The organism is Pseudomonas kitaguniensis (genome assembly GCF_009296165.1).
Taxonomy (GTDB): Bacteria; Pseudomonadota; Gammaproteobacteria; order Pseudomonadales; family Pseudomonadaceae; genus Aquipseudomonas; species Aquipseudomonas kitaguniensis.
On record NZ_VUAZ01000056.1, the window covers coordinates 1 to 56224 of the forward strand.

Here is a 56224-nt window from a genome sequence, read left to right on the forward strand (position 1 = left end):
TGCACGTGGTTGAGTTTTTGGCGCGCTGTTAAGGCCCCATCGGGAGCAAGCCCCCTCCCACATATACATTCAAATGTGGGAGGGGCGGTGCGACGATTCGACTTGTCCATAGTGGTCTACCGGTTAAAACGCTCCACCAGCGAGTACTGAGTATGGGCGGTATGCGTCAGCTCTTCACTCAACTGCGCCGAGTTCATGGCCTGTTCCGAGGTCTGATCCGCCAACAGCGCAATGGTGCTGATGTTACGGCTGATCTCTTCGGCCACCGAGCTTTGCTCTTCGGTCGCTGCTGCGATTTGCGTGGTCATGTCGGTGATATGCGCCACCGCTTCACTGATCCCCACCAACGCCTGATCCGCCTCCATCACCCGCGCCACACCCTCTTCGGCCTGGCGATGCCCGGCGTCCATGGTTTGCACGGCGGCAGCAGCGGTGTGCTGCAGCTTGGCGATCAGGGCATGAATTTGCCCGGTGGATTCAGCCGTGCGCTGCGCCAGTTGACGCACTTCGTCCGCCACCACCGCAAAACCACGGCCCATCTCACCGGCACGCGCCGCTTCAATCGCGGCGTTCAACGCCAGCAGGTTGGTTTGGTCGGCAATGCCTTTGATCACATCGACCACGCCGCCGATTTCGTCGCTGTCCTTGGCCAATTGGGTGACCGTCACACCGGTCTCGCCCACGGCCACGGACAGGCGCTGAATCGCCTCGCGGGTTTCGCCTGCGATGTCGCGGCCACGGCCGGTCAAGCGATTGGCTTCCTGAGTGGCGTCCGCCGTGCGCTGCACGTGGCTGGCCACTTCCTGTGTGGTCGCCGCCATCTGGTTGACTGCAGTGGCCACCTGCTCGGTTTCCACGCGCTGGCGTTCCAGGCCGCTGGAGCTGTTATGCGCCAGGGTGTTGGACTGCGCCGCTTGGGCGTTGAGGTGTTCGGCAGTGTCCTGCAAGCGCGTGAGGCAGGTCTTCAGACGGGCTTCCTGGCTGAGAATCGACATCTCCAGCCGCGCTTGTGCGCCTCGGCTGTCGGTGTACATCTGCGCAATCAGCGGATCGGAGGTGGTCTGCTCAGCCAGGCGCAGCAAACGCTTGAGGCCACGTTGCTGCCAGCTCAGGCCGAGCAGGCCGAGCGGCACCGACAACCCGGCCGCCAGGGCAAAGCCCCAATGCGAGTTGAGTGAGGCACCGATCATGAAGCTCAACTGGCTGACCAGAATAAACGGCAGCCAGTCCTGCAAAATCGGCAGCCACTTGTCGCGCTGTGGCACGGCAGACTTGCCCTTGTTGATGCGTTGGTAGAGCGCTTCGGCCCGGCGGATCTGCTCGGCGGTGGGCTTGATGCGCACCGATTCGTAGCCGATCACCTGATTGCCATCAAAGACCGGCGTCACATAGGCGTTAACCCAGTAGTGATCGCCGCTCTTGCAGCGGTTCTTGACAATGCCCATCCATGGCAAGCCTTGTTTGAGCGTTGACCACATGTGTGCGAACACGGCCGCCGGAACATCCGGGTGACGCACCACGTTGTGCGGGGCACGAACCAGTTCGTCACGGGTGAACCCACTGATCTCGACGAAGGCGTCGTTGCAGTAGGTAATCGTGCCTTTGGCATCTGTGGTGGAGATCAACCGTTGCTGAGCGGGGAAGGTGCGTTCGCGCTGGGTAACGGGTTGGTTATTACGCATGAGAGTTCAATCCGCAAGGCTTTCAGGGGTTGTCGGCCGGAATCTGCATTTATTTAACTTGAATTTGCAACAATCGGCGGTGCGCGCTTTTGCAATCAAGAAAATCAGCCAGCCAGCATCGGGTAGGTGAACAACCCGAAGTGAAGCAGATTCAGCCCAAAGTGCGTGGCAATTGCCGCACCCAGCCCACCAAAACGATACGCCAGGCCGTAACCCACGCCTGCAATGCCCGCCAACAGCACCCAATACCCTCCCGCGCCCACGTGCGCCAGGCCGAACAACAGCGAGGCCAGCAACACGGCCAGGTGCTCGCCGTAGGGCAGGTGCTGGAAGCGCCGGCTCAGGCCGCCCTGGATGTAACCCCGGAACAGCGCCTCTTCCACCAGCGTGACCAGCAGCAGGTTGTTGAGTACCCACAGCCAGGCCTGCGCCGGCCATTTTGGTGCCCAACTGATGATCCCCAGCAACGCTGCGCCACCCAGTGCGGTGATTGCCGTGAGCGTCAACGCCAGTGCCGTCACGTAGATCGACAGGCGCAATGAGCGCTGCGCCACCAGCCATGGGCAGGCCAGCAGCAACCAAAAGCCAATCAGCGGTTTGTCCTGGTTCAGGTACATCGAAAACGGCGCGGAGTCAGGCGTAAAACGCTGCGGCGCGATGCCCAGGCCGTTGTAGAAACCCGGCAGCCAGTGCAGCGCCAGGCCCAGCGCCAACACAATAAACAAGCCGTGCCCGAGGTAACGCGCCCAAGGGTTGCGTTGCTGGCGAACGGCGTACCAGGCGATCAGCAGCAGGGCGACCGAAACCCCTGCGAGCATGCCCAGTTGCCCATAGGTCAACGCCACTGCGTAGCCCATCGAAAGCAGCATCAGGTACAGCCAGGGCAGAGCGAGCATGTGAATGCCTCCAAAAAAAACGGCAGGCATTGTAGCGAGCGACCTGCGTTGGCTGTATGAAACTCTTGCGCGTAATTCGCCTGGGTGCGCCGCTAAAGCGCGTTGGCGGCTTTTCCCGGTCGCAACACCAGCCACAACGCCCCGGCAATCAACACCCCGCCGTACAGATGCGCCATCGACAACGGTTCATCCAGCAGCAGCGCGCCCCACAGCACGCCGAACGGCGGAATCATGAAGGTCACGGTCATCGACTTCACCGGCCCGATGGATGACAGCAGGCGGAAGTAAAGAATGTAGGCAAACGCCGTACACACCAGCCCCAATCCCAGCAATGACCACCACACTTGCCAGCCGCCCCAACTGGCCGGCGGATGGCTGATGGCGCTGTAGGCAAACAACGGCAGCAGGAACAGCGTAGCGCCCAGCATGCTGCCCAACGCCGCGAGCCGGCTGTCCAGCCCGCCGCGCTGGTCCAGCCAACGCCGCGCGAGAAAACCGGCGAAGCCATAACAGGTGGTGGCCAGCAGGCAGGCGAGTGCGCCCATCAGCAATTGCATGTCAAACGCCACCGGCCCGGCACGGGTCAGCACGCCCACGCCGAACAGGCCCAGCGTGACCCCGGCGATTTTTGACGGGGTGAGGCGTTCGCTGAAGAACAGCCCGCCGATTAACACGCCCATCAATGGCGTCGTGGCGTTGAAGATCGCCGAATACCCCGCGGGCAGCACTTGGGCTGCCAGCGAATACAGGGTTGCGGGAAGCCCGGAGTTGATCACGCCCAGCAGCAGAATGGTTTTGAATTTGCCCTGGAAGTCCCATTTCACGCGCATTGCCGCAAGGATCACCAGCAAGCCGGCGGCCGCAATCGAGACGCGAAAAAACGCGGTCGGCACGCTGCCGATCTCCGGCGCGATGACGCGCATGAACAAGAAACTCGCGCCCCAGATGGCAGCCAGCCCCAACAGGTACAGGATGTCGACAGGTTTCACGAAACGCTCCTCCATCAATAAGGTGGCGGAGTGTTGCGCAGCGGCTTGCTCGACACAATTGCTAATTACACGGTAAGCGGCAAGCCGTAAGCTGCAAGCTGCAAGCAAACGCAATTCGGCAGGTACTTGCCGCTTGAAGCTTGAAGCTTGAAGCTTGCCGCTTGCAGCTGCTTTTCTGCGACAATCGGCCCCCTGCATAAATAGATGACCAAAACGCACCTGATGACTGACCAAGCGCCCACTATCGACACACTGCTGAAAAACCTTGATCACGCCATGCTCGCCGACCGCCAACGCCTGCGGCGCCAGTTGCTTGAGCTGCGCAAGAAGCCCGATGAGCAGAAACTCGCGCAGTGGGTCGCGCGCATGCAGGCGTCTTGCGCCCAGGTGACGGCGCGGCGCGCCAGCCTGCCGGTGATTCGTTACGACGACAGCCTGCCAATCGCCGCCAAGCGCGACGAAATCAAGGCCGCGCTGCTCAAGCATCAGGTGCTGATCATTGCCGGCGAGACCGGCTCGGGTAAAACCACGCAACTGCCGAAAATTTGCCTGGAAATCGGCCGTGGCCAATACGGCTTGATCGGCCACACGCAGCCGCGCCGCATTGCCGCGCGCAGCGTCGCCAGCCGCGTTGCCGAAGAACTGGCCACACCGCTTGGCGCGCTGGTCGGCTACCAAGTACGGTTCGAAGACCAGAGCGACGCCAATACCCTGATCAAGCTGATGACCGACGGCATCCTGCTGGCGGAAACCCAGAATGACCGCTACCTCGAGCGCTACGACACGATCATCGTCGACGAAGCCCACGAACGCAGCCTGAACATCGATTTTTTGCTCGGCTACCTGAAAACCCTGTTGCCGCGCCGCCCCGACCTCAAAGTCATCATCACCTCGGCGACCATCGACCTGGAGCGCTTTTCCAAGCACTTCGACGACGCGCCGATTGTCGAGGTCTCGGGCCGTACGTTCCCGGTGGACACCTGGTATCGCCCGCTGACGCTGGAGCAGGACGAGGAGGGCAACCGCGTCGAGGACGACTTGACCGTCGACCAGGCGATCCTCGCCACGCTTGATGAAATCGCCGCTTATGAGCGTAGCGAGCGGCGCAGCCCCGGCGATGTGCTGGTGTTTTTGCCGGGCGAGCGCGAGATTCGCGACGCCGCCGAGATGCTGCGCAAAGCTCAACTGAAGCACACCGAAATTTTGCCGCTGTACGCGCGCTTGTCGCCGGCCGAACAGCAGCGCATTTTTCAGTCCCACCCTGGGCGGCGTGTGGTGCTGGCCACCAACGTCGCGGAAACTTCGCTGACGGTGCCAGGCATTCGTTATGTAATCGACAGCGGCACCGCGCGCATCAGCCGCTACAGCTACCGCGCCAAGGTGCAGCGCCTGCCGATTGAAGCGATTTCCCAGGCCAGCGCTAACCAGCGTAAAGGCCGTTGCGGCCGGGTCGAGCCGGGTATTTGTATTCGCTTGTTCAGCGAAGAAGATTTTATCGGTCGCCCGGAATTTACTGACCCGGAAATCCTGCGCACCAACCTCGCTGCCGTCATCCTGCAGATGCTGCACCTGCGGCTTGGCGAAATTACCGATTTTCCGTTCATCGAGCCGCCCGACGGCAAGGCCATCAGCGACGGCTTTAACTTGCTGCAAGAGCTTTCGGCGGTGGACCGCAACAGCCAGCTCACGCCGCTGGGCCGCCAACTGGCGCGCTTGCCGGTGGACCCGCGCATGGGCCGCATGCTGCTTGAGGCCGCCAAGCTCGGCAGCTTGCAGGAAGTGCTGATCGTCGCCAGTGCGATGTCGATTCAGGACCCGCGCGAGCGCCCGCCGGAGCGTCAACAAGCCGCCGACCAGGCCCACGCACAGTGGAAGGACGCCGATTCGGACTTCGCCGGTTTGGTTAACCTGTGGCGCGGCTTTGAAGAACAGCGCCAGGCACTCACTGCCAGCCCGTTGCGTAACTGGTGCCGCAAGAACTTCCTGAATTACCTGCGGCTGCGCGAGTGGCGCGACTCCCACCGCCAGCTCAGCCTGATCTGCCGCGACATGCAATTGACCGTCAATAAAGAACCGGCGGACTTTGCCAAGCTGCACAAGGCGGTGTTGTCGGGCTTGCTCAGCCAGATTGGGCAAAAAACCGAAGACGGCGATTACCTCGGTGCACGCCAGCGGCGCTTCTGGATTCACCCGTCATCGGGCATCGGTAAAAAGCGCCCGCAGTGGCTGATGGCCGCTGAGCTGGTAGAAACCACCAAGCTGTATGCGCGCATGGTGGCGAAGATCGATGCTGACTGGATCGAGCCGCTGGCCGGGCACCTGATCAAAAAAAACCACTTCGAACCGCATTGGGAGAAGAAACGCGGCCAAGTGGTCGCGTTTGAGCAGATCACCCTGTTCGGGCTGATTGTGGTCGGGCGTCGGCCAGTGCATTACGGGCCGATAGACCCGGTGGTGTCGCGCGAGCTGTTTATTCGCGAAGGTTTGGTGCGCGGCGAGATTCAATCCAGGGCCAAGTGCCTGACGGCGAACCAGCAATTGCTGGAGCAGCTCGATGAACTGGAAGCCAAGGCGCGTCGTCGCGACATTCTTGCCGACGAAGAAACGCTGTACGCCTTCTACGATGCGCGCTTGCCGGCGGAGATTCACCAGACCGCAACGTTCGACAGTTGGTACAAGGTCAACAGCCAAAAAGACCCGCAGTTGCTGATCATGCGCGAAGAGGACGTGCTGGCCCGCGAGGCCAGTGAAGTCACCGCCGCGCATTACCCGGACACCTTGCACCTGGGCGACCTGGCGTTGGCGCTGAGTTACCACTTTGAGCCCAACCACCCGCGCGACGGCGTGACTCTGCGCGTGCCGGCGCCGCTGTTGCCGGCGTTGCCGCCGGAGCGGCTGGAGTGGCTGGTGCCGGGCGTGATCGAAGCCAAGTGCATTGCGCTGGTGCGCAACCTGCCTAAAGCGTTGCGCAAGAACTTCGTGCCGGTGCCGGACTTCGTCAAGGCGGCGCTGCAACGTATCGAGTTTGGCCAGGGTTCACTGCCCCAGGCGCTGGGGCGTGAACTGTTGCGCATGACCGGCGCGCGGGTCAGCGATGAAGCGTGGGCCGAGGCCGCGCAACAGGTGGAAAACCATCTGAAGATGAACCTGGAAGTGGTCGACGGGCAAGGCAAGTTCCTCGGCGAAGGCCGCGACCTGGCCGAGCTGACTGCGCGTTTTGCCGAAGCCAGCCAGGCCGCGTTGGCCGTGCCGAATACCGCGAAAAGCCAGCAGCCGGTGGAGGCCAAGGTGTTTGCGGCAGTGGCTGAAAAGACTCAGCAAAAGATCGCCGGCCTGTCGATGACGGTGTACCCGGCGCTGGTCGAAGACAACGGCACGGTCAAAGAAGGCCGCTTCTCTACCGCCGCCGAGGCCGAGTTCCAGCACCGCCGCGCCTTGCAGCGCTTGTTGATGCAGCAATTGGCCGAACCGGCGAAATTCCTCCGCGGTAAGTTGCCGGGCCTCACCGAGTTGGGGCTGATGTACCGCGAGCTAGGGCGCATCGACGGGTTGGTCGAGGAGATTCTGCTGGCCAGCCTCGACACCTGCATACTTGAAGGCGAAACCAGCCTGCCGCGTGACGGCGCAGGTTTGGCCGCCCTGGCCGAACGCAAGCGCGGCGCCTGGACCGAGCACGCCGAACGCCTGGCACGCTTGACCCTTGAAGTGCTCAAGCTTTGGCACGCGTTGCAAAAACGCTTCAAAGGCAAGATCGATTTGGCCCAAGCCGTGGCCTTGAACGACATCAAGCAACAACTGAGTCATCTGGTGTACCCAGGTTTTGTGCGGGAAACCCCGGCGCAGTGGTTCAAGGAATTGCCGCGTTTTCTTAAAGCCATCGAACTGCGCTTGGAGAAACTGCCGAGTCAGGTGCAAAAAGATCGCGTGTGGAGCACCGAGCTGAGCGGGTTGTGGGCGCAGTACCAGAACCGCCTGAATAAACACGCTCAAGAAGGCAAGCGCGACCCTCAGCTGGAGCTTTACCGCTGGTGGCTGGAGGAATATCGAGTGTCACTGTTTGCCCAGCAATTGGGCACCAAGGTGCCGATTTCCGACAAGCGCCTGAGTAAACAGTGGAGCCTGGTAGAGAGCTAGGAGCCTGTTGTAGCGATCGGGTTCGTGCTGGATATGGCGCTAAACTTCCGGGGTTGTGGCAAACTTGGCGGCTATAAATGCCGGGATCGTCGTGATGGGCTGGTGCAGCCGCGGCGCGATGGAATAAAGCGTTGCCAGTTTGATGCCCGCTGGACGGAATCGAACGACTTAAAATGTGGTACGACGGTACCAATATCTTCTGCCTGACAGATTTAGAGGAACGACCGTGCATAACGTCGTCATCAGCGGCACTGGCCTGTACACCCCGGCCAACAGCATCTCCAACGAAGAGCTGGTGCAGTCTTTCAATACCTACGTGCAGCAGTTCAACACTGACAATGCCGCCGCCATCGAGCGCGGTGAAGTGCAGGCCTTGACCGAGTCGAGCGCGGCCTTTATCGAGAAGGCGTCGGGCATCAAAAGCCGCTTTGTCATGGACAAGGACGGCATTCTTGACCCGCAACGCATGGCCCCGCGCTTGCCCGAGCGCAGCAATGACGAGTGGTCGGTACTCTGTCAGATGGCGATCGGCGCCGCCGAACAAGCCCTGCAACGCGCAGGCAAGACCGCTGCCGATATTGACGGCGTGATTGTCGCTTGTTCCAACCTGCAGCGCGCCTACCCGGCGATTGCCATCGAAGTCCAGGAAGCTCTGGGCATCGAGGGGTTCGGTTTTGACATGAACGTGGCCTGCTCATCGGCGACCTTCGGCATCCAAAACGCCGCCAACAGCATTCAGTTGGGCCAGGCGCGGGCGATTTTGATGGTTAACCCGGAAGTCTGCACCGGCCATTTGAATTTTCGCGACCGCGACAGCCATTTCATCTTTGGTGATGCCGCCACGGCGGTGATCCTCGAACGCGCCGACTTGGCGACCTCCGAGCATCAGTTCGACGTGGTGAGCACCAAGCTGCTGACCAAGTTCTCGAACAACATCCGCAATAACTTCGGCTTCCTCAACCGCACAGCGCCAGAAGGCATCGGCGCGCCCGACAAACTGTTCGTGCAGGAAGGCCGCAAAGTCTTCCGTGATGTCTGCCCGATGGTCGCTGAATTGATCGGCACGCACCTTGCGCAAAACCAGCTGAACGTCAGCGATGTGAAGCGCTTTTGGCTGCACCAGGCCAACCTGAGCATGAACCACCTGATCGTTAAAAAACTGCTCGGCCGCGAAGCCACGGTGGAAGAAGCCCCGGTGATTCTGGACACGTACGCCAATACCAGCTCGGCCGGCTCGGTGATTGCGTTCCATACCTATCAGGATGACTTGCCCAAGGGCGCTGTAGCGGTACTCAGCTCGTTTGGCGCGGGTTACTCGATCGGCAGCGTTATCTTGCGCAAGCGCTGATCTCGCACAGGGCTTTCCCTTTCAACATTGAGGTTTTACATGGCGGCAGCAGACGATACGCACCTGCTTGAACGCCTGCTAAAGGGTGAGCAGCGGGCCTACAAGGAAATGGTCACGACGTACCAGAGCGCGATGCGGGCGGTGGCCTATGCCATCGTCGGCCAGCGCCACGCCGATGAAGTGGTTCAAGACGCCTGGCTTTCGGTGGTGCGCAACCTTTCCAGGTTCGAAGGGCGTTCAAGCCTTAAAACCTGGCTGCTGACCATCACCGCCAATTCCGCCAAGGGCCGCTACAAAAAGAATCGTCGTGAAGTATTGCTCGACGATTTGCCCTCGCCCCACGGCACGCTCGGGGATGATCGCTTCGTTGCCGACGATGGCCACTGGGCCGTCGCCCCGTATGCCTGGCACCAAGACACGCCGGAAGCGTTGCTGACCGAAGAAGAGCTGCGTAAATGCCTGGAGCATACGTTGCTGAGTTTGTCGGAGCTGCAAAGCAGTGTGCTGGTCTTGCGTGAACGCCAGGGCCTGGAATTGGAAGACATTTGTAATCTTCTGACGCTCTCGCTCTCCAATGTGCGTGTGCTGTTGCATCGAGCACGGCTTAAAGTCTTTGCCACGGTGGAGCATTTTGAGGAAACGGGCGAATGTTGACCTGTAAAGAACAAGTGGCACGTTCCAGTGACTATCTCGATGGGCAATTGACCTTTCGCGAGCGTCTGCTGGTACGCCATCATTTGATGTTTTGCCGTAACTGTCGGCGATTCATCCGCCAGATGCGCCTGCTGCAGGCGACGTTGAAGATCATGCCGGACGCGCCGGTAGAGGATGCTGATGCGGTGGCTGACCGGCTGGTGGCCGAGCGCCTGAAAGATCTGTAAAGCTTGGTCAAGGCAGGCTCGCGTTGGTGGGTCGAACGGATGATGGGGATCGACCCACCCACGCAAGGCTGTTGAAAAAAACCTCGGGCCGTCCTGGCCCAAGGTTCGTTACACGCACTTTTAGAACTTGGCTTCAGCATCCAGCTGCAGGGTGTTGGTATTGGCATCACGCTGAGTGCGGCTGGCGAAGTCAGCCTTGGTCAGGAAGTACGTGGCGCCAAGGGCGAAGTTCTTGTCGATGTCGTAGCTGACCTTCATCTTGTGGCCACGCGAACCGGTCGTGCCGTTGGCGAAGTCCGAGTCGGTGAAGGCGCCAACCACTGCGTTACGTTGCGTATCGCGGTAGTTGTAGTCCAGGTTGAAACCAAACACTTTGGACTTGGCACCCAGCAACCAGGCAGTGTCCTGATCGGTGGAAGCGTCGTTGTTTTTCACGTACTGGCCGTAGAACGCCAGTGGCACGGCCAGGCCGCCGATGTCTGCCTGGGCAAAACCTTCGTACAGACGGAACTGTTCGTTGGCCGAGTTACCGTTGACCGCCAGTGCGCAAGGCGAGGAGGTCGTGGTGCAAGTGCTGTCCTTGTCGTTCTGGTAGGCGTAAACGCTGCCGCCCAGGGTCATCTTCAGGTTATCGGTAACCGAGAAACGCGTCCCCAACTGGCCGGCAGTCAGGCGCAGGTCGTGACGAAACTGCACGCCGTCGCCGTCGACGTTGTCCTTGAGGTTGTAGTTACCAATGCTGCCGAACAGCTCGGCGCTGCTACCCAGCGGGTATTTGTAGGTGAGTGCCAGACCTTCCGGGTTGATGTCGCTATCCCAGATCACGTCGCCCATGTTGACCCACGGTTGCAGCATTTTGCCGCCGATCACGTGCAGGTTTTTGATCTGGGTCGGGTGGTAGTCGATATAGCCGAGGTCCAGCCAGATCGACTTTTTGTCGAAGTAGTTGTCCTGGTCCTGGTTGGTGGAACGGGCATCGTCGCTGCTGCCGGTGGCAACACGGATGCCGGTGTCGACCTGCGAGTTGATCTCGGTATAGGCACCCAGGCGGGCACGGATGCGCTGACGGTCTTTGTCGCGGCCACCGTTGTTGGATTCGCCCTGGATCTTCACGGTTTCCTGACGGAAGCGCACGTCACCCTTGAACTGAGTCTTGGCGGCCCAGGCCAGCTTCTGGTCGAACACGCTCAGGTCGTTGGTTTTTTTCGCGGTGGCCGCGATCTGCTCGTTGGTCTCTTGTTGAGCTTGCTGTGCGATCTGCTTTTCCTTTTGATCTTTGGCCAATTCGCTTTGCAGTTCGGTGTACTGCGCAGCGGTAATTTGGCCATTGGCCTTGAGCATGTCGAGCAATTTAGCGTCGACTGCAGCGCTGGCCGGAACGCTGAGGGCCAGCAACAGGCCGCCGCACAGGACCGCCGCAGTTTTAGTGGAAGCAAGACGCATATCAATCTCCGAAAGTGAGGAGGGATGGCAAACCATCCAGGACACAACCGACCGATGACGGACGGAAAAATAGCCGCTTGCTATAACCAAGCGCTCTAAAAACTGGCGCCAGTATCACTATCGTTTATTACGAGGGAGTGGCAAAGTGATGTCATCTAGATGACAAAATATTTAGAAATGAACTATCCGTATCGAGCCTTGTCCTGCGATTTCAAGGTGTGCTAAGTGCGTCGATCGGCGATACTCGCAAGGCTTTCACGCCCTGAAGTAGTGAGGATGCCGATGCCGTTGCAACGCCTGAACAGCCTGTCCGAAATCGCCCCGCAGGATTGGGACGCCCTGGTGCCGCAGGCCCAACCCTTTGTTCGGCATGCGTTCTTGAGCGCGCTCGAAGACAGCGCCAGCCTGAGCCCGCAATCGGGTTGGCAGCCTGAGCATTTGCTGCATTGGGAGGGCACGCGCCTGGTGGCGGCACTGCCCAGTTACCGCAAATGGCATTCCTACGGCGAGTACGTGTTTGATCACGGTTGGGCGGATGCGTGTAACCGCGCAGGAATTGACTACTACCCCAAGTTGCTGACGGCAGTGCCGTTCAGCCCGGTCAGCGGGCCGCGATTGCTGGCGAGAAGTGCCGAGGACGGTTTTGAACTGCTGAACAGCCTGCCGGGCTATTTGGAAATCGAAGGCCTCTCCAGTGCCCACATCAACTTCACCGACCCGTTGGCCGACGCAGCACTGGCGGTGCAGCCTGGGTGGTTGCAGCGTTTGGGTTGCCAGTTTCATTGGCAAAATCGCGGCTACCGCGACTTCCAGGATTTTCTCGACGCCTTGAGTTCGCGCAAGCGCAAACAGATGCGCAAAGAGCGCGAGCAGGTGGCCGGGCAGGGCATCGAGTTCGAATGGTTACACGGCCATGAGTTAAGCGAAGCGCAGTGGGATTTTGTCTACGCCTGCTACGCCAACACCTACGCAGTGCGCCGCCAGTCGCCCTACTTGACCCGTGCGTTTTTCAGCCTGCTGGCCGAGCGCATGCCCGAAGCCATTCGCGTGGTACTGGCCAAACAAGGTTCACGCCCGGTGGCGATGGCGTTCAGCCTGATCGGTGGCGACAGCTTCTACGGTCGTTATTGGGGTTGCCTGGCAGAGTTCGACCGTCTGCATTTCGAAACCTGCTTCTACCAAGGCATGGACTACGCCATCGCCAACGGCCTGCAACGCTTCGACGCGGGTGCGCAGGGCGAGCACAAATTGATTCGTGGGTTTGAACCGGTGATTACCCGCTCGTGGCATTACTTGCGCCATCCGGGTTTGAAAAATGCAGTGGAGGATTTTCTGACGCAAGAGCGGGTGGGGATTTTGGCCTACGCCGAAGAGGCAAGGGCAGCCCTGCCTTATCGGCAGGGCTGAACAGGGGCCTCTTGGGTCTTGGCAGTGTGCCTTCAGTCGATACCGACGAACCCGCCGGTCTGGTGCTGCCACAACCGGGCATACAGCCCGCCATGGGCGATCAGCTCAGCGTGGCTGCCGGTCTCGGCAATCTGGCCTTTCTCAAGCACCACCAGCCTGTCCATCCGCGCGATGGTCGACAAACGGTGCGCAATCGCGATCACCGTCTTGCCCTGCATCAGGGTTTCCAGGCTTTCCTGAATTGCGGCCTCGACTTCCGAGTCCAGTGCGGAGGTGGCCTCGTCCATGATCAGAATCGGCGCATCCTTGAGCAGCACGCGGGCGATGGCAATACGCTGACGTTGCCCACCCGAGAGTTTCACCCCGCGTTCACCGACATGCGCGTCCAGCCCGGTGCGCCCTTCGGCGTCCGACAGCAGCGGGATGAATTCATCGGCGCGGGCCTTGTGAATGGCGGCCATCAGTTCTTCGTCGGTAGCGTCCGGCTTGCCATACAACAAGTTGTCGCGGATTGAACGATGCAGCAGCGAGGTGTCTTGGGTGATCATGCCGATCTGTTCGCGCAGGGTCTCCTGGGCCACCTCGGCGATATTCTGGCCGTCAATCAAGATGCGCCCGCCTTGCAGGTCATACAGGCGCAGCAGCAGGTTGACCATGGTTGACTTGCCGGCACCGGACGGGCCGATCAGGCCGATTTTTTCACCGGCCTTGATCTCAAGGTTCAAGCCGCCAATGATCCCGCTCTGCTTGCCGTAGTGGAAATCCACCTGCTCGAAGCGCACCTCGCCCCGCGGCACATTCAAGCGCGGCGCGTTGTCGCGGTCGGTCACCGCCAGCGGCTGGGCGATGGTTTTCAGGCCGTCCTGGACCATGCCGATGTTTTCGAAAATACCGTTGACCACCCACATGATCCAGCCGGACATGTTGACGATACGAATCACCAGGCCGGTGGCCAGCGCGATGGCGCCTACCGAAATCATCGACTGCGTCCACAGCCACAGCGCAAGCCCGGTGGTGGTGACAATCAGCAGGCCGTTCATGCTGGTGATCACGATGTCCATGCTGGTGACCACACGGCTGGCCAACTGGGTTTTTTCGGTCTGCTCGATGATCGCTTCCTTGGCGTACTCCTGCTCGGATTGGGTGTGCGCAAAGAGCTTCAAGGTGGTGATGTTGGTGTAGCCGTCAACGATGCGGCCCATCAGTTTGGAGCGCGCTTCGGAGGAAATCACCGAGCGTTCTTTTACCCGGGGCACGAAGTAACGCAACGCCAGGCTGTAGCAGATGATCCAGGTCACCAGCGGAATCATCAGCCGCCAGTCGGCATCGGCAAACAGCACCAGCGAGCTGATCGCGTAGATTGCCACGTGCCAGATCGCATCCACCGCCGCCACTGCGGAGTCGCGCAGGGAGTTGCCGGTTTGCATGATGCGCTGGGCGATGCGCCCGGCGAAGTCGTTCTGGAAGAAATTCAGGCTCTGCTTCAGCACGTAGCTGTGGTTTTGCCAGCGGATCAGGCTGGTCATGCCGGGGCTGATGGTCTGGTGCACCAGCAGGTCATGCAGGGCGCCGAAGATCGGGCGCAGCAGCAGGGCGACCACGGCCATCCAGATCAGCTCGGTGCTGTGAACCTGAAAAAAGTCAGCGGGCGGTGTGCCCTGGGCCAGGTCGATGATGCGGCTCAAGTAACTGAACAGCGCCACTTCGATCAGCGCGCCGATCAGGCCCACCACCAGCAAGGCGGCGAAGTGCGGCCACACCTGGCGCAGGTAGTAGAGATAGAAGGGCAGGACTTGGTCGGGAGGAGCGGCGCTCGGCGCGTCGCGGAAAATATCGATCAGTTGTTCGAAACGGCGATAGAGCATTAGGGTTGACGCCCGCCTGGCGGGCTCTCCTGTTTAAATGCGCGCGGCGCCTTGTGGGCACCGCGCGAAACTACCTGCAGACCTCAGTCGATGCGCTTGGCCGACTTGATCAGAACAGGATCGATAGGCACGTTCTGCATGCCTTGCTTGGTGGTGGTCTGCGAGTTGACGATGATGTCGACCACGTCCATGCCCTTGACCACTTTAGCGAACACGGCGTAACCGGCGTCACGGCCCGGGTCGAGGAACGCATTGTCGGCCACGTTGATGAAGAATTGGCTGGTCGCCGAGTTCGGGTCATTCGTGCGTGCCATCGACAAGGTGCCACGCACGTTATGCAGGCCGTTGCTGGCTTCGTTCTTGATGGGCGCATCGGTCGGCTTCTGCGACATCTGCGTGGTGAACCCGCCGCCCTGAACCATGAAGCCCGGAATTACGCGGTGAAAAATCGTGTTGGTGTAAAAGCCTTTGTCAACATAGGCCAGGAAGTTCTTGGTACTGATCGGCGCCTTGACCGGGTCCAGTTCGATTTCGATGTCACCATTGGTGGTGCTGATCAGCACATGAGGTGCCTTGACGGGCTCGGCGGCCATCAGGTTCGCAGCGAACAGCACGGAGCCGGCAAAGAAGGCGATTTTTTTCAACATGGGTCAGTGATCCTGGGTAGTGGTTTCGACTGTCTTTAGAAAATCGAGCAAGGTAGCGTTAAAGACTTCGGGTTGATCCAAGGGCGTGGCATGGCGGGATTCTCGATCACCACCAGTCGCGCATCGGGTAGCAGTTTTACATAGATTTGTTTCTTCGCCACGGAGGTGTCGTTGGGGGCGGCGCTGATGACCAGCGTTGGACAGGTAATTTTCGACAGACGTTCCTGCACACCCCAGCCCACAACCTGCATGTTGCAGCGTTCGCGCGGTTTGCCGGAGCGCCCGTGGCCGCGCACATCCACCAGGATCAGCGGGCTGCCGTGGCCATATTCCGCGTAATGCAGGCTGCAGCGTTGATGATCGAACCAGGCCATGCATGAACTCCGTTTCAGGCCTGCCGGGGAGCGGCGAAGGGCGCGTCCAGTGGGGCGGTGTCAAAGGTGCGCAGCAATTCCACGAGAATCTGCGTGGCTGGCCCCAGCGGTTTGTCTTTGTTTGAATACAGATAGAACGTGGGGTGGCGGCTGCCGCCCTGTTCCAAGGGTAGCTGCTTGAGCAGACCTTCGGCGAGTTCGCGCTCGATCATGTGCCTTGGCAGCCAGGCGAAGCCCAGGCCGCTGCCGACAAAGGTGGCGGCGGTGGCCAGGCTGCCAACAGTCCAGCGTTGCTCGGCGCCGAGCCAGCCAACGTCGCGTGGCTGTTGTCGCCCCGAGTCGCGGATCACCACCTGCATCTGGCTTTCCAGGTCCTGAAAGCTCAATTCGCGGTTCATGCGGTGCAACGCGTGGTCGGGATGGGCCACGGCGATGAATTCGACGTCGCTCATTTCCGTGCCCAGGTAACCTGGAATGCTGAACCCACTGATCGCCAAGTCTGCCACGCCTTCGATCAACAGCTCTTCGACGCCCGACAGTACTTCTTCGCGCAACCGTACGCGGCAACCACGGCTCTGCGGCATAAACGCGGTGAGCGCACGCACCAGCCGCGCGTTCGGGTAGGCTGCATCCACTACCAGCCGCACTTCGGCCTCCCAGCCTTGTTCCATATGGTGGGCAAGATCTTCCAACTGGCTGGCGTTTTTGACCAGTTGCCGTGAGCGGCGCAACAGCACTTCACCGGCCTCGGTGAGCACTGCCTTGCGCCCGTCGATGCGCAGCAGCGGCACGCCGAGTTGGTCTTGCATACGCGCCACGGTGTAACTCACTGAGGATTGTGAACGGTGCAGCGCTTCAGCGGCTTGGGCGAAGCCGCCATGGTCGACCACCGCTTGCAGCGTGCGCCATTGATCGAGGGTAACGCGGGGCGCTTTCAAGATGAGCTCCTCTTGTCCTAAGCTGGCGGTCCCTATTGGAGACTGCCGAATGAGAAAATTCTGTTGTGTGTTGCTGGCGCTGCTGCCAATGACGGCGTTTGCGTACCCCATCGACGTGACTAAAAAGATCGACGACGTGCAAGTGGATTACAGCGCCTCCGACGTGGACGGTGACATCAGTTCGATCCGCTTAAACAATTACGGCACCAACGATGCTGTGTGTTCGGTAACCTTCACCAACGGCCCGGAATCGCCACGTACTCGCAAAGTCACGGTTGCGGCGGGTAAAAGCACCAACACCACGGTCAAGTTCACCCGCGCCATTATCAAGATGCGCATCGCCTTGGCGTGCGCTCCGAAATAAGGCGGCCAGCGGCACATGCTCACAGCCATACTGCGCTTATAAACAAATTTATGGATGGGTTGTAGCAGTTTTTTGCGCTTTTTTATCGAATGAGCCCTGGTTAATCTTTTCTCCATCGCCTTACAGCAATTACAGATGGAGCCTACGTAGCCATGTCTAATGTTCTGATCATCGAAAGCAGCGCCCGCCAGCAGGATTCGATCTCCCGCCAACTGACCCAACAGTTCATCAGCCAATGGCAGGTTGCGCACCCGGCGGATCAGATCAGCGTGCGTGACGTGGCGCTTAACCCAGTGCCGCACCTGGACGCCAACTTGCTCGGCGGCTGGATGAAACCTGCCGACCAGCGCAACGAAATCGAACAGGCTTCCCTGGACCGCTCCAACCAATTGACCGACGAATTGCTCGCCGCCGACGTGCTGGTCATGGCCGCCCCGATGTACAACTTCGCCATCCCCAGCACCCTCAAAGCCTGGCTCGACCACGTGTTGCGCGCCGGCGTGACCTTTAAATACACCGCCACTGGCCCTCAGGGTTTGCTCACCGGCAAGCGCGCCATCGTGCTGACCGCGCGCGGCGGCCTCCACATCGGCGCCAGCTCCGATCACCAGGAACCTTACTTGCGTCAGGTGATGGCGTTTATCGGGATTCACGACGTCACCTTCATTCATGCCGAGGGCGTGAACCTGAGCGGCGATTTCCAGGAAAAGGGCATCAACCACGCCAAAGCGCTGCTTGCCCAGCTCGTTGCGTGAGCCGCTTAATCGTTTAATCGTCACATAATCGTGCGGTGTTTATATCGCCCCACGCAAACCCTTCAAGTACGCGTATCGAACCTCCCTTTGCACTTGTTGCTCCTGAGTGCTCTCGCCCGACTGCCGCTATAGCGAGGTCGGGTTTTTTTTGCCTCGAGTTTCGTGACGTGCCGAAAACCTTTAATGTGCCGCCCATTCGAAATGAGGCGCGCATGGGCTATCTACTGGTTGTCACCCTGATTCAGGCATTTTCCTTCAGCTTGATCGGCGAATACCTCGCCGGTCACGTCGACAGCTACTTTGCAGTGCTGGTGCGCGTGGTGCTGGCTGGGCTGGTATTTATCCCGCTGACGCGCTGGCGCTCGGTAGAACCGGCGTTCATGCGCGGCATGCTGCTGATCGGCGCGCTGCAATTCGGCGTGACCTACGTGTGCCTGTACCTGAGCTTTCGTGTACTGACGGTGCCGGAAGTGCTGCTTTTTACGATCCTCACGCCCCTGCACGTGACCCTGATCGAAGACGCTCTCAACCGGCGTTTCAACCCTTGGGCGCTGATCGCCGCGCTGGTGGCAGTAGGCGGCGCGGCGGTGATTCGGTTCGACCAGATCACACCGCACTTTTTGATGGGTTTTTTGCTGCTGCAACTGGCCAACTTCACCTACGCCTGCGGGCAGGTAATGTACAAACATTTGGTGGCACGCTACCCGAGTGACCTGCCGCATTACCGGCGCTTCGGTTACTTTTACGTGGGCGCCCTGATCGTGGTGTTACCGGCATTTTTGATGTTCGGCAAAACCAATTTTCTGCCCGAAGCGCCACTGCAATGGGGCGTGTTGGTGTTTCTTGGGTTGGTCAGCACGGCGCTGGGCATGTACTGGTGGAACAAGGGCGCGTGCCTGGTCAATGGCGGCACCCTCGCGGTGATGAACAACCTGCATGTGCCGGTCGGGCTGTTGCTGAATTTGCTGATCTGGAACCAGCACGAGCCGCTGGGCAGGCTGGCTCTGGGCGGTTTGGTGATTCTGGGGGCGGTGTGGATCAGCCGGTTGGGCCTGCGTAACGCGCCTGCCCACCGCTGAAGCCATCCAAACCCCGTGGGAGCGGGCTTGCTCGCGATTGCTGTGCATCAGACAAGTCTCTTTCAACTGACACACCGTCATCGCGAGCAAGCCCGCTCCCGCAGGGGAGGTGCGCTTTTATGTTGGATGCTGGTCCGGCGCAGGCAAATGACTGGCGCCCAACACCGCCGGCAACATCCCGGCCCGTAAATCATTGCCGCTCGGCTGCTGATACAAACTCAAGCCAAACTCCGGCAGCACCGCCAGCAAATAATCGAAAATATCCCCTTGGATCCGCTCGTAATCGGCCCACGCCGTGGTGCGGGTGAAGCAGTAGATTTCCAGCGGCACGCCTTGGGCGGTGGTTTGCATCTGGCGCACCATGCAGGTCATGTTCGGCTGTATGTCGGGGTGGCTTTTCAGATACGCCAAGGCGTAGGCGCGAAAGGTGCCGAGGTTGGTCATGCGGCGACGGTTGGCCGACAGTTGCGCGCTGTTGCCCTGGGCATCGTTCCAGGCCTTGAGTTCGGCCTGCTTGCGGCTGACGTAATCGGTGAGCAGGTGCACTTGGGTCATGCGCACCTCCTCGTCGTCATGCAGGAAGCGCACGCCGCTGGCGTCTATATACAGTCTGCGCTTGATGCGGCGCCCGCCGGACGCCTGCATGCCGCGCCAGTTTTTGAACGACTCGGACATCAGGCGCCAGGTCGGGATGGAGACGATGGTCTTGTCAAAGTTCTGCACCTTCACCGTGTGCAGGGTGATGTCCACTACATCGCCGTCGGCACCGACCTGCGGCATTTCTATCCAGTCGCCAACCCGCAGCATGTCGTTGCTGGTCAGTTGTACGCTGGCGACGAATGACAACATTGTGTCCTTGTAGACCAACAAGATTACTGCCGACATCGCACCCAGGCCCGATAGCAGCAACAGCGGCGAGCGGTCGATCAGGGTGGCGACGATAATGATCGCGGCAAACACGAACAGCACCATCTTCGCCAGCTGCACGTAGCCCTTGATCGATCGCGTGCGAGCGTGTTCGGTGCGCGCGTAGATGTCCAGCAGGGCGTTGAGCAGGGCGCTCACGGCCAGCGTCATGAACAGGATGGTGAACGCCAGCGCGACATTGCCGATAAACAGCGTGGCGGTCTTGCCCAGGGCGGGCACCAGGTACAGGCCGAACTGAATCACCAGCGACGGCGTCATCTGCGCCAGGCGGTGGAAGACTTTGTTGTGCCGCAGGTCATTCAGCCAGTGCAGCGCCGGTTGGCGACCGAGCAATTTGACGGCATGCAGAATGAGGTAGCGCGCGACCCTTCCAAGCACCAGGGCCACGACCAGTAACACCAGCAAACCCAGGCTGGAATGCAGCAGCGGGTGCTGGTCGAGGGCGCCCCAAAGGTCTTGGACGTTGAGCCAGAGCTGTTTGATATCCATGGATGAAACCGATTCTTCTGTAAGACAACACGGGCCGATTAAAGCATTTAAGTGCGAGGAAGTTGGTTGCGCGGACAAATGTCTTAACAAAAAAGCAGCTGATTAGCGCCGTTCGCGTAAAGAAACTCGGTTTGGACGCCCGAAACCGTTACCCTATGCAGCTGATATTTTGTATTTCTTCGAGGTAGCACCCGTGTTTTCCCAATTCGCCCTGCACGAACGCCTGCTCAAAGCCGTGGCCGAGCTTAAATTTGTCGAGCCTACGCCGGTGCAAGCAGCGGCCATCCCGCTCGCGCTCGAGGGGCGTGACCTGCGGGTGACGGCTCAAACCGGGAGTGGCAAAACCGCCGCTTTCGTTCTGCCGATTCTGAACCGCCTGATCGGCCCGGCCAAAGTTCGGGTCAGCATCAAAACCCTGATCCTGTTGCCAACCCGTGAGCTGGCCCAGCAGACCTTGAAGGAAGTGGAGCGCTTCTCGCAGTTCACCTTCATCAAGTCCGGCCTGATCACTGGCGGCGAAGACTTCAAGGTCCAGGCCGCCATGCTGCGCAAGGTGCCGGATATTCTGATCGGCACGCCAGGCCGCATGATCGAGCAACTCAACGCCGGCAACCTCGACCTCAAGGAAGTCGAAGTGCTGGTGCTCGACGAAGCCGACCGCATGCTCGACATGGGGTTTGCCGACGACGTGCAACGCCTTGTCGCTGAATGTGTGAACCGTCAGCAGACCATGTTGTTCTCCGCCACCACCGGCGGCTCGACCCTGCGTGACATGGTCGCCAAGGTGCTGAATAACCCGGAGCACCTGCAGGTCAACAACGTCAGCGACCTGAATGCGACCACGCGTCAGCAGATCGTGGCCGCCGACCACAATGTACACAAAGAACAAATCCTCAACTGGCTGTTGGCCAACGAGACCTATCAGAAGGCCATCGTGTTCACCAACACCCGCGCTGCGGCTGACCGTATTTATGGTCGCCTGGTGGCACAGGACTACAAAGCGTTCGTGCTGCACGGCGAGAAAGACCAGAAGGACCGCAAGCTGGCGATCGACCGCCTCAAGGCTGGCGGCGTGAAGATTCTGGTTGCCACCGACGTTGCCGCGCGCGGCCTGGACGTGGATGGCCTGGACATGGTCATCAACTTCGACATGCCACGCAGTGGCGACGAATACGTGCACCGCATCGGCCGCACCGGGCGTGCCGGTAACGATGGCTTGGCGATCTCGCTGATCTGCCATGGCGACTGGAACCTGATGTCGAGCATCGAGCGCTACTTGAAGCAGTCGTTCGAGCGCCGCACCATCAAGGAAGTCAAAGGCACCTACACCGGGCCGAAGAAGGTCAAGGCTTCGGGCAAGGCCGTTGGCGTGAAGAAGAAAAAAGTCGACGGCAAAGGCGACAAGAAGAAAGCCGGTGCCAAGTCGCCGACCAAGCGCAAGATCGCCAACCGGCCGAAGACCGACAACCTGTCGCTCGTGAGCAAGGACGGCATGGCGCCGCTCAAGCGTCGCAAGCCAGAAGCGCCGGCTGCCGAGTAACGGTGGTTTGATATGAAAAAACCGGACAATGTCCGGTTTTTTTATGGGCAATATTTGCGCCTTCGTCTGATCGACTGAACGGCGAGAAGTGCAGCCTGTCCACCGCTTGAGGGGCTATTTTTCCATCGGCCCACAGGAGGAATCAGGATGACGACTTACAACTGGGATTTGATCGAACGGTTGCTGCATGAAGTGCAGAACGGCGAGGGCAGCTTTGCCCCGCGCAAATATGCTGAACAGGAAGCCGCGGAGAAAGCCACGGCGGGCGAATCCATCGGTAACCTGGACACACTGAAAAAGACCGCTGCCGATTATGAGTCTCTGCTGCTCAAGCGCGGGTTTATCGAGTCGCGGCCGGAAGAAGAGGGCGGCAACGGTGAAAACTTCATCCTGACCCCGCGCGGTCGCAATTGCTGTCGCTGATTGACAGTTCGATTCCCGGTAACGACCACCCGCGTCAGGTGCTGGATGAGCAGGCCGATGCACTGGAACCGGCGACGTTTGATCAAGTGGCGTCGAAGGCTGCGATTGCCTGATTTTGCCAATCAAAAGCGGGAAAAGCCGACTCAATCTCACCAGCAGAACACAGTCAAAATGTGGGAGCGGGCTTGCTCGCGATTGCGGTGTGTCAGGTAAGTAAATGTCAACTGACCCACTGCACTCGCGAGCAAGCCCGCTCCCACCAATGCGCTCCTAAAAAATCAGCTATTGTTGGCGGCCTTGAGGCATTTCAGGGCCTTGAAGTCGCTGCGCACGCTGTCAATCTTCTGCGTCAGTTTCAAGCGTTGCTGCGCAGTGCTCTCGGCCATCAGGTCGACGATCAGACCGCGTGCCGCCGTTTCCGTTTGGGCGTACGCAGCGCGGTAGTCCGGTGTCCAGAGGCTTTCGCGGTCAACCAGTAATTGCTCGATTTTTTGCGCGAAGTCGGCGCTCTGGCGTTGCTGCACAGCGGCGATAAACTGCGCCTGCCAGTGCGCGCGGTTGCCAATCCACGCGGTGTTCTGGTCACCCAAGGCGATGGACCACGCGGTGACCCGGTTCTGTTGGCTGGCACTCAGCGGGCCTATCCACGCATCCAGGCGCTTGCTCATACGCTCGGCGCGTTCCTTGATCTGTTGGGCGAGGGGCGGCTTGAGGTATTCGTCCTGGCGCTTGCGCAGGTCTTTGGCCAAGGCTTCATTCATTTCTTTAACCTGCTGATCATCCAGGCCTTGCAGCAGTTGAGTAGCCGAGGGCGTAATTTCCCGCGCGACGTCGGCAATCGCCTGTTTGGCTTCGACGGTGCGGGCTTGCAGGGCGGCGTCAGTGACCTGGTTGTTGTCGACCATCTGTTGCAGGCGGTCGAGCCAGTCCAGGTAGCCCGGCAGTTGCGTGGTGCAATGCCAGGCCAGGTGCTCCTTGAGTTTTTCGTTGAACCAGCTCTTCTGTCCGGCATTCATGTCCAGGTAGTCGTTGAGGGTCCAGGGAATAATCACATCCAGATTGCGGTAGGCCAGACCCACGCGATTGCAGCCGGCGAGCACCAGGCTCAAGGTCATGAGTACCAGCAGAAGTTTGAGCCGACGCAGCATGGGCGAGTCCTTGCGCAGAGTGGGTTAATGCATGTGAACCCACGCACGGCGCGACAGTTCAGCCCATCAATAAAACGACCGCACAGCCTTCAAGGTCAACAGGCCATCGCATTGCGAATTGTGTCCGGAGTAGGCTGAGCAATCGCCGCCGCTGAGGCTGGAGCCGCTGTAGATCAGGTCCAGGTCAATGCCCTTCCACGCGCGCGAGAACTGTACCGACCAATCGCTGAAACTGCTGATAGAGCCACCTTCCACGGCGGCCGGGGTGCCCAACTGATGCGTGGTGTATTTCATGCTGACGCCGATACCGAAGGGCTGCGTGCCGCTGAGGTCGGCAAACAATGTGCTGTCCTGACGGTCCGGGTCGTTGCTGAAAGACACGCCAAAACGGTTGCCCAGCAAGTTCAGGCCGCCATAGAACTCCTGGCTGTCGAGCGGGCTGAGCTTGGGATAACTGTAGTGGATCAAGCCCACTTCGTAGCCCAAAGTCTGGTCGAAGGGGCGTTTGAAGCCCATGTAGGAGTCGACTTCAATGTTGTCGGCCGATGAAAGCCCCATGTTCGGTGAGAATTGGCCGATGTACAGGCCGCTGCCGTGGCTAAGGTCCAGGCCGCCGTGGAAGGAGTCGCTGCCGGGGCTGGTCGGTTTAACCAAGCCTTGGGCCATGCTACGGCTTGGCGTGGTGCCCAATTTCAGGTCGAAATCGCCCAATTCACGCTGAAAAACCTGCGCTTCGGCCAGGGGGCTTGCCGCTAGGGCAGTTATCAGAAAAAAGCAGGGCTTAAGCATGCTTCACTCCATGAAAAGCGAGGAGCAGTGACCGGGAAAATCGGGCAATGCCCGTGCTAGACGTGTGCAAGCATACCGGCGAATACCAGGCGGTGAGTCCCGTTCGTCGATTAGCTTTAAACCGGGTAGTGCAGAGGGGGGATTTCAGGCTCTAGTCCTAGCGCCTTGAGTGCAAGACGCTTAGGGACCAGTTGCAGTGCGGGGTGTTACTTTTTACCCAGGCTGATCTGCTTGGACGGGCCGAAAGTCTGGCCGCTCACGCCCTTGGCAATTTGCTGGATTTCGCCGCCGGACTTGAGAAACGCAGCGATCTGGCTGTTGATCGACTCGCTGGTTTCAACGGCGGGAGCTGGCTTTGCTTTGCTGTTGGATGCTTTTACGCGCATGGCGGCCACTAACCTGTAGAAAATTAACTTGGCCAGGCATCGTACAGGAAATACTTGACAATTGCTTGGCAAATATCCTTCAAAAATAATCCGCGCGGGCGTATCAGACGAGCGGAGCACTGCCCGTCAGCCCGCCGCGCAGGCCTAAGATTTTCAGGCGCGCGGGCGTGTCGAGCACAACTCGGGTAGAATGCCGCCCACGCAATGAGGGTATTTGAAATGGCTCTAATCGGGCGCTACAACAGCTTGCAAGTGGTTAAACACACTCACTTTGGTTTGTACCTGGACGGTGCGCAAGACGGTGAAATCCTCTTGCCTAATCGGTATATTCCAAAGGATACCCCCAGTGAAGATGAAGACTGGCTCAACGTTTTCATTTACCTGGACAGCGACGACAAACTGATCGCGACGACTGAAACGCCGAAAGTCCAAGTCGGCGAATTCGCCAGTCTGAAAGTCGTCGAAGTCAACAGCATTGGTGTATTCCTCGACTGGGGTTTGCCCAAGGATCTGTTGCTGCCGTATTCCGAAGAAAAACGTCAGATGACTGCCGGTGAATACTGCGTCGTGCACGTCTACCTCGACAAGCACACCAAACGCATCACCGCCACCGCGCGCCTCGACCGCTACCTGGACAAGACGCCTGCCAATTATCAGGTGGGCCAGGAGGTCGACCTGTTGGTGGCCGAAGCCACCGACATGGGCTTCAAGGCGATCATCAACAACAAGCACTGGGGCTTGATCCACAAGAACGAAGTGTTCAAGTTCCTGCGCCCGGGCAAGGAAGAGAAAGGCTTTATTAAAGAGATCCGCGCCGATGGCAACATCAGCCTGAGCCTGCAACCCGTTGGCCAGGAAGCGGCCTCCAGCCTCAACTCGAAGATCCTCGCCAAGTTGCGCGAAAACAACGGCAGCTTGCCGGTCAGCGATAAAAGCGACCCCGCAGTGATCAGCAACTTGTTCGGCGTCAGCAAGGGCAATTTCAAGAAGGCCATTGGTGCGCTCTACAAACAAGGCCAGATTGTGATTCACGCGGATCGCATTGAACTAAGCTAAGTGCTGTTTGCTCTCTGTTAGAAGCGAGGAGAACGCCCGGTTCTGGCTCGCTTCTACAGAGGTTTGCGTCAATGACCCAAAAAACACTGTTTGCTTACCTCGGCACGTTGCTCGCCTTCCTGGTGCTCGACGGCCTTTGGCTGGGCGTCCTGATGGGCCCGACGTACAAGTCCCTGCTGGGCTCGCTGATGCTTGATCAGCCGCGCCTGTTGCCCGCCGTGCTGTTCTATCTTTTGTATGTGACGGGCTGCGTGGTGTTCGTGGTGTTGCCAAGTGCTAGCTGGCAACGTGCCGCACGCTTGGGCGCTTTGTTGGGCCTGGTGGCCTATGGCACTTACGACTTGAGCAACTGGGCGACGCTGCAAGGCTGGTCCGCAGGCCTTGCGGTCATGGACATGGCCTGGGGCACGTTCCTGACGGCCATGTGCTGCACGGTCGGCTACCTGTGCGCATATCGGGTGCGCAAGTGATTGTGTACAGGTTTGCTGTGCACCGTTGCCGAGCATAACCTCAGCTTTTAAACCTCTTTAGACCCTTATGCAGCCCAGTTGCAAAAGGATTGTGTTCTATTGGCACGCATTCTGCTGACTTTCTCGTATACAACTTGAGCCGCCTCCCGTATGCACACGGTTACGGGAGCGCAGGCCGGTATTTCGAGGAGCCACGCGATGACCGAACACTTGCCCAACGGCTACAGCCCGCGCCTGTACAACAAAGACCTTGGCCCACTGCCGCAAAAGTGGACCTGGTACAACATTTTTGCCTTCTGGATGAGCGACGTGCACAGCGTCGGCGGCTATGTGTTCGCCGCCAGCCTGTTCGCCCTCGGGCTGGCCAGTTGGCAGGTATTGATCGCCTTGCTCGCGGGCATTTGCATTGTGCAGGTGATCGCCAATCTGGTCGCCAAACCCAGCCAGCAGGCTGCCGTGCCCTATCCGGTGATTTGCCGGCTGGCATTCGGTGTGTTCGGGGCGAATATTCCGGCGGTGATCCGTGGCCTGATCGCCGTGGCTTGGTACGGTATTCAGACCTACTTGGCGTCGAGTGCCTTGATCATCGTGGTGCTGCGCTTTTTCCCACAAATGGCGGCGTACGCAGAGCCGCATTTCGCAGGATTATCCTACTTGGGCTGGCTTGGCTTTCTCAGCTTGTGGGCAGTGCAGGCTGCGGTGTTCTGGGCCGGTATGGAGTCCATCCGCCGCTTTATCGACTGGGCGGGCCCGCTGGTCTACGCCGTGATGTTTGCCCTGGCAGGCTGGATTGTGTTCAAGGCTGGCTGGGCGAATATCAGCTTTACCCTGTCGGAAAAATCGCTGTCGGGCTGGCAGGCCTTTGGCCAGGTGATTGTAGCGACGGCGCTGGTGGTGTCTTACTTCTCTGGCCCTACCTTGAATTTCGGTGATTTCAGCCGCTACTGCCGCAGCATGCAAGACGTGCGACGCGGTAACTTCTGGGGGCTGCCGGTGAATTTTCTGGCGTTCTCGCTGGTCACCGTTGTGATCGTTTCGGGCACGTTGCCGGTGTTCGGTGAAATGCTGCATGACCCGATCGCCACGGTGTCGCGCATCGACAACAGCGTGGCCGTATTGCTCGGCGCGTTTGCCTTTGTCACAGCGACCATCGGCATCAATATCGTCGCCAATTTTGTATCGCCGGCGTTCGACTTCGCCAACGTCGCGCCGAGCAAAGTCAGCTGGCGTGCGGGCGGCATGATCGCGGCGGTAGCATCGATTTTTATCACGCCGTGGAACCTGTTTAACAACCCGCTGATGATCCACTACACCCTCGATGTGCTGGCCGCGTTTATCGGGCCGTTGTTCGGCATCCTGCTGGTGGACTTCTACCTGATCAAAAAGCAGCAGATCGATGTGGCTGCGCTGTTCGATGACAGCCCCAACGGCCGCTATTATTTCGACGGCGGGGTCAACTGGACGGCGGTTAAAGCGTTGGTGCCAGCGACGCTGGTGGGCGTGGCCATTACCTTCACGCCGGCGTTGCAGGGCATGGCCAACTTCGCCTGGTTTACCGGGTGCTTCCTCGGTGGGCTATTTTTTCTGTTGCTGGCGCGCGAGAACAGGTTCGCGTAGCCGCGCCGCTGGTGGTCGGCTGACCGCTGCGGCAGGGCGCAATAACACCGCGCCCGCCACCAAAAGGCCTGCGCCAGCAACCAGCAAAGCCGGTTGCAGGCCGCCGCTCAGATGGCTGCTCACCGAGGCGAGCAGCGGGCCGCTCAACTGGCCGATGGCGAAGCTTGCGGTCAACAACCCCGTGCTGCGCTGATAGCCGTGCGGCGCTATATCTCGCAAGCGTTGCATCACCAGCATCATGCACGCCAGAAACGGCGCACCGCACAGCAACACGCCCAACGCCAGGCCCCAGCCATTGCCCAGCAGGCAGGCGAATACGCCGACCGCTTGCAGCCATAACGTTGTCATCAGCCAACGACGGGTGCTCTGCGGATTGCTGCGGCGCAGGCTCACCACCACCACGCCAAGCGCCGCGCCAAGCCAAAGCATGGCCAGAACAGATCCGCCTGCCACGCGCCGTTGAACTGCGCAGCGGCCATCTGTGACAGGAAGGTCGCCGGGATGATGTAGCCCAAGCCGTACAGGAAATAAACCCAGTACAGGTGCGCAATGCTTTGATTGTGGCCGACGCTGGAGGCGGGTGCGCTATTAACGGTCGGCTGCGGCAAGAAAGGCAGGGTCGCCAGCAGCATGACCAGCGCCACCACCCCATACACCAGCCACAACGTTGCAGAGTTTTGCCCCAGCACATTCGAGCCCAGCGCCAGCAACCCCGTTAGCACAATCCCCAACCGGGCCCGGCAAACACCAATGCACCCCAGCGCGGCCGCCCTGCGGCAACCGCCAGCGGCTGGCTTAAACTGGTGATCATCACCAATGCCCACGCACTGGCGACACCGGTACCAAAACGCAGCAACAGATGCGGCCAAAACCCGTCGGCCCAATACGATGCCAGGGTCAGCAGCACGCAGAGCCACAGCCCGCCGTACAGGCGGCCACGCACATGCTGGTGGCTGCGCGCGAAGGTCGAGTCCACGGCACCCACAAAATAGCCCAGGTAATTGGCGGCGGCGATCAGCCGGCGCCGGTCAGGTCGATTTGCCCTTCGCTGAGCAAATGCGGCATTTGCGGGGTGAGCGCGAAGCGGCCAATGCCCATGGCCATCATCAACGCGATAAAACTCGCGAGTAAACGAATAAGCGGTGACATGCTCAGGTTTCCTGTCTGCAAGCGAAGACCTTCAGCCTAAAGCGCTTTGACTTTCTGTAAAAATGAATAATAGTGAGCAACTTGTTCAGTTTTGGAGAAAGGTATGGAGTTCAGTCAATTGCGGATTTTCCACGCCGTGGCGCAAGAGGGCTCCATCACGCGCGCGGCCGAGCGCCTGCATCGCGTGCCGTCGAACCTGTCGACACGCCTCAAGCAGATGGAGGCGCAACTCGGTGTTGAGTTGTTCGTGCGTGAGCGCCAGCGTTTGCAGCTTTCTCCTGCGGGCAAGGTGTTGCTCGACTACAGCGCCCGCTTGCTCGCATTGCATGACGAAGCCTGCGGCGCGGTGCAGGGTGGGCAACCGGCCGGCGACTTTGTGTTGGGTAGCATGTACAGCACCGCCGCGATCCATTTGCCCAAGCTGCTGGCGCGTTATCACAAGGCTTATCCGAAGGTGAACTTGCAGGTGCAAATGGCACCCAGTGGTGAACTGCTGGAAGGTTTAATCACCGGGCGTCTGGATGCGGCGCTGGTGGATGGCCCGCTGACCATCGCCACCTTGGACGGTGTGCCGCTGTGCGAAGAGCGCTTGGTGTTGATTTGCGAGGCGGATCACCCACCCGTGCTTGGGCCTCAGGATGTTGCCGGGCGCTCCGTGTTCACTTTCCGCCGCAGTTGCGCCTATCGCACGCGGCTGGAGACGTGGTTTTCGCACGAGCATGTGGCCATGGGCCGGGCGATTGAGATCGAGTCTTATCAGGGCATGCTCGCCTGTGTGATTGCCGGTTCCGGCGTGGCGTTGATGTCCGAATCCATGCTCGACAGCCTGCCAGGCAAGGACGGCGTGTCCGTTCATCCGCTGACAGGGCCTTTTGCTACTGCGACCACCTGGCTGATGTGGCGAAAGGGTATGCTCGGCGCTAACCTCAATGCATGGATTGACCTGCAGCGTGAAGGCAACGCCGATGTGCTGCAGGACGCGCGCGCGATGGCTTGAACGATCCGTCAGGATTTGAATCAATTCAGTAATAGTTCGTTGTGGTTTCGTTCAAGCATTGCGTAGGACTTAGAGCTACTATCTGTACGAAGCGGCGACATTTCGTAAGGCTGCATAGCTACCGCCGACCCGCACTACCCTCAAAGGGGGCAACCATGAAAGACAAAATTCAAAACTGGCTCCATGATCTCGGCGTTGCACTGGGCTTGATTGAGCCGCCGCTGCAACCCGTGCCGATTCGCACGGATGACGAGCAGCGCAGGCCGCGTCGCAGGTAAGCGCAGGTCGAAGCAGGCGTTGAGTGGGCACTGGCTTGTGTGGGAGCTGGTTTGCCTGCGATAGCATTACCTCGGTCTGCCTGATGCGCCGAGGCGCCTGAATCGCCGGCAAGCACGGCTCCCGCACACACACACACATCCGGCTTCCACATAAGCCTGCTCTCATAGTTGTGTTCCTGAAATTCATGTCCAGACCCCAATGTTCCCGCTGCCTCAGGCCCGTCACCCATTGTTTGTGCCCGCTGATCCCCAACCTCGACAGTCGCACCCGCGTGTTGCTCTTGCAGCACCCGAGCGAGGTTAACCATGCGCTGAATACCGCGCGGCTTGCCGCGCTGGGGTTGAACAATGCGCAGTTGGTGGTGGGTGAGGTGTTCGAAGACCTGCCGACCTTATTGAACCCACCCGGCTATCAGGTACGGCTGTTGTTCCCGTCTGACGATGCGCTGCCGCTGCAAACGTATGCACCCGGCGACGAGCCGCTGTTGCTGGTGGTGCCCGACGGCACGTGGCGCAAGGCGCGCAAACTCTTGCACCTCAACCCATTGTTGGCTGCCTTGCCCTGCGTCACGCTGGCCGAAGGCGCGGCGTCCCGCTACCGGCTGCGCAAGGCGCCGGGGCCAGGGGCGTTGTCGACGGTGGAGGCGATCGTACAAGCGTTGCAGGTGCTGGAGGCGCCGGTGTCTTTCGAACCGTTGCTCGCACCTTTCGATGCCCTGATCGACGGCCAGATCGCAGCCATGGGACCTGCGGTGTTCCAGAAAAACCACGGCTGACAAGGGCTTTCAGCTTGCTTATTCCTTTAAGCCATAAGCACCGCACTTTGCGTGATATGGCCTGCCAGCCTTTCCCGGTATGATGTTCGCCCCCGCAGTCTGGATTGCGAATACGCCATGACCTTGCAGTACCCTACAATCGCCGATTGCGTCGGCAACACGCCCCTGGTCCGCTTGCAACGCATGGCGGGTGAAACCAGCAATACCCTGCTGCTCAAGCTTGAGGGAAACAACCCGGCCGGTTCCGTCAAGGACCGCCCTGCGCTGTCGATGATCACCCGCGCCGAGCTGCGCGGGCAGATCAAACCCGGCGACACCCTGATCGAAGCCACCTCGGGTAACACCGGCATCGCCCTGGCCATGGCCGCGGCGATCAAGGGTTACAAAATGGTGCTGATCATGCCCGACAACGGCAGCGCCGAGCGCAAGGCGGCGATGACCGCCTACGGCGCCGAGTTGGTGCTGGTTACCCAGGAAGAGGGCATGGAAGGCGCCCGCGACCTCGCCGAGCGCATGGCCGCCGAAGGCCGTGGCCAGGTGCTCGACCAGTTCGCCAACGGCGACAACCCCGAGGCGCATTACACCTCCACCGGCCCCGAAATCTGGCGTCAGACCCACGGCAGCATTACTCATTTCGTCAGCTCCATGGGCACCACCGGCACCATCATGGGCAATTCTCGCTACCTCAAGGAGCAGAACCCGGCGATCCAGATTGTCGGCCTGCAACCGATGGAAGGCGCGTCCATCCCCGGCATTCGCCGTTGGCCGCAAGAGTACCTGCCGAAGATCTACGAGGCCGTGCGCGTGGACCGCATCATCGACATGGCCCAGCGTGAAGCCGAAGACACCACCCGCCGATTGGCGCGTGAAGAAGGCATCTTCTGCGGCGTGTCTGCCGGTGGTGCCGTGGCCGGCATGTTGCGTTTGTCTAAAGAACTGGAAAACGCGGTGATCGTCGGGATCATCTGTGACCGTGGCGACCGTTACCTGTCGACCGGCATTTTCGACGAACCCAACTGATGGCCAAGCACGAGAGAGGCCTGCGTTTCCAGCCGACCGGCGGCAGCCGGGCGCCACAGATTCCGGTGGGCAAAAAACAACGCCTGAGCATCGAACGTTTGGCCAACGATGGGCGCGGCATTGTTTTTTTTGAAGGCCGCACCTGGTTTGTGAACGGCGCGCTGGCCGGCGAAGACGTCGAAGCGCGGGTATTGGGCGCCCACGGCAAAGTGGTCGAAGCGCGCACCGAGCGTGTGTTCAAGGCCAGTGAGTTACGCCGCCCGGCGCCGTGCGCGCACTTTGGCCGCTGCGGCGGTTGCAGCGTGCAGCACCTGCCCCAAGACGAACAACTCGCCCTGAAACAGCGCATGCTCGCCGAGCAACTGTCCCGCGTGGCCGGTGTCGAACCGCAAGAGTGGGCCGCACCTTTAAGCGGGCCGGAATTTGCCTACCGTCGCCGTGCCCGCGTGGCCGTGCGTTGGGACGCGAAGGCCAAGCAACTGGAAGTGGGTTTTCGCGCGGTGGCCAGCCAGGACATCGTCGCCATCGATGATTGCCCGGTGCTGGTACAGGCCTTGCAACCGATCATGCAGCGTTTGCCGAACATGCTGCGCCGCTTGAGCAAACCTCAGGCGCTGGGGCATGTGGAGTTGTTCAGCGGTTCGTCGATTGCGGTGTTGTTGCGGCATATGTCGCCATTGTCGGACGCCGACCTGCTGATACTCAAAGAATTCTGCGCCTTCCATGAAGCCCAATTGTGGCTGCATGGCGAAGGCCAGCCGGAACCGGTCGAGGCGCATACCGCGTTGGGTTATCGGTTGGAACAGTGGGGCCTGGAACTGGCCTATCGGCCGGGCGATTTTGTACAAGTGAATGCCGCCGTTAACGCGGCAATGATCACCCAGGCCCTGGAATGGCTTGCGCCGCAGCCTGATGAGCGGGTGCTGGACTTGTTCTGCGGGCTGGGCAATTTTGCCCTGCCGTTGGCCAAACAGGCGCGTGAAGTGGTGGCGGTGGAAGGTGTGCAAACCATGGTGGATCGGGCCGCACTCAACGCCATCAGCAATAATTTGCATCACAATGTAGAGTTTTTTCAGGCCGATTTGTCTCAGCCTTTGAGTGACGCGCAGTGGGCCAAACAGGGCTTTTCTGCGGTACTCTTGGACCCACCGCGTGATGGTGCGCTGGAGGTTGTGCGTAAGCTTGCGACCCTTGGGGCCAAGCGCGTGGTGTATGTGTCCTGCAACCCGGCCACGCTGGCGCGGGACACGGTTGAGTTGGTCAAGCAAGGCTACCGGCTAAAACGTGCAGGGATCCTCGACATGTTTCCGCAAACGGCACACGTCGAGGCCATGGCATTATTTGAAGCGGGCTAGGATGCCCGTTTAATCCGACTGGCCTGTAGTCTCCTGGGCTGTGACCTGTCAGGGAACGTGCGTAGCCTAAGGTTGCAAAGCAGGTCAGCGATGTTTTTTGGCGCATTCAAGGTGCGTCGTAGGGAAGGTAAGCAAGATGGTACAGGTGAGAGCACACCAGCCGATCAACACCGACGGCAGTATCAATCTCGAGGCATGGCTGGATCATGCCGTCAGTGTCGACCCGGCACTGGACCGTGAAGCCTTGAAGGCCGCTTGCGAGTTCGCTCGTGAGTCCGAGCAGCAAAATAATGCGGCCAAGAATCTCTGGGCCGAAGGCACGTCAAGTTTTCGCACCGGGTTGGAAATCGCCGAAATCCTCGCCGATCTCAAGCTCGACCAGGATTCGCTGATCGCCGCCGTGCTCTATCGCGGCGTGCGCGAAGGGCATATCGCGTTGCCACTGGTCAGCCAGCGTTTCGGCACCGTAGTGGCCAAGCTGATCGACGGCGTGCTGCGCATGGCCGCCATCAGTGCCAGCCTGAGCCCGCGCCAATCGATGGTGCTGGGCACGCAGGGCCAAGTCGAAAACCTGCGCAAAATGCTCGTGGCGATGGTCGACGACGTGCGTGTCGCGCTGATCAAACTGGCTGAGCGTACCTGCGCGATCCGCGCGGTGAAGACCGCCGACGACGAAAAGCGCAACCGCGTGGCCCGCGAGGTTTTCGATATTTACGCGCCGCTGGCACACCGCCTGGGCATTGGCCATATCAAGTGGGAGCTGGAGGACTTGTCCTTCCGCTATCTCGAACCCGATCAATACAAACAGATTGCCACGCTGCTGCACGAGCGGCGGCTCGACCGCGAGCGCTTTATCAGTGACGTGATGGGCCAGTTGCGTTCCGAGTTGCAGGCCACCGGCGTCGAAGCCGACATCAGCGGCCGCGCCAAGCACATCTATTCCATCTGGCGCAAAATGCAGCGCAAGGGCTTGGCCTTCAGCCAGATCTACGACGTGCGTGCCGTGCGCGTGCTGGTGCCGGAAATGCGCGATTGCTACACCGCGTTGGGCATCGTCCACACCTTGTGGCGGCACATTCCCAAGGAATTTGACGACTACATCGCCAACCCCAAGGAAAACGGCTATCGCTCATTGCACACCGCGGTCATCGGCCCCGAGGGCAAGGTGCTCGAAGTGCAGATCCGCACCCACGCCATGCACGAAGAGGCAGAGCTGGGCGTTTGTGCGCACTGGCGCTACAAGGGCACCGACGTCAAGGCCGGCTCCAACCAGTACGAAGAGAAAATTTCCTGGCTGCGCCAAGTGCTCGAATGGCACGAAGAACTCGGCGACATCGGCGGCCTGGCCGAGCAACTGCGTGTGGACATCGAGCCCGACCGGGTTTACATCTTCACCCCCGACGGCCACGCCATCGACTTGCCCAAAGGCTCTACGCCGCTGGATTTTGCCTACCGCGTGCACACCGAAATCGGTCACAACTGCCGGGGCGCCAAGATCAACGGGCGCATCGTGCCGCTCAACTACAGCCTGCAGACCGGCGAGCAGGTCGAGATCATCACCAGCAAGCACGGCACGCCGAGCCGCGACTGGCTGAACCCGAACCTGGGCTACATCACCACGTCGCGGGCACGTGCGAAGATCGTGCATTGGTTCAAATTGCAGGCGCGCGACCAGAACGTCGCCGCCGGTAAAACCTTGCTTGAGCGCGAACTGGGCCGTTTGGGCCTGCCGCAAGTGGACTTCGACAAGCTGGCCGAAAAAGCCAACATGAAGATCGCCGAGGACATGTTCGCAGCCTTGGGCGCCGGCGACCTGCGCTTGGCGCAACTGGTCAACCTGGCGCAACAGCTGGTCGAGCCGGAGCGCGGCAGCGAACAGCTGGAGCTGATCCCGCGCAAAGCCACCGGCTACAAACCGGGCAAGCGCGGCGACATTCAGATCCAGGGCGTGGGCAACTTGATGACGCAAATGGCCGGCTGCTGCCAGCCATTGCCGGGTGACGCCATTGTCGGTTACATCACCCAGGGCCGTGGCGTGAGTATTCACCGCCAGGACTGCGCCTCGGTGCTGCAACTCGGCGGGCGCGAGCCCGAGCGCATCATCCAGGTCAGTTGGGGCCCGGTGCCGGTGCTCACCTACCCGGTGGACATCGTGATTCGTGCCTACGACCGTTCCGGTTTGCTGCGTGACGTGTCGCAAGTGCTGCTCAATGAGCGCATCAACGTGCTGGCGGTGAACACCCGCTCGAACAAAGAGGACAACACTGCATCGATGTCCTTGACCATCGAGATTCCGGGGCTGGACGCGTTGGGGCGCCTGCTGGGGCGGCTTTCGCAGTTGCCGAACATCATCGAGACGCGGCGCAACCGTACGCCATGAAGTCCGACTGAAAGTGTGGGAACTCCCACACTTGAACAGTGGTGCTGCCAAACATTGAGCAGAGATTGATTGATGTATTCACTTGAAGACCTGCTGCACCTGATGAGCCGCCTGCGCGACCCGCAATACGGTTGCCCGTGGGACATCAAGCAAACTTACGCGAGCATCGTGCCGCACACCCTGGAAGAAGCCTACGAAGTAGCCGATGCCATCGAGCGCGGCGACTTTGATCACCTGCAGGGTGAGCTGGGCGATTTGTTGTTTCAGGTGGTGTATTACAGCCAGTTGGCGCGCGAAGAAGGGCGTTTCGAATTTGCCGGGGTGATCGACAGCATCACGCGCAAACTGATTCGCCGGCATCCGCACGTGTTCCCGACGGGCGATTTGTACGCGCCGCTGGATATTCCACAACTCAGTGAAGAACAGGTCAAGCAGCGCTGGGAGCAAATCAAGGCCGAAGAGCGCGCCGAAAAATCCGCCGCACCGCAGCAACTTTCCCTGCTCGACGACGTGCCCATGGCCTTGCCATCGCTGTCGCGTGCCGCCAAATTGCAAAAGCGCGCCAGCCAGGTCGGTTTCGATTGGCCAGCGGCGTTGCCGGTGGTGGATAACGTGCGCGAAGAGCTCGATGAAGTGCTTGAAGCCATGGCCGATAACGACGCGGTGGCCATTGCCGATGAAGTCGGTGACCTGCTGTTTGCAGCGGTCAACCTGGCCCGCCACCTCAAGGTAGACCCGGAAGCTGCGCTGCGTGACGCCAACGCCAAATTCGAACGACGTTTCCGATTTATCGAACAGGCATTGCGCGACACGCATCAACCCATAGAAGATTGCACCCTCGAAACGTTGGACGCCCTGTGGGGCGAAGCCAAACGCCAGGAACTAAGTGAGTAAGCACCATGAGCATTTCCCTTCGCGACCAGTTGCTCAAAGCAGGCCTGGTCAACCAAAAGCAGGCCAAGCAGGTCGGCAAAGAGAAGCAGAAACAGCAGCGCCTGGTCCACAAGGGCCAGGTCGAGGCCGATGACACCCAGGCGCGTCAGGCCCAGCAAGCGCAGGCCGAGAAGGTCAAGCGTGACCAGGAACTGAACCGCCAGCAGCAGGAAAAAGCCGAGGCCAAGGCGCGCACGGCTCAGGTCAAGCAACTGATCGAGACCTCGCGGCTGCCCAAGCTGACCACCGAGGATTACTACAACTTCGTTGACGACAAGAAGGTCAAGCGCCTGTCGGTCAACACGCTGATGCGCAACAAGCTGAGCAACGGCTCGCTGGCGATTGTGCACCACGGCGGCAGTTACGAGGTGATCCCGCGTGAAGCGGCGCTGAAGATCCAGGAACGTGCGCCGGAGCGTATCGTCCAGCTGAATATCCTCACCGAAACCCAGGTGCCGGACGCGGATGATCCGTACGCCGCTTACCAGATCCCGGATGACCTGATGTGGTAAAGCGTTAAAAACAACAAACCCCGCTCAACAGGCGGGGTTTTTGTTTGCAGGCGACCCTGGTTGGGCGCTTGTCGAACCTCAGCGGTACGACAAGCTCGCCACAACCGGGCGGCTGCGGGATTTCAGGTTTCAGGCGTTTTGTTCCTGGCGTTTCATTTCGAGGGTTTCCAGCTCGTTTTTATAATTATGAGCGTCGCTCTCGTTGTGAAACATGCCGACCAGCAGGTCTTGTTGATGTACATCCCAGATGTGAATCCCATGGCCCAAGGCTTCGTGGGACATATGTGCATCGTCGCGTTCAGTTACTTTTACAGTCATCTGCTTGCTCCAATCTCTGGTTGATCTGCGGCAAGTCGTCGCAGGCCTTTGTTATATGTTTTGTTAGCTTGCTAAGTAAACTGGTTTTACGCGCAACTATTCATTGCAAAAAACGCAACAATCCTACAGGCCGCATAAATCGCGACATTGCGTCGCAGGTGCTTGGCTTATATGACAAAAGTTTCATGTTGAAGGCGCTCAAGTGTGGGAGCGGGCTTGCTCGCGATGGCATCAATCCGGTGACTCTGATGCTTCGAGGTGCCTGCATCGCGAGCAAGCCCGCTCCCACAAAAAAGCGTTTTGCTCCAGCCACTCAGGTCGCACTTTAGTGCAGGCGAAAAAAAGCCCCGCATTCAGCGAGGCCCTTTCACGCATCAGTGCATCAGTTACCTTTGACAGCCTTGCCGTCAACGGTGCCGTCCAGCAGCATGATGTTGTATTCCTTACCGTCTGTTTCCACCTGGCGCAGGGCAACCAGAATGCCGCCCCAATCCTTGGCAAACCACATCTGGGTGATGCGCTTGCTTTGAGTCGGGTCACGCACACGCTCAACCTTGATAGCGTCGATGGTGCCGGCTTTGGTTTGGACCTTTTCGGGGCCGATTACACGGAAGTCGTAAGTGTCTACGTCTGTCCCTACAACCACGTTGTAGCTCATGCTCTTCTTGCCCGCAGCCACGTCACGCTGCAGCGCCAACTGGTAGGTCGACTTGTCGAGCATGCCGCTTTGCAGGGCGACGTTGACCGGGTCTTTGTTTTCAAAGCCGGTGACTTTATTGGCCGCCGGGTCGAAGTCCAGGTTGATCTTCTTCGACTTGCCCAGGCCACCGCGTTCGAAGCTATAGCTCACCGGCTGCAAGGTATCTTTGTCGAAACGGATGACGCTGGTTTCGGTGAGGCTGGCGATCATCATGGAAGCCTTGAAATTCAAGGTCCAGGAGCCGTTGTCATTCTTGGTCAGGCTGCGTTCGGCCGAACCACTCATGGGCAACTGCTTCCAGTCGGCCGTGTAGCTGGCGGAGAAAGGGTGAAGGTCTGCTGCTTGCACGGCAGGCAAGGCGAACAGCGCAAAAGCGAAGAGCAAGGCGCGACGCATAAAATCTCCTAGGTTCGAATCAAGTGGCCGCTGGCCGCGAGTAACTGACCGTCCAATAATGCACCCTGTTCGCCGAGAATCAATCGTCCTTCGGCAAACCAGCGAACAGCCAGTGGGTAAATCTTGTGTTCCTGGGTATGAACCCGTTGCGCAAGTGTCTGCGCTGAATCTTGTGACTCTACCGGAACCACTGCCTGTACGACCAGAGGCCCGCCATCGAGTTCCTCGGTCACAAAGTGCACGCTGCAGCCATGCTCGCTGTCACCCGCATCGAGCGCGCGCTGATGCGTGTGCATGCCTTTGTACTTGGGCAGCAGGGAAGGGTGGATATTCAGCAGGCGCCCTTCGTAGTGCCGCACGAAAGCAGCGCTGAGGATGCGCATGAAGCCTGCCAGTACCACGAGTTTGGGGTTGAAGGTGTCGATCAGTTCGACCAGGGCGCCGTCGAAAGCCTCGCGGCCGTCGAACGCCTTGTGGTCAAGCGAGCGGGTTTCGATACCCGCGTCCCTCGCGCGTTGCAAGCCGTAGGCGTCGCTGCGGTTGGAAATCACCGCAGCGATGCGCACCGGGCTGTCGCCGATGCGCGTGCTGTCGATCAGCGCCTGCAAGTTACTGCCGGTGCCGGACAGCAGCACCACCACATCACAGCGTGCAGGCATCTGCTCTGGCATCAGTGTGCCTTAAGGTTTTTCAGTTCAACCTGAGCCGCGCCTTCCGGTGCAGTTGCGATCTGGCCAATCACCCATGGCTGTTCGCCGGCTTCACGCAGTACGTTCAGCGCGGTTTCAACGTGTTCCTGGGCCACGCAGATGACCATGCCCACGCCGCAGTTCAGCACGCGGTGCATTTCGGTTTCGTTGACGTTGCCTTGCGCTTGCAGCCAGTCGAAGACTGCCGGGCGCTGCCAGCTCGCCACGTCGACAATCGCCTGGGCGCCTTTTGGCAGCACGCGCGGGATGTTGTCGAGCAGGCCACCGCCGGTGATGTGGGCCATGGCTTTAACCGCGCCAGTGTCCTTGATCAACTTGAGCAATGGCTTGACGTAGATACGCGTCGGGGCCATCAACAAGTCGGTCAGAGGCTTGCCGTCGAGCTGAATGGTTTCGATGTCGGCGCCGGACACTTCGATGATCTTGCGGATCAGCGAGTAACCGTTGGAGTGCGGGCCGGACGATGGCAAAGCGAGCAGGGCGTCACCGGCAGCGACTTTGGAGCCGTCGATGATTTCGGATTTTTCCACCACGCCGACGCAGAAGCCAGCCAGGTCGTAGTCTTCGCCTTCGTACATGCCTGGCATTTCAGCGGTTTCGCCGCCGACCAATGAGCAGCCCGACAGCTCGCAGCCAGCACCGATGCCGGTCACTACCTGGGTCGCGGTTTCGACATTGAGCTTGCCGGTGGCGTAGTAGTCGAGGAAGAACAGCGGCTCTGCGCCGCACACCACCAAGTCGTTAACGCACATGGCTACCAGGTCGATGCCGATGCTGTCGTGCTTGTTCAGGTTCAGTGCCAGGCGCAGCTTGGTGCCCACACCGTCGGTGCCGGAGACCAATACAGGCTGTTTGTAGCCGGCCGGGATTTCGCAGAGGGCGCCAAAACCGCCCAGGCCGCCCATGACTTCGGGGCGCGCAGTGCGCTTGGCGACGCTCTTGATGCGTTCGACCAATGCTTCACCGGCGTCGATGTCTACACCGGCGTCCTTGTAGCTCAGGGAGGGTTGCTTGCTCATGATCCAGGCCTTTAGGGGGGATTTCTGGGTTACGACCGGGCGGGCAGGCGCTTTTTGTAAAAGGCCCAGCCGTTGACGGTCTGCGAAGGCGCGCGATTTTATCAGGCTTGAGGGGCAGCGACCATCCTCGCGCCGACGGGCAGGGCCATATCGCTTAAAAAAGTGCGGGTTAAAAAAATCCTGATCGGGTCTGCTTTGGTGCGTATTAAGGTATAGCCTTTAACACGCTATCGTTATGACGGTGCTAAAACTTGCCGCGACCCTGTGAATGTTTTACCGGTTGCTGTGGTCACAGCCTTGCCAAACCGAGTTCACGCGGTCTGTTCCAGCCGCTAAATTTGTCGTTCGGGAATCTTCCATGCGTCTGTGTCAATTCTTCTTTGTAGGCTGCTTGTCGTTGGTCAGCCTGGCGAGTCACGCCGAAACCCTCAATGGCCTTTATCAAGTGCTTGAACCGGTCACCAGCCAATCGCCGCAAGAGCGCGACCAAGCCACCCAGCGCGCCGTGCAAACCCTGGTGATTCGCCTCACTGGCGACGCCAAGGCCGCCGACGGTCCGGGCCTGGCGGCGATTCGTAAAGAGCCGCAGCAAATCATCAGCCAATACGGCTACGACGCCGGCCCGCCGGAAAGCCTGCAAGTGGATTTCGACCCCGTGAGCACCGATCGCGCCCTGCGTGAAGCGGGCCTGTCGATCTGGGGCAGTAATCGCCCGTCGATTCTCGGCTGGTGGCTTAACGACTCCACCGAAGGCAGCAGCCTGGTCGGTGATGGCCAGGCAGTTGCCGGCGCGTTGCGCCGCGCCGCGCAACACCGTGGTTTGCCGCTGCGCCTGCCGCTGGGTGATCTTGACGAACAGGTAGTCGCCACCGCCCCGAACCTTGAAAGTGCCGACGCAGCACCGCTGCGCGCAGCCTCCGAGCGCTACGGTGCAGACGCGTTGCTCGCGGTGCATGCGCGCCAGGAAGGCAACCAATGGCAGGCCAAATGGCGTTTGTGGCTGGGCGACAAGAGTGAACAGGGCACCGCGCAAGGCGCCGACACCGCTGCCGTGGCCGATGCCGTGTTGCTCGCGGTCAGCGAAAAGCTCGCGCCACGTTTTGCCGTCAAACCGGGCGTGAGTACCGAACAATTATTGGAAGTGCAGGGCATGAACCTGGAGCGCTACGCCGCCCTGAGTCATGTGCTCGAACCTTTTGGTGGCCAGCCGCAGTGGGTCGATGGCGATCGCATTGTGTATCGCGTCAACGGCAGCGCCGATCAGTTGCGTACTCAGTTGAGCCTGTCCAGGTTGCAGGAGGTGCCCGCAGGTGAGGCGTCAGCCCAACCGCCGGTGGCGGAAGGCGCACAACCTGCCGCCGCCCCTGAACCTCAGGCACAACTGCGTTTTCGTTGGTAAATGTTCAGCTTTCTTCCTATATAGAAGCTGCAAGTAAATAAACAGGTGGAGTGGTGTATGGCGGATATGCGTCGTTGGGTGTGGCTTGGCGGGATTGTCCTGCTGTGCGGGTTTGTATTTTTGCTGCATTCGATACTCACGCCGTTCCTGGTTGCGTTGCTGCTCGCTTATCTGTTCGATCCCGTGGTGGATCGCCTGGAAAAACTCGGCATGTCACGCACCTGGGGTGTGGTGACGGTATTTGCCTTGTTCACGTTGATCATCACCGCACTGGTGTTGGTGCTGGTGCCGATGCTCGCCAAGCAACTGTTTCGCCTGTACGAGCTGGCGCCGCAAATGCTCGACTGGCTGCAGCACACGGCAATGCCGTGGGCGCAGTCCAAACTGGGGCTGGCGGATGGCTTCTGGAAGTTCGACAAGGTCAAGGCAGCGATCAGTGAACACATGGGCCAGACCACCGATATTGTCGGTGTGGTGCTCAGCCAGGCCACGGCCTCCAGCTTGGCGTTGATCGGCTGGCTGACCAACCTGGTATTGATCCCGGTGGTGGCGTTCTACTTGCTGCGTGACTGGGACATCATGATGGCCAAGATCCGCAGCCTGTTGCCGCGCGACCGTGAAGAGCAAGTGGTCTCGCTGGCCGGTGAATGCCATGAAGTACTCGGCGCATTCGTGCGCGGCCAACTGCTGGTGATGCTCGCGCTCGGCATCATCTACGCCGCGGGGTTGATGGCGATTGGTCTGGAGCTGGGGCTGTTGATCGGTTTGATCGCAGGCCTGGCTGCCATCGTGCCGTACATGGGCTTTGTGATCGGTATCGGCGCAGCGCTGGTGGCGGGGCTGTTCCAGTTTGGCGGCGACCTTTACCCGATGCTGGGGATTGTTGCGGTGTTCATGGTCGGCCAGGCCCTGGAAGGCATGGTGCTGACGCCATTGCTGGTGGGCGACCGAATTGGCCTGCACCCGGTTGCGGTGATTTTCGCGATCCTGGCGGGCGGTGAGCTGTTTGGTTTTACCGGCATCCTGCTCGCGCTGCCGGTAGCGGCGGTGATCATGGTGCTGGTGCGCCACGTGCACGATCTGTACAAAGATTCGGATGTGTACACGGGCGTCGAAGACCCCGATCTGTAATCGCGGCATCACACACCCGGCTCAGGCCGGGTTTGTTGTTTCTGGAGCGGCGTGTCAAATAATCTGCGCAAAACCCTCAAGTTAACGCAAACCTTTGATTTTGCTTGTGGTCTGCTGCATTGTGCGCCCGGCGTCACGGGTATAAACTTTGCAAACTTCACACAGAGGCCACTAACGGTTCGTTTAGCGCCGTTCAGTCAGCATGAAACCGATTCAGCTGCCCTTGGGTGTGCGTCTGCGTGACGACGCCACCTTTATCAATTACTACCCAGGCGCCAATGCCGCTGCACTCGGCTATGTTGAGCGACTATGCGAAGCCGACGCCGGGTGGACTGAAAGCCTGATCTATCTGTGGGGCAAGCATGGCGTGGGGCGCACCCACCTGTTGCAGGCCGCGTGCTTGCGCTTTGAGCAAATGGGTGAGCCGGCGGTTTACCTGCCGTTGGCCGAATTGATGGACCGTGGCATCGGCATCTTCGACAACCTTGAGCAATACGAGCTGGTTTGCCTGGACGATCTGCAGGCAATCGCCGGCAAGGCCGACTGGGAAGAAGCGCTGTTCCATCTGTTCAACCGCCTGCGTGACAGTGGCCGGCGCTTGTTGATCGCGGCCTCGACTTCACCGCGAGAGTTGCCGGTGAAGCTTGCGGACCTCAAATCGCGGCTGACCCTGGCGCTGATCTTCCAGATGCGCCCCTTGTCCGACGAAGACAAACTGCGTGCCCTGCAACTTCGCGCATCGCGTCGCGGCCTGCACCTCACAGACGAAGTCGGGCACTTTATCCTCACACGTGGCACCCGCAGCATGAGCGCACTGTTCGATTTGCTCGAACAGCTCGATCAAGCCTCTTTACAGGCTCAACGCAAGCTCACCATTCCGTTCCTCAAGGAAACCCTCGGCTGGTAGCCGGCCCTTCTATTTAAGGGCTTTCGGCAAATCCCAGGCGCCACAAACGCTGCGTTTGGGCCGGTTTGGCCACACAAAAAGTGTGTAAAGGGTGTTAAGGGCTTAGATGTCATAGTCGAAACCAGAAGTCACATAGATCACGATTGAATTTGCAAATCGATGTGATAGTGGGCATAGTCTCGGCTTCTTTACACATCAGCCACGGTTGTGCCCATGCTAAATCGCTTCGCACCCCTCGTGCCTCTCGCACTGGTTACCCTGTTGTTTGGTTGCGCCTCCCACCCTCAACAGGTGGCTGAGCAGCAAAAAACCCAGCAGTATTCCCAAGCAAAATTTGTCGCTGCCCAGTCTTCTACCGTTTATGACGAAGAAGTCTCGACTGAACGTGAGCTGGCCGATTTCGCCGGCAGCAAGCCTTACCAGCTCCCGGTTCTGGCCGACAGCATCCTCGAACGCGGCATGTCCCTGATCGGTACCCGTTACCGTTTCGGCGGCACCTCTGAAGCCGGTTTCGACTGCAGTGGTTTTATCGGCTACCTGTTCCGTGAAGAAGCGGGCCTGAACCTGCCACGCTCGACGCGCGAAATGATCAACGTTAATGCACCGTTGGTCGCACGAAACAACCTCAAGCGCGGTGATCTGCTTTTCTTTAGTACCGCGGGCCGTGGTCGTGTCAGCCACGCCGCTATCTACTTGGGCGATAACCAGTTTATCCACTCCAGCAGCCGTCGCAGTGGCGGTGTTCGCATCGACAGCCTGGGTGACAGCTACTGGAGCAAAACCTTCATTGAGGCCAAGCGCGCACTCGCCATGGCCCCAGCGGCGGTTACCGCTAGTAAGTAAAGTTAAAGTGATACTTGAAGTTTGACGTGTAAGCGCTAGAATCCCTGGACATTGTTGTAATCCGTTCGCGCGAGCTTTGCTTGCGCGTTCTGGTTTTCAGCGTTCGGCAGCGAAAGCCGCATCCAGACCAGGATTGTTTTGCACATGTCGACCTCGGCCCGTCTCATCCTGCTTGTTTGTGCCGCGCTCTTGAGCGCCTGCGCAAGCCGCCCACCGCCGCCTGCGCCTGTCGCCGTCAAGCCCAAGCCGGTGTTCAACTACGCCACGCAGAATTTTTTGCCGGCTGCCGAAGACGTGCTCTTTCGTGCGCTGGGCCTGGTTGGCACGCCTTATCGCTGGGGCGGCAACACACCGGACGCGGGGTTTGATTGCAGTGGCCTGATCGGCTTCGTCTACCGTGACGCAGCGGGCATCTCCTTGCCGCGTACCACCCGTGAATTGATCGTAATGCGCGCTCAAGACGTCAGTGAACAAAACCTGCAGGCCGGTGATTTACTGTTCTTCGCCACCGGTGGCGGCTCGCAGGTCAGCCATGCAGCCATCTACGTAGGCGAGGGCCGCTTTGTGCACGCCCCGCAAACCGGCGGCACGGTGAAACTTGACACCTTGGCCAAGGCCTATTGGCAGAATGCCTACCTGGGCGCCAAGCGCGTGCTGCCTGCTAGTCTGGCGCGCAATCCCTAGATGCTATAGCACAGATTCAAATGTGGGAGGGGCTTGCCCCTCCCACCGTCAGTTTTGCAGGACGCTTGAGGCGGGCTATTTGGTCGCCGACACTCGCCACACTTTGTTGCCCACGTCATCCGCCACCAGCAAGTCCCCCTGCTGATCGATCACCACACCCACCGGCCGCCCATGGCTTTCTCGTCTTTGTCGAGGAACCCGGTCAGCACATCCACCGGCTGCCCTTTGGGTTGGCCAGCTTCGAACGGCACGAAGATCACCTTGTAGCCACTGTGCGGCTTGCGGTTCCACGAACCATGCTGGCCGATAAACGCGCCGTTGCTGAACTGCGCTGGTAGTTTGCTGCCCTCGGCAAAGGTCAGGCCTAACGAAGCGGTGTGCGGGCCTACTGCGTAGTCCGGGGCGATCGCTTTGGCGACCATGTTGAGGTCTTGCGGGTTTACCCGCACATCTACATGTTGCCCGTAGTAACTGAACGGCCAGCCATAGAACGCGCCATCCTTCACCGACGTGATGTAGTCCGGCACCAGGTCGCTGCCGATTTCATCGCGCTCATTCACGGCTGTCCACAGCTTGCCGCTTTGCGGTTCCCACGCCATGCCGTTGGGGTTGCGCAGGCCAAAGGCGAAAATGCGGTGCTGGCCGCTGGCGCGGTCGACTTCCCAGATCGCTGCCCGGCCTTGCTCGGCCTCCATGCCGTTCTCGCCGACGTTGCTGTTGGAGCCGACGCTCACGTACAGCTTGCTCCCGTCTTTGCTGGCCACCACGTTTTTTGTCCAGTGGTGGTTGATGCTGCCGCCGGGCAAGTCGACGACTTTGGCGCCGGCTGCTGTAATTGCGGTTTCGCCCGGCTGATACGGGAAGCGCAGCAGCTTGTCCGCGTCGGCCACATACAAGTCGTTGCCGACCAGGGTCATGCCGAAGGGTGAGTTGAGGTTCTGCAGGAACACCGTGCGGGTCTCAGCGACGCCGTCGTGGTCAGCATCGCGCAGCAGCGTGATGCGGTTCGGGCTCGGCACGCCGGCGCCCGCGCGACCCATGACCTTCTCCATGACCCAGCCGCGAATACCCTTGGAATCATCCGGCTTGGGCGGCGCATTGGTTTCCGCTACCAGCACATCACCGTTGGGTAACACATACAGCCAGCGCGGGTGGTCCAGGCCTTCGGCAAATGCCGCCACCTGAGTACCCGCCGCCGCAGTTGGCTTAACGCCGTCCGGCCAGCCGATGGCGGGGGCGATGTTCACGGTGGGGATCAGCGTTTTGTTCGGCGCAGGCAGTGTGGGCGAAGGCCCGGTGCCGTCCGAGACCTGCAGGGTTGAGCTTTCTCCGCAGGCGGCGAGGGTGCCTGCGACCATGATCAGTAAGGCGAGTCTTGTTTTTTGCATGGTTTTCTCCTGAATACCTGTAAGGGTAGAGGAGTGCGGCGGTGCGATGGTTCAAGTGCAACGCCAGCTTTAATTGACGCTCCACCCCCAACCCACTAACCTTCGCCGCGTGTTCCAGGTGCTCTGTGGCCCGTGTGCCGACAGAGTGAAACAGGGAAGCCGGTGAGTGAGCGCACTTGTACACAGTGCTGCCGCGATTCCGGCGCTGCCCCCGCAACGGTAAATGAGTCAAAGCGGTGCTTTTTGCCACTGTATCGTGCGCGATATGGGAAGGCGCGCCGTCGGCCTGTTCTGTCTCTATAAGAGCAAACGCGCCACTCATGAGCCCGGAGACCGGCCTGGATCATCCAACAGCATCACGGTGGGCGATGCTTGGCTGTCTGTGTTTATTTTTCCTGCCCGCCGTTTTTGTCCAGCCCCAACGGAGCGCTGCCATGACCGATTCCCCCGACCGCGACGAACGCCACCTGGCGCGCATGCTGCGCAAAAAAGCCGTGATCGACGAGCGCATCGCCAATTCCCCCAACGAGTGCGGGTTGCTGCTGGTATTGACCGGCAACGGCAAGGGCAAGAGCAGCTCGGCCTTTGGCATGCTCGCCAGGGCGATGGGCCACGGCATGCAATGCGGCGTGGTGCAGTTCATTAAAGGGCGCTTCAGTACCGGCGAGGAGATGTTCTTCCGTCGCTTCCCCGAGCAGGTGCGTTTTCACGTGATGGGCGAAGGCTTTACCTGGGAAACCCAAGACCGCCAGCGCGACATCGTCGCCGCCGAAGCCGCCTGGGCGGTTTCCCGCGAGATGCTGCAAGACCCGAGCATCGGCCTGGTGGTGCTGGATGAGCTGAACATCGCCCTCAAACACGGCTATCTCGACCTGGACCGCGTGCTCAGCGACCTGCAAGCGCGTCCGCCAATGCAGCACGTGGTGGTCACTGGCCGTGGCGCCAAGCCTGAAATGATCGAACTGGGCGATACCGTCACCGAAATGGGCATGCTCAAGCACGCGTTTCAGGCCGGTATCAAGGCACAGAAGGGCGTCGAACTTTGAATCAGCCCCGTCATTGCCCGGCCGTGTTGATCGCCGCACCGGCGTCCGGCCAGGGCAAAACCACCGTCACCGCTGCTCTGGCGCGCTTGCACCGCAACTTGGGGCGCAAGGTTCGCGTGTTCAAATGCGGGCCTGACTTTCTCGACCCGATGATTCACGAGCGCGCCAGCGGTGCACCCGTGTATCAATTGGACATGTGGATGGTGGGCGAACAGGAAAGTCGGCGCTTGCTGTGGGAAGCGGCGGGCGAGGCCGATTTGATTCTGATCGAGGGCGTGATGGGCCTGTTCGACGGCACGCCTTCCAGTGCTGACCTGGCGCGCCACTTCGGCGTGCCGGTGCTCGGTGTGATTGACGGCACTGCCATGGCCCAAACCTTCGGCGCCCTGGCCCTGGGCCTGGCGCGTTATCAGCCAGACCTGCCGTTCGCGGGCGTGCTGGCCAACCGCGTCGGCACCCTGCGCCATGCGCAACTGCTCGAAGGCAGCCTCACCGAAGGCCTGCGCTGGTACGGCGCGTTGTCGCGTGAAACCGGAATTGAGTTGCCCAGCCGCCATTTGGGGCTGGTGCAAGCCAGCGAATTGAATGACCTCGACGTGCGCCTGGACGCCGCCGCGCAGGCGCTGGGCAGCAGTTGTGAAGTCGCGGTACCGCCGCCGGTGACGTTTGCCGCGCCTGAAGTGGTCGAGGCCGAACCGTTGTTGACGGGCGTGCGCATCGCCGTGGCCCGCGACGAAGCCTTCGCCTTCACCTACGGCGCCAGCCTGGATTTGTTGCGGGCGATGGGCGCTGAGTTGCACTTCTTTTCGCCGATTCATGATCGCGCATTGCCTGACGTCGACAGTCTCTATTTACCCGGTGGTTATCCGGAACTGCACCACCAGGCATTGTCGGAAAATACCTCGATGCTTGACGCCATTCGCCGTCACCACGCGGCCGGCAAACCGTTGCTCGCTGAATGCGGCGGCATGTTGTATTTGCTCGATTCGCTCACGGACGTCGATGGTAAACGTGCCGAACTGGTCGGCCTGCTGCAAGGCGATGCGGTGATGCAAAAGAAACTCGCGGCGCTGGCCCTGCAAAGTGTGGATTTGCCGGAAGGCACGTTGCGTGGCCACACCTATCACCATTCCCTGACCAGCACCGAGTGGCAGCCGATCGCCCGTGGCCTGAGCCCGAATGGCGGGCGCGGCGCCGAGGCGGTGTACCGGCAGGGGCGGCTGACGGCTTCCTACGTGCACTTTTATTTCCCGTCCAACCCGAGCGCTGTGGCTGCATTGTTTGCGCCTGACCGCCAAACCGCCATCGGGAGCAAGCCCCCTCCCACAATTGACCGGGTTGAACTGCCATCCACTGTGGCAGGGAGCAAGCCCGCTCCCACAATTGACCGGGTTGAACCGCCATCCACTGTGGGAGGGGGCTTGCTCCCGATGAGGCCATGACCGACAACGCCTTCCCCCAAGCCGAACGCGATGCCGTGTACCGTGCCATCGCCGAACGCCGCGACATGCGCCACTTCATCGGCGGCAGCGTCGCCCCCGAACTGCTCCGCCGCTTGCTCCAGGCCGCGCACCAGGCGCCCAGTGTCGGCCTGATGCAACCTTGGCGGTTCATCCGCATCAGCGACCGCCACCTGCGCGGGCAGATTCAACACCTGGTGGAAGCAGAGCGCATCCGCACCGCCGAAGCCCTCGGCGAGCGCTCCGACGCGTTCATGCAACTCAAGGTCGAAGGCATCCACGACTGCGCCGAAGTGCTGGTGGCGGCGCTGATGGATGACCGCGAGCGCCACATCTTTGGCCGTCGCACCTTGCCGGAAATGGACCTGGCGTCACTCTCCTGTGCGATCCAGAACCTGTGGCTGGCGGCGCGTGTTGAGGGCCTTGGGATGGGCTGGGTGTCGCTGTTCGAACCGCAAGCGCTGGCCGACCTGCTGGGCTTGCCGCCCGGCGCAAAACCCCTGGCGGTGTTGTGTTTGGGGCCGGTAGCCGAGTTCTACCCGGCACCGATGTTGCAGCTAGAAGGCTGGACCGAACCGCGGCCTTTAAGTGACATGTTGTATGAGAATGTGTGGGGAGTAAGTCAATGAGTGTGGCCTTGCTGTGTGTCGCTGCCGTGGCGTTGGATGCGCTGCTGGGCGAGCCCAGGCGCTGGCACCCGCTGGTGGCGTTCGGCAATTTTGCCGGGCGCATCGAGCAACGTTTTAATACCGGTGGCCGTGGCTGGCGCAGCCATGGCGTGACCGCGTGGTTTATCGCGGTAGTGCCGCTGACCTTGCTGGCCACCGCGTTGTCGTGGGCGCCGTATATCGGCTGGGTGCTCGAGATTCTGGCGTTGTACCTGGCGCTGGGCATGCGCAGCCTCGGCGAGCATGTGATTCCGGTGGCGCAGGCGCTGCGCAGTGATGACCTGGATGAAGCGCGCAAGCGCGTGAGTTACTTGGTCAGCCGCCAGACCAGCGAGCTGGACAGCACCGAAGTGGCGCGTGCTGCGACGGAATCGGTACTCGAAAACGGCAGCGACGCGGTGTTCGCTGCGTTGTTCTGGTTTGTGCTTGCCGGTGTGCCGGGCGTGGTGCTTTACCGCCTGAGCAACACCCTCGACGCCATGTGGGGCTATCGCAATGAACGCTTTGAGCGCTTCGGCTGGGCGGCGGCAAAGATTGACGATGTACTCAATTATATTCCTGCACGCCTGGTCGCGTTGACCTACGCCGTACTCGGCAAAACCGGCCTGGCGCTTAAATGCTGGCGCACCCAAGGCCCGACATGGGACAGCCCCAACGCCGGACCGGTGATGGCGGCAGGCGCTGGCGCATTGGGCGTCGAGTTGGGTGGCGCGGCGATTTATCACGGTGAACTTCACCAGCGCCCGCCACTCGGCGAAGGCTCGCCGGCAAGTGCGGACTCCATCGACCGCGGCTGGCAACTGGTGCAGCGCGGCGTATGGTTGTGGCTGCTGATCCTCTGTGCGGGGGCGCATTTTTATGCTTGAACACGGTGGTCGGTTGCGCAAGGCAGTGATGCAATACGGGATTGCCGAGGCTGATTGGCTCGACTTGTCCAGCGGCCTGGCGCCGTGGCCGTGGCCGATTCCCGAGATTCCGCTGCGGGCCTGGGCGCGCTTGCCCGAAACCGATGACGGCCTGGAGCAGGCCGCCAGCGAGTATTACGGTGCCGCGCATGTGTTGCCGGTAGCGGGCTCGCAGGCGGCCATCCAGTTGCTGCCGCGTCTGCGCCGCACCGGCAAGGTTGGCGTGCTGTCGCCGTGTTACGCCGAGCACGCCGAAGCGTGGCGCCGCGCAGGCTACGTGGTGCGCGAAGTGCAGGAGCAGGAAGTCGAGTATTTTCTCGACAGCCTTGATGTGCTGGTGGTGGTCAATCCGAACAACCCGACCGGCCTCAGCCTGGCCCCGCAACGCCTGCTGGACTGGCATTCACGCTTGGCGCAGCGCGGCGGTTGGCTGGTGGTCGACGAAGCCTTTATGGACATCACTCCGCACCTGAGCCTGGCGGGCCAGGCCCATCAAGTCGGGCTGATTGTGCTGCGCTCGTTCGGCAAATTCTTCGGCCTGGCCGGCGTGCGCCTGGGCTTTGTGCTGGCCGAACGCAAGCTGCTTAAACTGTTGGCTGAACAGCTCGGGCCTTGGGCGGTCAGTGGGCCGACGCGGGCGCTCGGGCAAGTCTGCCTGCGCGACACGGCAGGGCACGCGCGCCAGCGTGATCGCTGTCTCGAAGCGGGCCAGCGCTTGTTTGAACTGCTCGAGCGCCACCGCTTTCAACCTCAGGGCGGCTGCGCGTTGTTCCAGTGGCTGATCACGCCACACGCCGAACGCCTGCACGACTTCATGGCCCAGCGCGGCATCTTGCTGCGCCTGTTTGTGCACGACAGCAGCCTGCGTTTCGGCCTGCCCGACACCGAGGCCGATTGGCGGCGGCTGGATGAGGCGTTGGCTGCCTACAAGGCGGCGGTATGAGTACGTTGATGGTGCAAGGCACCACCTCCGATGCCGGCAAAAGTACGCTGGTGACCGCGCTGTGCCGTTGGCTGGTACGCCAGGGCGTGGCGGTGGCGCCGTTCAAGCCGCAGAACATGGCGCTCAACAGCGCCGTGACCGCTGAAGGCGGCGAGATCGGCCGCGCCCAGGCGGTGCAGGCTCAGGCCGCCAACCTGGCGCCGCACACTGACATGAACCCGGTGCTGCTTAAACCCAACAGCGACACCGGCTCGCAAGTGATCATCCATGGCCGCGCCGTGACCAGCATGAACGCCGTGGCCTATCACGACTACAAAGCCATCGCGATGCAAGCGGTGCTGGCCTCGCACGCGCGCTTGAGCGCTGCTTACCCGGTGGTGATGGTGGAAGGCGCAGGCTCGCCTGCGGAGATCAACCTGCGCGCCAATGACATCGCCAACATGGGCTTCGCCGAAGCAGTGGATTGCCCGGTGCTGCTGATCGCCGACATTAATCGCGGCGGCGTGTTTGCGCATTTGGTCGGCACCCTGGAGTTGCTGTCGCCGACTGAGCAGGCGCGGGTCAAGGGTTTCATCATCAACCGTTTTCGCGGTGACATCGCGCTGCTGCAGCCAGGCCTGGATTGGTTGGAAGCGCGCACCGGCAAGCCGGTGGTGGGCGTGTTGCCCTACGTGATGGACCTGCACCTGGAGGCCGAGGACGGCATTGACCGGCGCCAGACCGACAAGGCCGCGCAGGTGCTCAAGGTGGTGGTGCCGGTATTGCCGCGCATCAGCAACCACACCGATTTCGACCCCCTGCGGCTGCACCCTCAGGTGGATTTGCAGTTCGTCGGGCCAGGCCAGCCGATTCCGCCGGCTGACCTGATTATTTTGCCCGGCTCAAAAAGTGTGCGCAGTGATTTGGCCTACCTGCGCGCCAATGGTTGGGACACCGCCGTGGCGCGACATTTGCGCTATGGCGGCAAGCTGTTGGGGATTTGCGGCGGCTTACAGATGCTCGGTGAACAGGTGCATGACCCGCTCGGCCTTGAAGGTCCCGCAGGCTCCAGCCACGGCCTTGAGCTGCTGGCATTTACTACCACGCTGGAAGCAGAGAAGCAGTTGCGCAATGTGCGTGGGCGCCTGCTGCTGGAAAACGCCGAGGTGAGTGGTTACGAAATCCACGCCGGGGTGACCACAGGCAGCGCGCTCGCGCAGGCCGCAGTGCTGCTGGATGACGGCCGCAGTGACGGCGCACAAAGTGCCGACGGGCAGGTTCTCGGGACGTATCTGCATGGCGTGTTCGAGACCCCGGCGGCCTGCAGCGCGTTGTTGCGCTGGGCCGGCTTGCAGGACGCGCAAGAAGTGGATTACCACGCCCTGCGCGAGCGCGACATCGAACGCTTGGCGGACTTGGTGGAAAACCACCTGGACACCGACCTACTGCGCAAACTCTGCGGGATCTGACAGTGAACACGCACTCCAACTGTGGGAGCGGGCTTGCTCGCGAAAACCCCCCAGGCACCGCAGCCCTTCAGGTTAATCGCGTAATCGTTAACGCCCATCGCGAGCAAGCCCGCTCCCACACTAAACGGCGTCAACCGTACACAGGTGTCATTGCATGCTTCAGCTGATTTTGGGCGGTGCCCGTTCCGGCAAGAGCCGCCTTGCGGAAAAACTGGCGAGCGACAGCGCCTTGCCGGTCATTTACATCGCCACCAGCCAGCCGCTGGACGGCGAAATGAATCAGCGCGTCGCGCTGCATCGCCAGCGTCGCCCGCAGGCTTGGGGGTTGATCGAAGAGCCCATTGAACTGGCCCGCGTACTGCGTGAAAACGCCGCTGCCGATCACTGCCTGCTAGTCGATTGCCTGACCCTGTGGCTGACCAATTTGCTGATGCTCGACGACCCGGCGCGCCTGGCGTTGGAGCGCGATCAACTGCTGCAAACCCTGGCCTCGCTGCCGGGTGAAATCATTTTTGTCAGCAACGAGACCGGTTTGGGTGTCGTGCCGCTGGGCGAATTGACTCGCCGCTATGTGGATGAAGCCGGTTGGCTGCATCAAGCTTTGGCCGAGCGTTGTCAGCGTGTTGTCCTGACCGTTGCCGGCCTGCCCCTGACTTTGAAAGGTACTGCGTTATGACTGACACCTGGTGGCTCAACCCGTGCAAGGCGAACGACGCCGAGGCGCACGCACAGGCGCTGGCGCGTCAGCAACAACTGACCAAGCCCGCCGGTTCCCTCGGCCAACTGGAAGCGCTGGCGGTGCAATTGGCGGGTCTGCAAGGCCAGGTCAAACCGTCGGTGGATCAGGTGTGGATCGCGATTTTTGCCGGTGACCATGGCGTGGTTGCGGAGGGTGTGTCGGCATTCCCACAGGAAGTGACCGGGCAGATGCTGCATAACTTTGTCAGCGGTGGCGCGGCCATCAGCGTGTTGGCGCGGCAGTTGGATGCACAACTGGAAGTGGTCGACCTCGGCACGGTCACGCCGTCGCTGAGTCTGCCGGGTGTACGCCACCTGAATATCGGCGCGGGCACGGCCAACTTCGTCAACGGCCCGGCGATGACCGAGGCGCAAGGGCGGCTCGCGTTGCAAGCCGGTCGCGACAGTGTGCAGCGGGCATTGCAAGGTGGCGCTCAACTGTTTATCGGCGGCGAAATGGGCATCGGCAATACCACCGCCGCGAGTGCGTTGGCGTGTGCCCTGTTGCACTGCCAAGTGCGCGACCTCACAGGCCCGGGCACCGGTTTGAATGCCGAGGGTGTCAGCCACAAGGTGGCTGTGATCGAGCGCGCGCTGGCAATGCACGCCGGGCAACGTGGCGACGCGCTGCAGACGCTGTTCAACCTTGGCGGTTTCGAAATCGCGGCGCTGGCCGGTGCGTATCTGGCCTGCGCCCAAGCCGGCATTGTGGTGCTGGTAGACGGGTTTATTTGCAGCGTCGCCGCGCTGGTGGCTACGCGCTTGAACCCTGCGTGCCGTGCGTGGCTGGTGTTCGGCCATCGTGGCGCCGAACCAGGCCATCGGCATGTGCTGCATAGCCTTGACGCGCAACCGTTGCTCGAACTCGGCCTGCGCTTGGGCGAGGGCAGCGGGGCGGCGCTGGCGGTGCCATTGTTGCGGTTGGCGTGTGCCCTGCACGGGCAGATGGCGACCTTCGCCGAAGCGGCTGTGGCAGACCGTCCGGCATGAGCTTGCACCTGGACCTGCTGCGCCATGGCGAAACCGAACTGGGTGGCGGCCTGCGCGGCAGCCTCGACGATGCACTGACCGCCAAGGGTTGGCAGCAAATGCGCGACGCCGTTGTGGCGCAGGGGCCGTGGGACCGAATCGTCAGTTCGCCCTTGCAGCGTTGTGCGCGTTTCGCCGAGGAATTGGGCGCACGGCTGAGCGTGCCGGTGAGCGTCGAAAAAGCCTTGCAGGAACTGCACTTCGGCGCCTGGGAAGGGCAAAGCGCAGCGGCGCTGATGCAAACCGATGCCGAAGGGCTGGGCCTGTTCTGGGCCGATCCCTACAGCTTCACGCCGCCTGAGGGCGAGCCTGTCAGCGACTTTGCCGCGCGGGTTCTGGGCGCTGTCTCACGCTTGCATCAGTTGTATGCCGGCGAGCGTGTGTTGCTGATCAGCCACGGCGGCGTGATGCGCCTGCTGTTGGCGCAAGCGCGCGGCTTGCCTCGCGAGCAACTGCTCAATGTCGAGGTCAGCCACGGGGCGCTGTTCAGTCTGCACGTGGCAGCAGGTGGCGTACTCAAGGAAGGGCGCTGAGCATGCTGCCGTTCTGGATTGCCCTGCAATTTCTCAGCAGCTTGCCGATTCGCTTGCCGGGCATGCCGCAGCCGCAGGCGCTAGGGCGCTCGCTGTTGTTTTATCCGTTGGTGGGCGTGCTGTTTGGGCTGTTGTTGTGGGGCCTGAACATCGCGCTGATGGGCGCGCCGCTGTTGCTGCACGCCGCACTGCTGTTGACGGCCTGGGTGCTGCTCAGTGGCGGCCTGCACCTGGACGGCCTGGCGGACAGCGCCGACGCCTGGCTCGGTGGTTTTGGGGATCGCGAGCGCACGCTGAGCATCATGAAAGACCCACGCAGCGGGCCGATTGCCGTGGTCACCCTGGGGTTGGTATTGCTGCTCAAGTTCACCGCGTTGGTGGCGTTGATCGAGCAGCATAACGGCGCCGCGTTAATCCTCGCGCCGCTGATCGGGCGCGCTTCGATGCTCGCGCTGTTTCTGACCACGCGTTACGTGCGTGCAGGAGGATTGGGCCAGTCACTGTCGGATCATTTACCCAGAATCGTCGGCCAACAGGTGCTGATCCTCAGCGGCCTGGCGTGCATCCTGATCGGCGGTTTCAGTGGCGGCATTGCCGTATTGCTCGCTGCAGTGTGTTTTATCGGCCTGCGTCAACTGATGGTCAAGCGGCTGGGCGGCACCACGGGCGACACGGCCGGGGCCTTGCTCGAGCTGCTGGAAGTGGCCGTGCTGGTCGGGCTTGCTCTGTAACACTTTCTTGCATTTCAATAACTCCGGGTATATACACGCTCTATGCTTGCCTCCCAATGTTTATGCACCAACCTGCGACGCGCCGCCCGTGGCGTCAGCAGGCACTACGACGGCGCCCTCGACGGCTTCGGAATCAACGTCGCCCAGTATTCTTTGCTGTGTAACTTGCAGCGCCTCGACC

The 56224-nt window shown here is 60.5% G+C and carries 50 protein-coding genes, 5 pseudogenes and 1 riboswitch (1 of these 56 cut by a window edge); of the genes and pseudogenes, 37 read left to right on the plus strand and 18 right to left on the minus strand.

The annotated features are described in order from the left end of the window. Nucleotides 1-116 precede the first annotated feature (116 nt). From F0169_RS10855 to F0169_RS10865, 3 genes are all read right to left on the minus strand, one after another. A complete protein-coding gene (locus tag F0169_RS10855) occupies nucleotides 117-1682 on the minus strand; it encodes a methyl-accepting chemotaxis protein (protein WP_058412216.1) in 1566 nt (521 codons plus the stop codon). A 104-nt stretch (nucleotides 1683-1786) separates the two neighbouring features. Next, nucleotides 1787-2578 (minus strand): CPBP family intramembrane glutamic endopeptidase, encoded by a 792-nt coding sequence (locus F0169_RS10860; protein ID WP_152746522.1) that lies wholly within the window; start codon nucleotides 2576-2578, stop codon nucleotides 1787-1789. Nucleotides 2579-2670: 92 nt separating this feature from the next. Then, nucleotides 2671-3567, minus strand: coding sequence for an EamA family transporter (locus F0169_RS10865; protein WP_122249759.1), 897 nt, complete (start codon nucleotides 3565-3567; stop codon nucleotides 2671-2673). A gap of 222 nt (nucleotides 3568-3789) precedes the next feature. Here F0169_RS10865 and hrpA point away from each other — a divergent pair, with 222 nt between their 5' ends. From hrpA to F0169_RS10885, 4 genes are all read left to right on the plus strand, one after another. Continuing rightward, nucleotides 3790-7701: an ATP-dependent RNA helicase HrpA gene (gene hrpA, locus F0169_RS10870; protein ID WP_152746553.1), complete on the plus strand. Its 3912-nt coding sequence runs from the start codon at nucleotides 3790-3792 to the stop codon at nucleotides 7699-7701. 226 nt (nucleotides 7702-7927) lie between these two features. After that, nucleotides 7928-9049, plus strand: a complete 1122-nt coding sequence (locus F0169_RS10875) for a beta-ketoacyl-ACP synthase III (protein WP_099240564.1) — start codon at nucleotides 7928-7930, stop codon at nucleotides 9047-9049. A gap of 39 nt (nucleotides 9050-9088) precedes the next feature. Further along, the gene (locus F0169_RS10880; RefSeq protein WP_058412212.1) at nucleotides 9089-9703 is read left to right on the plus strand and encodes an RNA polymerase sigma factor; all 615 of its coding nucleotides are present in this window, start codon (nucleotides 9089-9091) and stop codon (nucleotides 9701-9703) included. Then, nucleotides 9697-9930 carry a zf-HC2 domain-containing protein gene (locus tag F0169_RS10885; RefSeq protein WP_152746524.1) on the plus strand — a complete coding sequence of 78 codons (234 nt, stop codon included), beginning with the start codon at nucleotides 9697-9699 and terminating at the stop codon, nucleotides 9928-9930. The genes F0169_RS10880 and F0169_RS10885 overlap by 7 nt, the downstream gene beginning before the upstream one ends. A 120-nt stretch (nucleotides 9931-10050) precedes the next feature. Here F0169_RS10885 and F0169_RS10890 read toward each other — a convergent pair whose 3' ends face one another. After that, entirely contained in the window at nucleotides 10051-11373 is a 1323-nt protein-coding gene (locus F0169_RS10890; protein WP_058412210.1) for a putative porin, read from the minus strand. A gap of 282 nt (nucleotides 11374-11655) precedes the next feature. Between F0169_RS10890 and F0169_RS10895 the strand changes: the two genes are divergently transcribed. Then, the gene (locus tag F0169_RS10895; RefSeq protein WP_152746525.1) at nucleotides 11656-12780 is read left to right on the plus strand and encodes a GNAT family N-acetyltransferase; all 1125 of its coding nucleotides are present in this window, start codon (nucleotides 11656-11658) and stop codon (nucleotides 12778-12780) included. 32 nt (nucleotides 12781-12812) lie between these two features. Here F0169_RS10895 and F0169_RS10900 read toward each other — a convergent pair whose 3' ends face one another. The 4 genes and pseudogenes from F0169_RS10900 to F0169_RS10915 all read right to left on the minus strand — a co-directional run bounded on the left by F0169_RS10900 (nucleotide 12813) and on the right by F0169_RS10915 (nucleotide 16604). Beyond that, the gene (locus tag F0169_RS10900; RefSeq protein ID WP_152746526.1) at nucleotides 12813-14645 is read right to left on the minus strand and encodes an ABC transporter ATP-binding protein; all 1833 of its coding nucleotides are present in this window, start codon (nucleotides 14643-14645) and stop codon (nucleotides 12813-12815) included. Between the two features lie 83 nt (nucleotides 14646-14728). Next, a complete protein-coding gene (locus F0169_RS10905) occupies nucleotides 14729-15292 on the minus strand; it encodes a peptidylprolyl isomerase (RefSeq protein ID WP_058412208.1) in 564 nt (187 codons plus the stop codon). 3 nt (nucleotides 15293-15295) lie between these two features. After that, nucleotides 15296-15666 (minus strand): annotated as a pseudogene (locus F0169_RS10910) (alpha/beta fold hydrolase). Nucleotides 15667-15680: 14 nt separating this feature from the next. Beyond that, nucleotides 15681-16604 (minus strand): PA3225 family LysR-type transcriptional regulator, encoded by a 924-nt coding sequence (locus tag F0169_RS10915; protein WP_058412206.1) that lies wholly within the window; start codon nucleotides 16602-16604, stop codon nucleotides 15681-15683. A 49-nt stretch (nucleotides 16605-16653) separates the two neighbouring features. On the opposite strand from F0169_RS10915, the gene F0169_RS10920 reads away from it, so the two are divergent. The 3 genes from F0169_RS10920 (at nucleotide 16654) to F0169_RS10930 (ending at nucleotide 18802) form a co-directional block, all read left to right on the plus strand. After that, on the plus strand, nucleotides 16654-16968 hold the full coding sequence (locus tag F0169_RS10920) for a 3-phosphoglycerate kinase (protein WP_152746527.1): 315 nt from the start codon (nucleotides 16654-16656) through the stop codon (nucleotides 16966-16968). A 152-nt stretch (nucleotides 16969-17120) separates the two neighbouring features. Next, nucleotides 17121-17723: an FMN-dependent NADH-azoreductase gene (locus F0169_RS10925; RefSeq protein ID WP_152746528.1), complete on the plus strand. Its 603-nt coding sequence runs from the start codon at nucleotides 17121-17123 to the stop codon at nucleotides 17721-17723. A gap of 212 nt (nucleotides 17724-17935) precedes the next feature. Then, complete coding sequence (locus tag F0169_RS10930) at nucleotides 17936-18802, plus strand: carboxylate/amino acid/amine transporter (protein ID WP_099240539.1); 867 nt, start codon at nucleotides 17936-17938, stop codon at nucleotides 18800-18802. Between the two features lie 117 nt (nucleotides 18803-18919). Here the strand turns inward: F0169_RS10930 and F0169_RS10935 are convergent, their stop codons facing one another. After that, nucleotides 18920-20218, minus strand: a complete 1299-nt coding sequence (locus F0169_RS10935) for a mechanosensitive ion channel family protein (protein ID WP_152746529.1) — start codon at nucleotides 20216-20218, stop codon at nucleotides 18920-18922. Between the two features lie 193 nt (nucleotides 20219-20411). On the opposite strand from F0169_RS10935, the gene F0169_RS10940 reads away from it, so the two are divergent. Then, complete coding sequence (locus F0169_RS10940) at nucleotides 20412-21758, plus strand: DEAD/DEAH box helicase (protein WP_058412184.1); 1347 nt, start codon at nucleotides 20412-20414, stop codon at nucleotides 21756-21758. Nucleotides 21759-21905: 147 nt separating this feature from the next. Beyond that, nucleotides 21906-22294: pseudogene (locus F0169_RS10945) on the plus strand (transcriptional regulator). Between the two features lie 165 nt (nucleotides 22295-22459). On the opposite strand, the gene F0169_RS10950 reads toward F0169_RS10945, so the two are convergent. The 3 genes from F0169_RS10950 to F0169_RS10960 form a co-directional block, all read right to left on the minus strand. Beyond that, a complete protein-coding gene (locus F0169_RS10950) occupies nucleotides 22460-23329 on the minus strand; it encodes a DUF6279 family lipoprotein (RefSeq protein WP_058412182.1) in 870 nt (289 codons plus the stop codon). Nucleotides 23330-23395: 66 nt separating this feature from the next. Continuing rightward, the gene (locus tag F0169_RS10955) at nucleotides 23396-24118 is read right to left on the minus strand and encodes a TorF family putative porin (RefSeq protein WP_058412181.1); all 723 of its coding nucleotides are present in this window, start codon (nucleotides 24116-24118) and stop codon (nucleotides 23396-23398) included. A gap of 206 nt (nucleotides 24119-24324) precedes the next feature. Continuing rightward, nucleotides 24325-24504, minus strand: a complete 180-nt coding sequence (locus F0169_RS10960) for a hypothetical protein (protein ID WP_003193095.1) — start codon at nucleotides 24502-24504, stop codon at nucleotides 24325-24327. 219 nt (nucleotides 24505-24723) lie between these two features. Here F0169_RS10960 and F0169_RS10965 point away from each other — a divergent pair, with 219 nt between their 5' ends. From F0169_RS10965 to F0169_RS10975, 3 genes and pseudogenes are all read left to right on the plus strand, one after another. Further along, complete coding sequence (locus tag F0169_RS10965) at nucleotides 24724-25560, plus strand: CvfB family protein (protein WP_122249764.1); 837 nt, start codon at nucleotides 24724-24726, stop codon at nucleotides 25558-25560. 71 nt (nucleotides 25561-25631) lie between these two features. Next, the gene (locus F0169_RS10970; RefSeq protein ID WP_152746531.1) at nucleotides 25632-26030 is read left to right on the plus strand and encodes a DUF2177 family protein; all 399 of its coding nucleotides are present in this window, start codon (nucleotides 25632-25634) and stop codon (nucleotides 26028-26030) included. A 198-nt stretch (nucleotides 26031-26228) separates the two neighbouring features. Then, nucleotides 26229-27670 (plus strand): annotated as a pseudogene (locus tag F0169_RS10975) (NCS1 family nucleobase:cation symporter-1). Between the two features lie 10 nt (nucleotides 27671-27680). On the opposite strand, the pseudogene F0169_RS10980 reads toward F0169_RS10975, so the two are convergent. Next, nucleotides 27681-28796, minus strand: a pseudogene (locus F0169_RS10980) (MFS transporter); the annotation flags it as partial. 103 nt (nucleotides 28797-28899) lie between these two features. Between F0169_RS10980 and ptrR the strand changes: the two are divergent. The 8 genes from ptrR (at nucleotide 28900) to F0169_RS11015 (ending at nucleotide 37047) form a co-directional block, all read left to right on the plus strand. Continuing rightward, nucleotides 28900-29793, plus strand: a complete 894-nt coding sequence (ptrR, locus tag F0169_RS10985) for a putrescine utilization regulator PtrR (RefSeq protein ID WP_152746533.1) — start codon at nucleotides 28900-28902, stop codon at nucleotides 29791-29793. A gap of 155 nt (nucleotides 29794-29948) precedes the next feature. Then, nucleotides 29949-30071: a PA1414 family protein gene (locus tag F0169_RS28050; protein WP_256586059.1), complete on the plus strand. Its 123-nt coding sequence runs from the start codon at nucleotides 29949-29951 to the stop codon at nucleotides 30069-30071. 185 nt (nucleotides 30072-30256) lie between these two features. After that, entirely contained in the window at nucleotides 30257-30847 is a 591-nt protein-coding gene (locus F0169_RS10990; RefSeq protein WP_152746534.1) for a tRNA-uridine aminocarboxypropyltransferase, read from the plus strand. Between the two features lie 117 nt (nucleotides 30848-30964). Further along, nucleotides 30965-31867, plus strand: a complete 903-nt coding sequence (cysM, locus tag F0169_RS10995; RefSeq protein WP_058412174.1) for a cysteine synthase CysM — start codon at nucleotides 30965-30967, stop codon at nucleotides 31865-31867. Further along, nucleotides 31867-33222, plus strand: a complete 1356-nt coding sequence (rlmD, locus tag F0169_RS11000; protein ID WP_152746535.1) for a 23S rRNA (uracil(1939)-C(5))-methyltransferase RlmD — start codon at nucleotides 31867-31869, stop codon at nucleotides 33220-33222. Before cysM ends, rlmD begins: the two co-directional genes overlap by 1 nt. Before the next feature lie 136 nt (nucleotides 33223-33358). Beyond that, nucleotides 33359-35602, plus strand: a complete 2244-nt coding sequence (gene relA / locus F0169_RS11005; protein ID WP_058412172.1) for a GTP diphosphokinase — start codon at nucleotides 33359-33361, stop codon at nucleotides 35600-35602. 72 nt (nucleotides 35603-35674) lie between these two features. Next, nucleotides 35675-36496, plus strand: coding sequence for a nucleoside triphosphate pyrophosphohydrolase (gene mazG / locus F0169_RS11010; RefSeq protein ID WP_152746536.1), 822 nt, complete (start codon nucleotides 35675-35677; stop codon nucleotides 36494-36496). 5 nt (nucleotides 36497-36501) lie between these two features. Continuing rightward, a complete protein-coding gene (locus F0169_RS11015) occupies nucleotides 36502-37047 on the plus strand; it encodes a DUF2058 domain-containing protein (protein WP_058412170.1) in 546 nt (181 codons plus the stop codon). 129 nt (nucleotides 37048-37176) lie between these two features. Here the strand turns inward: F0169_RS11015 and F0169_RS11020 are convergent, their stop codons facing one another. The 4 genes from F0169_RS11020 to purM all read right to left on the minus strand — a co-directional run bounded on the left by F0169_RS11020 (nucleotide 37177) and on the right by purM (nucleotide 40190). After that, nucleotides 37177-37365, minus strand: a complete 189-nt coding sequence (locus tag F0169_RS11020; RefSeq protein WP_152746537.1) for a hypothetical protein — start codon at nucleotides 37363-37365, stop codon at nucleotides 37177-37179. A gap of 382 nt (nucleotides 37366-37747) precedes the next feature. Continuing rightward, nucleotides 37748-38461 (minus strand): DUF3108 domain-containing protein, encoded by a 714-nt coding sequence (locus F0169_RS11030; protein WP_152746539.1) that lies wholly within the window; start codon nucleotides 38459-38461, stop codon nucleotides 37748-37750. Between the two features lie 8 nt (nucleotides 38462-38469). Continuing rightward, nucleotides 38470-39120, minus strand: coding sequence for a phosphoribosylglycinamide formyltransferase (gene purN / locus F0169_RS11035; RefSeq protein WP_122249788.1), 651 nt, complete (start codon nucleotides 39118-39120; stop codon nucleotides 38470-38472). Between the two features lie 11 nt (nucleotides 39121-39131). After that, complete coding sequence (gene purM, locus F0169_RS11040; protein WP_099240496.1) at nucleotides 39132-40190, minus strand: phosphoribosylformylglycinamidine cyclo-ligase; 1059 nt, start codon at nucleotides 40188-40190, stop codon at nucleotides 39132-39134. A 358-nt stretch (nucleotides 40191-40548) separates the two neighbouring features. Here purM and F0169_RS11045 point away from each other — a divergent pair, with 358 nt between their 5' ends. From F0169_RS11045 to F0169_RS11065, 5 genes are all read left to right on the plus strand, one after another. After that, nucleotides 40549-41589, plus strand: a complete 1041-nt coding sequence (locus F0169_RS11045; protein ID WP_152746540.1) for a DUF2066 domain-containing protein — start codon at nucleotides 40549-40551, stop codon at nucleotides 41587-41589. A 57-nt stretch (nucleotides 41590-41646) separates the two neighbouring features. Then, the gene (locus tag F0169_RS11050) at nucleotides 41647-42720 is read left to right on the plus strand and encodes an AI-2E family transporter (RefSeq protein ID WP_058412165.1); all 1074 of its coding nucleotides are present in this window, start codon (nucleotides 41647-41649) and stop codon (nucleotides 42718-42720) included. Nucleotides 42721-42922: 202 nt separating this feature from the next. Then, entirely contained in the window at nucleotides 42923-43627 is a 705-nt protein-coding gene (hda, locus tag F0169_RS11055) for a DnaA regulatory inactivator Hda (protein ID WP_032887783.1), read from the plus strand. A 213-nt stretch (nucleotides 43628-43840) separates the two neighbouring features. Then, nucleotides 43841-44470, plus strand: coding sequence for a C40 family peptidase (locus F0169_RS11060; protein WP_058412164.1), 630 nt, complete (start codon nucleotides 43841-43843; stop codon nucleotides 44468-44470). A 144-nt stretch (nucleotides 44471-44614) separates the two neighbouring features. After that, nucleotides 44615-45154, plus strand: coding sequence for a C40 family peptidase (locus F0169_RS11065; RefSeq protein ID WP_152746541.1), 540 nt, complete (start codon nucleotides 44615-44617; stop codon nucleotides 45152-45154). 75 nt (nucleotides 45155-45229) lie between these two features. On the opposite strand, the pseudogene F0169_RS11070 reads toward F0169_RS11065, so the two are convergent. Continuing rightward, nucleotides 45230-46542: pseudogene (locus F0169_RS11070) on the minus strand (PQQ-dependent sugar dehydrogenase). 99 nt (nucleotides 46543-46641) lie between these two features. Continuing rightward, nucleotides 46642-46898, plus strand: a riboswitch (cobalamin riboswitch). Nucleotides 46899-46976: 78 nt separating this feature from the next. On the opposite strand from F0169_RS11070, the gene cobO reads away from it, so the two are divergent. From cobO to F0169_RS11130, 11 genes are all read left to right on the plus strand, one after another. Then, a complete protein-coding gene (gene cobO / locus F0169_RS11075) occupies nucleotides 46977-47588 on the plus strand; it encodes a cob(I)yrinic acid a,c-diamide adenosyltransferase (protein ID WP_058412161.1) in 612 nt (203 codons plus the stop codon). Continuing rightward, nucleotides 47585-49030, plus strand: a complete 1446-nt coding sequence (locus tag F0169_RS11080) for a cobyrinic acid a,c-diamide synthase CobB (RefSeq protein WP_152746542.1) — start codon at nucleotides 47585-47587, stop codon at nucleotides 49028-49030. The genes cobO and F0169_RS11080 overlap by 4 nt, the downstream gene beginning before the upstream one ends. Further along, nucleotides 49027-49677: a 5,6-dimethylbenzimidazole synthase gene (gene bluB / locus F0169_RS11085; protein ID WP_152746543.1), complete on the plus strand. Its 651-nt coding sequence runs from the start codon at nucleotides 49027-49029 to the stop codon at nucleotides 49675-49677. Before F0169_RS11080 ends, bluB begins: the two co-directional genes overlap by 4 nt. Then, nucleotides 49674-50582 (plus strand): adenosylcobinamide-phosphate synthase CbiB, encoded by a 909-nt coding sequence (gene cbiB, locus F0169_RS11090; protein ID WP_152746544.1) that lies wholly within the window; start codon nucleotides 49674-49676, stop codon nucleotides 50580-50582. The genes bluB and cbiB overlap by 4 nt, the downstream gene beginning before the upstream one ends. Continuing rightward, the gene (gene cobD / locus F0169_RS11095; protein ID WP_152746545.1) at nucleotides 50575-51564 is read left to right on the plus strand and encodes a threonine-phosphate decarboxylase CobD; all 990 of its coding nucleotides are present in this window, start codon (nucleotides 50575-50577) and stop codon (nucleotides 51562-51564) included. Before cbiB ends, cobD begins: the two co-directional genes overlap by 8 nt. After that, the gene (locus F0169_RS11100) at nucleotides 51561-53012 is read left to right on the plus strand and encodes a cobyric acid synthase (RefSeq protein ID WP_152746546.1); all 1452 of its coding nucleotides are present in this window, start codon (nucleotides 51561-51563) and stop codon (nucleotides 53010-53012) included. Before cobD ends, F0169_RS11100 begins: the two co-directional genes overlap by 4 nt. A gap of 154 nt (nucleotides 53013-53166) precedes the next feature. Continuing rightward, on the plus strand, nucleotides 53167-53688 hold the full coding sequence (cobU, locus tag F0169_RS11110; RefSeq protein WP_152746548.1) for a bifunctional adenosylcobinamide kinase/adenosylcobinamide-phosphate guanylyltransferase: 522 nt from the start codon (nucleotides 53167-53169) through the stop codon (nucleotides 53686-53688). Continuing rightward, nucleotides 53685-54740: a nicotinate-nucleotide--dimethylbenzimidazole phosphoribosyltransferase gene (cobT, locus tag F0169_RS11115; RefSeq protein WP_152746549.1), complete on the plus strand. Its 1056-nt coding sequence runs from the start codon at nucleotides 53685-53687 to the stop codon at nucleotides 54738-54740. The genes cobU and cobT overlap by 4 nt, the downstream gene beginning before the upstream one ends. Then, complete coding sequence (gene cobC, locus F0169_RS11120; RefSeq protein ID WP_152746550.1) at nucleotides 54737-55312, plus strand: alpha-ribazole phosphatase family protein; 576 nt, start codon at nucleotides 54737-54739, stop codon at nucleotides 55310-55312. Before cobT ends, cobC begins: the two co-directional genes overlap by 4 nt. Before the next feature lie 2 nt (nucleotides 55313-55314). Next, nucleotides 55315-56043, plus strand: coding sequence for an adenosylcobinamide-GDP ribazoletransferase (locus F0169_RS11125; protein WP_152746551.1), 729 nt, complete (start codon nucleotides 55315-55317; stop codon nucleotides 56041-56043). A 42-nt stretch (nucleotides 56044-56085) separates the two neighbouring features. Beyond that, nucleotides 56086-56224, plus strand: partial view of a MarR family winged helix-turn-helix transcriptional regulator gene (locus F0169_RS11130; RefSeq protein ID WP_058415077.1) — the start only. 266 nt of this gene lie beyond the right edge of the window; 139 of the gene's 405 nt are visible here — the first part of the coding sequence; the start codon lies at nucleotides 56086-56088; its stop codon lies off the right edge, out of view.

What these genes read in the sequence shown, in the direction of transcription:
- hrpA (WP_152746553.1), top strand. Translation starts at nt 3,790, where the DNA reads ATGACTGACCAAGCGCCCACTATCGACACACTGCTGAAAAACCTTGAT.
- F0169_RS11060 (WP_058412164.1), top strand. Translation starts at nt 43,841, where the DNA reads ATGCTAAATCGCTTCGCACCCCTCGTGCCTCTCGCACTGGTTACCCTG.
- F0169_RS10880 (WP_058412212.1), top strand. Translation starts at nt 9,089, where the DNA reads ATGGCGGCAGCAGACGATACGCACCTGCTTGAACGCCTGCTAAAGGGT.
- ptrR (WP_152746533.1), top strand. Translation starts at nt 28,900, where the DNA reads ATGGAGTTCAGTCAATTGCGGATTTTCCACGCCGTGGCGCAAGAGGGC.
- F0169_RS10895 (WP_152746525.1), top strand. Translation starts at nt 11,656, where the DNA reads ATGCCGTTGCAACGCCTGAACAGCCTGTCCGAAATCGCCCCGCAGGAT.
- F0169_RS10900 (WP_152746526.1), bottom strand. Translation starts at nt 14,645, where the DNA reads ATGCTCTATCGCCGTTTCGAACAACTGATCGATATTTTCCGCGACGCG.
- F0169_RS10930 (WP_099240539.1), top strand. Translation starts at nt 17,936, where the DNA reads ATGGGCTATCTACTGGTTGTCACCCTGATTCAGGCATTTTCCTTCAGC.
- F0169_RS10955 (WP_058412181.1), bottom strand. Translation starts at nt 24,118, where the DNA reads ATGCTTAAGCCCTGCTTTTTTCTGATAACTGCCCTAGCGGCAAGCCCC.
- cysM (WP_058412174.1), top strand. Translation starts at nt 30,965, where the DNA reads ATGACCTTGCAGTACCCTACAATCGCCGATTGCGTCGGCAACACGCCC.
- F0169_RS11125 (WP_152746551.1), top strand. Translation starts at nt 55,315, where the DNA reads ATGCTGCCGTTCTGGATTGCCCTGCAATTTCTCAGCAGCTTGCCGATT.
- purN (WP_122249788.1), bottom strand. Translation starts at nt 39,120, where the DNA reads ATGCCTGCACGCTGTGATGTGGTGGTGCTGCTGTCCGGCACCGGCAGT.
- F0169_RS10925 (WP_152746528.1), top strand. Translation starts at nt 17,121, where the DNA reads ATGTCTAATGTTCTGATCATCGAAAGCAGCGCCCGCCAGCAGGATTCG.
- cbiB (WP_152746544.1), top strand. Translation starts at nt 49,674, where the DNA reads ATGAGTGTGGCCTTGCTGTGTGTCGCTGCCGTGGCGTTGGATGCGCTG.
- cobD (WP_152746545.1), top strand. Translation starts at nt 50,575, where the DNA reads ATGCTTGAACACGGTGGTCGGTTGCGCAAGGCAGTGATGCAATACGGG.
- relA (WP_058412172.1), top strand. Translation starts at nt 33,359, where the DNA reads ATGGTACAGGTGAGAGCACACCAGCCGATCAACACCGACGGCAGTATC.
- bluB (WP_152746543.1), top strand. Translation starts at nt 49,027, where the DNA reads ATGACCGACAACGCCTTCCCCCAAGCCGAACGCGATGCCGTGTACCGT.
- cobT (WP_152746549.1), top strand. Translation starts at nt 53,685, where the DNA reads ATGACTGACACCTGGTGGCTCAACCCGTGCAAGGCGAACGACGCCGAG.
- F0169_RS10965 (WP_122249764.1), top strand. Translation starts at nt 24,724, where the DNA reads ATGGCTCTAATCGGGCGCTACAACAGCTTGCAAGTGGTTAAACACACT.
- F0169_RS10970 (WP_152746531.1), top strand. Translation starts at nt 25,632, where the DNA reads ATGACCCAAAAAACACTGTTTGCTTACCTCGGCACGTTGCTCGCCTTC.
- F0169_RS10885 (WP_152746524.1), top strand. Translation starts at nt 9,697, where the DNA reads ATGTTGACCTGTAAAGAACAAGTGGCACGTTCCAGTGACTATCTCGAT.
- F0169_RS11065 (WP_152746541.1), top strand. Translation starts at nt 44,615, where the DNA reads ATGTCGACCTCGGCCCGTCTCATCCTGCTTGTTTGTGCCGCGCTCTTG.
- cobU (WP_152746548.1), top strand. Translation starts at nt 53,167, where the DNA reads ATGCTTCAGCTGATTTTGGGCGGTGCCCGTTCCGGCAAGAGCCGCCTT.
- F0169_RS10960 (WP_003193095.1), bottom strand. Translation starts at nt 24,504, where the DNA reads ATGCGCGTAAAAGCATCCAACAGCAAAGCAAAGCCAGCTCCCGCCGTT.
- F0169_RS10920 (WP_152746527.1), top strand. Translation starts at nt 16,654, where the DNA reads ATGAGAAAATTCTGTTGTGTGTTGCTGGCGCTGCTGCCAATGACGGCG.
- rlmD (WP_152746535.1), top strand. Translation starts at nt 31,867, where the DNA reads ATGGCCAAGCACGAGAGAGGCCTGCGTTTCCAGCCGACCGGCGGCAGC.
- hda (WP_032887783.1), top strand. Translation starts at nt 42,923, where the DNA reads ATGAAACCGATTCAGCTGCCCTTGGGTGTGCGTCTGCGTGACGACGCC.
- F0169_RS11045 (WP_152746540.1), top strand. Translation starts at nt 40,549, where the DNA reads ATGCGTCTGTGTCAATTCTTCTTTGTAGGCTGCTTGTCGTTGGTCAGC.
- purM (WP_099240496.1), bottom strand. Translation starts at nt 40,190, where the DNA reads ATGAGCAAGCAACCCTCCCTGAGCTACAAGGACGCCGGTGTAGACATC.
- F0169_RS10990 (WP_152746534.1), top strand. Translation starts at nt 30,257, where the DNA reads ATGTCCAGACCCCAATGTTCCCGCTGCCTCAGGCCCGTCACCCATTGT.
- cobC (WP_152746550.1), top strand. Translation starts at nt 54,737, where the DNA reads ATGAGCTTGCACCTGGACCTGCTGCGCCATGGCGAAACCGAACTGGGT.
- F0169_RS11050 (WP_058412165.1), top strand. Translation starts at nt 41,647, where the DNA reads ATGGCGGATATGCGTCGTTGGGTGTGGCTTGGCGGGATTGTCCTGCTG.
- F0169_RS10890 (WP_058412210.1), bottom strand. Translation starts at nt 11,373, where the DNA reads ATGCGTCTTGCTTCCACTAAAACTGCGGCGGTCCTGTGCGGCGGCCTG.
- F0169_RS10860 (WP_152746522.1), bottom strand. Translation starts at nt 2,578, where the DNA reads ATGCTCGCTCTGCCCTGGCTGTACCTGATGCTGCTTTCGATGGGCTAC.
- F0169_RS10950 (WP_058412182.1), bottom strand. Translation starts at nt 23,329, where the DNA reads ATGCTGCGTCGGCTCAAACTTCTGCTGGTACTCATGACCTTGAGCCTG.
- mazG (WP_152746536.1), top strand. Translation starts at nt 35,675, where the DNA reads ATGTATTCACTTGAAGACCTGCTGCACCTGATGAGCCGCCTGCGCGAC.
- F0169_RS11015 (WP_058412170.1), top strand. Translation starts at nt 36,502, where the DNA reads ATGAGCATTTCCCTTCGCGACCAGTTGCTCAAAGCAGGCCTGGTCAAC.
- cobO (WP_058412161.1), top strand. Translation starts at nt 46,977, where the DNA reads ATGACCGATTCCCCCGACCGCGACGAACGCCACCTGGCGCGCATGCTG.
- F0169_RS10855 (WP_058412216.1), bottom strand. Translation starts at nt 1,682, where the DNA reads ATGCGTAATAACCAACCCGTTACCCAGCGCGAACGCACCTTCCCCGCT.
- F0169_RS11030 (WP_152746539.1), bottom strand. Translation starts at nt 38,461, where the DNA reads ATGCGTCGCGCCTTGCTCTTCGCTTTTGCGCTGTTCGCCTTGCCTGCC.
- F0169_RS11100 (WP_152746546.1), top strand. Translation starts at nt 51,561, where the DNA reads ATGAGTACGTTGATGGTGCAAGGCACCACCTCCGATGCCGGCAAAAGT.
- F0169_RS10905 (WP_058412208.1), bottom strand. Translation starts at nt 15,292, where the DNA reads ATGTTGAAAAAAATCGCCTTCTTTGCCGGCTCCGTGCTGTTCGCTGCG.
- F0169_RS28050 (WP_256586059.1), top strand. Translation starts at nt 29,949, where the DNA reads ATGAAAGACAAAATTCAAAACTGGCTCCATGATCTCGGCGTTGCACTG.
- F0169_RS11020 (WP_152746537.1), bottom strand. Translation starts at nt 37,365, where the DNA reads ATGACTGTAAAAGTAACTGAACGCGACGATGCACATATGTCCCACGAA.
- F0169_RS10935 (WP_152746529.1), bottom strand. Translation starts at nt 20,218, where the DNA reads ATGGATATCAAACAGCTCTGGCTCAACGTCCAAGACCTTTGGGGCGCC.